The organism is Bailinhaonella thermotolerans, from assembly GCF_003594875.1.
Classification (GTDB): domain Bacteria; phylum Actinomycetota; class Actinomycetes; order Streptosporangiales; family Streptosporangiaceae; genus Bailinhaonella; species Bailinhaonella thermotolerans.
Genome location: NZ_QZEY01000023.1, coordinates 1 through 55323, shown reverse-complemented (window position 1 = coordinate 55323; position 55323 = coordinate 1). Strand labels below are relative to the sequence as shown.

Genomic DNA, 55323 nt, shown 5'->3' with positions numbered 1-55323 from the left:
CCTGGCCGACCTGCTCCGCAAACTAGGACAAACCCTCGGAAATCCCTAGCCGCGAAGGTCAGGGCATCGCCGTCAGCGCGTCCGGTGAGAGGGCGCGGGGGCGGTGGGCCGGGATTCGCCGTCCGGGGAGTCAGTCGCGGGGGGTGAGGAAGACGACGCCGGTTCCGTGGCGGCGGACTGCCTCGGTGAGTTCCCCCCGGGTCGGATCGCGGGGCACGGTCAAGACGATGCCGAGCCGTTCCAGTCCCGCCCGGCCGCTTTCGGCGAGGATCTCCTGGGCCAGGTCGGCCAGCGCCTCGGGGTCGGTCTCCAGGCGCGCGGTCATCGGCCTGCGCACGCCCCGGTCGGTCACCTCGATGTCCATGCCGCCCCGGAAGTTCGCCCGCCAGCCGGCCTCGGTGAGGACGCCGACGCGCCCGCCGAGGTCCTGCTTCATCACCGGCACCTCGTAGAGCCGTCCGCTCTTGCGCCCGGTGAAGTGCAGCAGGATCAGGTTCTCCATCGAGCGGGTGTAGGCGCCCTTCCGGATCTCCGCTCTCATCAGCGGATTGAAGAGGCGCAACCAGAACCGGGTGTACCAGGGCGTCGAGGGGATGACCACCGGTGGCCTGCGGCGTCCGATCACGCCTCCCATTTGGACCCGAATTCCGGGCGCCCCGCGATCTCCCCGCCCCGCGGATTCGCCCTCCCGTCGATTCCCCTCCGGTGAATTCGGGTCCGCACCCTCGCGGCCGACGTCCTAATCTGAATTCGGGACCGGGCGGACGGAGGTGTGGGCGCATGAGTGAGACGGATCCGCACATCCACGTCGAGCGGAAGGTGCTCAAGTCCGGGGCCGCCTTCCGCAACCTGATGGTGTCGTCGCTGGGCCGCGCCCCCGACGCGCCCACCGTGGTCACCACCGGCTGCGGCCGGCAGGTCCCGTACGCCATGACCTCCTCCCGCCCCGAGAGCGTCACCTGCCTCCCGTGCCGCGAGCACGCCCACCGCGAGCACCTGCGCTACGCCGAGCAACTGGAACGCCTGGCCCGCATGCCCGGCTCGGCCCTACCCGCCGACCAGGCGGTCCAGGCCGCCCAATGGGCCCGCGCCCAGGCCAGGAAGTACTCCACCTGACCCCGCCCTGAGATCCCGGCCCCGGCTCGCCCCACGTCCGGGCATGGGCCGGGGCCGCGGGCGCCCCGCCGTACGGCCAGGGTCAGGACGTGTTTCCGGGGCCGGAAAATGACTGTTCGGAGGGCCGAATCGCCGAACGGGCGGGTGGCGTGTGGCGCGTTAAGTTTTAAGAGCTGAAAGTTCTCCATTGTGGGGAGTGGCGGCGAATGTGACGATGAGTTGAAGATCATCGTCAAGGTCCGCAGGGCCTGGAGGGAGAGACCATGATCCGTCTCGTCGAACGCCTCAGCGACCGACTGCTGTCCACGTTCGTCCCCGAAGTGACCGTCTCCGCCGGATGCAGCCGCTACACCGTCTGCCGCAGCGGCACCCTCTGGTGCCACATGTGCTGCAAGGACGAGGGCTGCCAGAACCCCTGGGTGTGCGGTAGCTGCTGACGCCGTGAGCGGCCCCGCCGGCTTCCGCACCGCCGGCCGGGCCGCGGAGGACGGGCGGCGGTCCAGCCGCCCGTCCTCTCCGTTCCCACCCCCACCGGCCTCCCCGCGAGGAGTCACGCGTGCCCTACCTCGTCGCCGCCGTCGTGCTCATCGGCGCGATCTGCCTGCTCGACCTCGTCCTCACCATCGGGGTGATCCGCCGCCTGAAGGCCCAGGACCAGACGCTCCGCTCCCACGAAGCGCGGCTGGACTCGCTCGCGATGGGCGAACCGCCGCCGATGGAACGGCTGGCGCCGGGGGCCGCCGTGGGCGAGTTCACCGCGACGACCACGGACGGCGAGACGCTCACCCGGGACTCCCTGGGAGACCTCGTCGCCTTCGTCTCCCCCGAGTGCGGGGCCTGCCGTACCCTCGTGTCCGAGCTGGCCGCCCTGCCGCCCGGCCGTACCGGCGGCCGTGAGCGCGTCCTCGCCGTGGTGGTCGCCGCGGAGCCCGGCGAGGCGTCCGAGTACGTCACCAAGCTCACCCCCGTCGCGCGGGTCGTCGTCGAGGACTACGACGGCGCGGTCGGCAAGGCGTTCCAGAACACCTGGATGCCGTCCCTGTACCTCCTCGCCGGCGACCACACGGTCGCCGCCTCCGGGGGGAGCCTGGGCGACGTCCCGCTAGAGGCGGCCCCGTCCCGGTGAGACCGTCCCTCCTGGCCGGCGCGGCGCTGGGCGTGGCCGCCCTCCTGGCCGCCGCGGCCCGGCTCCGTCGCCGCTACCTCGTCGCCACCGTCCACGGGCGCAGCATGGAGCCCGCCCTGCGCGAAGGCGACCGCCTCCTCGTACGGCGGGCCACCCCCGACCGCGTGCGCCCCGGCGACATCGTCGTCCTGCGCATCCGGCTCCGCCCCCAGGGCGAGGTGTACGGCGCCACCGCCGAGGCCCTGCCCCCCGCCGAAACCGCCCACGACGTGGAAGCCCTGCCCCCGGACTGGACCCTGCTGGTCAAGCGGGCCATAGCCGTGCCCGGCGACCCCGTCCCCCGAGACCGAGCCCCCGCCCTGGCCGCCGTCCCCGAACCCCGGGTCCCCGACGACGCCCTGGTGGTCCTGGGCGACAACCCCACCCTGAGCTGGGACTCCCGCGACTACGGCTACGTCCGCCCCGGCCAACTGGTGGGCGTAGCCCTCCGCCGCCTCCCCCTCAGAACACCCCACACCCCCGCCGAACACTCCGCCCGCCCCACCCCCGGAGCATGAGACGACCGAAGCACCCCGACCACCTCCCCCCGGCCGTTGTCCTCCCCGGATGCCGCCAGTCCTCGTGATCAGAACGCACCGACCCGGCGACGCCGCGAGCCGTACGCGGACGCGCGGGTCCCCGGTGGACGGTGCCGTCAGCGGCAGAGGGTTCGCTCGGCGGTGGTGGTGAGGGTCGTCGCGATCTGGTCGAGGGGCAGATCGCGGCCGGTGCGCAGCAGGTCGAAGCTGTCGAAGCCGGTCAGCAGCCAGAGCAGGTCCGCGGCCTGGTCGCGGGTGACGTCCGGGCGCAGCGCCCCCTGCTCCTCCAGACGCTGAGCCAGTTCGGCCATCCCGGCGGCGCGGCCTTGCTCCATGCGCTCCGCCGCGCCGCCCACGGCGGCGGCGTCCAGCAGCGCCATCGACCTGAGCACGCGCAGCACGTCCCGGTGGGCCGCGTACATCTCGACGATCGCGCGGATCGCACCGCGCAGCGCCTCGCGGGCGTCGGGGTGGGCCGACGCCTGGAGGATGCGGTCGAATCCGCCGCGCTGGAGCAGGTCGGCCCAGACCGCGTCGAAGAGCCCGGCGCGTGAGCCGAAGACGAGGTAGACGGTGGGACGCGCGACCCGGGCGATGCGGGCGATTCGATCGATGCTCACCGGTTCCGATGGCGCTTCGCGCAGCCGTTCGTAGACCGCGTCGAGGATGCGGCGCCGGGTCTCCTGCGCCGCCTCCGCGCGGAGGCGCTGCTCGTACTTCCGGGTGGCCATGGTCGCATCCTACATTGAGTTGACAGTATGTATTTTGAAATACATGCTGTTGCCCGAAATTGGAGCGGGACGCCGCCGACGGGCGGTGGCGACCGCTTCGGGAGCCGACGCGAGGAGCCGGTCATGCACGTGATGATCCGCTGGAAGGTCAAACCAGATCAGGTGGAGCGCGAACTGGAGTCGCTGCGCGCCGTCTACGAGGACATGCGCGCGATCCGGCCGGAGGGCCTGCGCTATGCGACCTTCCAGCTCGACGACGGCGTGACCTTCGTGGACGTCGCCGAGATGACCGGAGGTCCCGGGGTGTTGCGGCAGGTGGCGGCCTTCCAGGACTACCGGGCCACCCTGGACGAGCGGTGCGACGAGCCCCCTGCCGTCACCGTGCTGCGCCAGGTGGGCGCCTACCGCTTCCCCTGACGCCACCGGATCAACGGTCCGAGGCCCGAGTCAGGCATGTACACGAACGTTCCGAAAGGCAGACGTCATGCGATCCACGATCCAACCGCCCGCCGCCGACCAGGCCGAACTCACCGGCGGACCGAAGGTGGCGATCATCGTCGGCAGCACCCGCCCGGGCCGCAAGGCCGAGGCCGTCGCCGCCTGGGTGCACGGACTCGCCGCCCGCCGCGACGACGCGACCTTCGAGGTGGTGGACCTCGCCGACTACCCGCTGCCCCATCTGGACGAGCCGGTCCCGCCGCGCGCCGGCCACTACGGCAACCCCCACACCCACGCCTGGGCGCAGAAGATCGGCGCCTATGACGCCTACGTCTTCGTGACCCCGGAGTACAACGCCTCGGTTCCCGGTGTGCTGAAGAACGCCATCGACTTCCTGTACGCCGAGTGGAACGGCAAGGCCGCGGGATTCGTCGGCTACGGCATCCAGGGCGCCACCAGGGCCGTCGAGCACCTGCGGCAGATCCTCGGCGACCTGGACGTCGTCGCCGTGGCCACGACGGTCGCCCTGACCCTCGCCGACGACTTCCAGGACCACGGCCACTTCACGCCCAGCGCCGTCCCGACCAGGAACGTCTCCCTCATGCTGGACGAAGTCGTGGCGCAGGCCACGCGACGGAAGGGAGCGGGGCGGTCATTGTGAACCCGAGCGGCCCGGAAGGACCCACGCTCCAGTTCCACCCCTCGGACGTGTGACCCGCCCTCCGCGCCCGCCGTACGGCATGCCCACCCGGCTGGTCGCCCGGCCAATGAAAGAGGCCCTTTCCGACTCCTCGGAAAGGGCCTCTGACCTGGGTCGGGGTGGCGGGATTTGAACCCACGACCTCTTCGTCCCGAAGCAAAGTGATCAAGGATCGTGCCTGGTGCTGCCCATGGTTTCACCTGGGCGAATAGGTCGCCGGAGTTCGTCCGTGTCCGCTCTCGTGCGTGCCGATTGTCACCCAGTTAGTCACTCAGACTTCGTGGGGACGACGTCGAGTTCTCTGTTGTCGGTCCTGTGTTCGCCGGTGCTCGCGGTGTCGAGATGGTCGAGCGTGGGAGGGAGCGGGGGGAGGGCGTTCAGGCCGAGGAGGTCCATCTCTCGGCGAATCCGCGTGATGCCCTGCTCGATCAGAGTGGCGCTGCCCGCCAGTGCTTCCGCGGCGTCGAGACGAGCTCGCCGTTCCCTATCCGCCGCCGCATGCTCGGCCAGCCGGCGCTGATGGCTGGCTCCTGCTAGGGCTCGTTCCCGTTCGGTGAGTTGCTGCTGGTGCTCGTGCATCAGGCGCGCCACCTTGCTGGACGCGTGCCAGGTGTCGCTCCTCATGCTCTCCGGGGCGACTTCCTCGCGTCGATGGCCGGGCTCTAGGCCGACGAACCAGTCGTAGGCGGTGGTCGTCGAGATCTCAACATGGGGGAGCGCTTCGACTGTCGAGGCGTTCCCGATGGGGAGGATGAGCAGGAGGGGTGGCACCTGGAGGGCCTCAGCGAGGACCAGGACCTCACCCACCGCGATCGTCTGACGTAGCCCCTTCTCCAGCTTCGCGATCACCGACCGGTCCAACGGCAGCCCGAGATCGGCGCAGCGATCAGCCAGAGCCTGAGTGGATATCCCCTTGCCGCCGCGCGTCCGCTTCCTGAAGTACTCGACCTGACGGCCCACTTGCAGTGCGATCCTCGCCAGCCATTCACGCTCTTGTTCCACTGACGCACATTATCCATATCGATTGTGCGGTCACAACTCAAACAGGGTATATTTGATCATGCTTCCGCCGTCGCGAAGGGAGCTGGAAGCGAATTCGCACGCACCTCGGAGGAACTCAAGGATCGAACCGGGACGTTAGCGCACTCGCCTTGCTTTGATCACCTCCCCGGATCGCTGGCGCGGTCTTGCAGGGTCCATCCCGCCGGATGGTCTCGGCGTGGTCACAGCGACCTGGGAAGTGTGTCGTCAGCAAGATTGAGGGCCAAGGTGCGTTCCCCTGAGGCGGTCTCCTGCTACCCCCGCGAGCTCCAGATGGAGCTGGAAGAGTCTCTGAAGCACAAGTTGATACACGACGACGGCGGCACCTCACGATGCCGCCGTCGCGGCCGGGGCGGGCGCGCCAACGCCCGGACTCCGGCTGCCTACCTCATCGCCCGTTACAACCATGAGGAGGCCAACGTGAGCGTACCCAACGCCACACGTGGTTCATCTGCGCCCGCGCCCACTGCATCCCCCGAGTCGCCCATCAATGGGTGTTCCATCCTGGGTGGTGTGCGATGACGGGCGGGCTTCGCAAGCGCCGGACACCGTTCGTCCAGGTTCCTTCAGCGACAATCCGTGACAAGAGGCTGTCGTTCCGCGCCCGCGGCATCCTGGCCTACCTGCTCGACATGCCCGACGAGTGGGAGGTTCGGTCAGAGGTCATCGCCGCTGCCGGCATTGAGGGCCGCGAAGCCGTACGCAGTGCCCTGCATGAGCTGGGCGAGCACGGCTACTACCGGCTGGAGCGACGCCACTTGCTGGACGGCACCTTCGTGATGGGCACCGCGATCTCGGAGGAGCCCGTCCCGGAGTGGGCTGAGGCGTACGCCGAGTTCGGCGGCATGGCGATCACGGTGGTCCAGCAGAGGGATCGGTCGTTCAAGGTCAAGCGCAAGGACGGCCGACTTGTCGATGACGGCTTCGGCACGCCCACCCCGCCGACCGTGCCGCTGGTTGAAGTAGCCGTAGGTCACACCGGAGACGGGTTTCCGGGCCCCGGTTTTCCGGACTCCGGTCGTCCGGGCCCCGGTCTACCGGACTCCGGTGCTCCGGATTCCGGCTCCCCGGGCCCCATTAACAAGACAGATACACAAGACAGAGAAACAGAACGGGATGTGCCTCCTTCGTCGGCACATCCCGCGCGGGGCAACGCGCTGCAGGATCTTCTCGGCGAGGTCGTGCCTCTGCCTCGCCGCCAGCCGAAGACCACGCGCCGCCGTACGGCCAGAGAGCGGACTCCGGAGGAGCAGGCCCGGTTCGAGCGGGCGCAGGAGATCGCCGACGCCTGGTGGAATCGCTGCGACGAGTTGCACATCCCCAACATTCCCCGGGGCAACTCCGGCGCTCGTGGCTTCGTCGGGTTCCGGGCGATGGTGGAGCGCGCTCTGGCGGCCGGATGCAGCGCGAGTGAGATCAAGTGGGCTCTGGATGACCTGAAGGTGCCGTTCCCGTCCACGGCCGCCTTCGAGAAGGCGCTGGCCCGCAGGCGCGGCATCGTCTCGGGTGGGGGAGGCGGGCAGCCGTCGAGCCTGCACCACGAGCGGGACGCGGCCGCGGAGCTGGCGAAGGTGTTCGGATGAGCGGTCGGATGCCGGTCAAGGCCCGCAACAGCGACCTGGAGCGGCTGCTCGCGGGCCTGCCGCCCGGGCGGCGGCAGAAGATCATCGCCGGTGCCGCATCGCCCGAACTGGAGGAGGAGTTCGCCGCCCTGGACGCGGCGGCACTCGCCGAGGCGGCCCGTGACCGGGCCGTCTACCGGCGGCGCCGCTACGAGAACGAGATGCGCCCGCCCGCCTACGCCGACGCCTCCACCCGCAACCTGCTCAAGCAGCAGGACCCGGGCGGCAGGCTGTCGGGGTGGCTGGGCTCGCCGCACCGGAACCTACTGGTGATGGGGCCCAGCGGCCACGGCAAGAGCCACGCCGCCTACGCCATCACCAACGCCGCCATCGACGCCGGCCTCTGGGTCGAAGCCTGGTACGTGCCCGACCTGGTGGCGGCCCTGTCCCCGCCGGAGGCGCACGAGCGGCGCGACCCCGACCGGGCCGCCCAGCGTGAACGCCGCATGGAGCGCGTCCAGGAGTGCGACCTGCTACTCCTGGACGACCTCGGCCGCGAACCCGCCACCCCCCACATCCATGAACGGTGGCGCTCCCAGCTCACCACCATCCTCACCCACCGCGAAGGGGCGAGGCTGCGCACCATCGTGACCGCCAACGCCGAGGAACGCGCCACCGGAACCCGCGTCCTAGAGCCGTACGGCGCACCTGTCATCACCCGCCTACGCGGCGACTGCATCGGCGCCTGGATCGAAGGCGACTGCCTCCGCGTCGAAGCCGCCTGGAATCCCTTCTGACCAGTCCAGGCCCTCCCGTTGTTGTCGTGGCAGCAGGGGAGGGCCAAGGTCTGTAGCCCGTAGCCGGACCTAAGCGGCTGGATTCGGTGAAACTCCCCCAGTGTCCACTTCCAACCTGCCGAATCGGCCCACTATGTCCGTTGCAGAAGTCGCTGCCGTACTGGGCATCACCCGGGATGGCGCCTACGACGCTGTGAGGCGCGGCGACATCCCTAGCCTGCGCATCGGGCGCAAGATTCTCATCCCCACCGCCCGCCTGGCCGCTCTACTCGGGATCGAACGCGAAGGGCAACAGCAGTGAGTGGGCGAGGACGACCCACCAAGCTCACTCCGGAGCTCGAAGAGCGGCTCTGCGCATACGTTCGCGAAGGGCAGTACCTCACCACCGCCGCCGTCCTGTGCGGCGTCCATGAGCGCACGGTTCACGCGTGGTACGCGAAGGGCGAGGAGGATGACGCTCCCGAGCCATATCGCCATTTTCGCCAGGCACTTGAACGCGCGCGCGCGGAAGCGGAGCGTGCGATGGTCGAGGTCATCATGCTCGACGCCCGCGGCGGCGCGGTCGTGAAAGAGGCGATCAGAGAACGCGCGGACGGCACTGTTGAGCGAGAACAACAACTGACGCCGCCGAACGGCAAACTCGCCCTCGAATACCTCGCCCGGACACGACCCCGAGACTGGAGGCCCGTGAAGGCCGTCGAAGTATCAGGGCCGGAGGGCCGACCCGTCGCGGTCCTGAACGACAACCTCGCCGCTCTTGCAGCCCGCGTATCCAAGGTGCGGGCACAGTACGAGGCAGGTGAGCCGTGACGAGGCGCACGGTCCTGCCGGCAGCCGATGGCGTTTCCAGCATCGTCTCGTCCAGGCCCGTACGGGAGCAGATCGAAGACGCCGACCCTGCGGCCTGGCTCACCTGGCAGGTGCTTCCACTGCTGGCGCTGCCGTACGCCGCTCCGCCTGGCTTCGGCGAGGAATGACGTCCGGCGGCCATGGCCTGAACAAGTTGTGGCCCTTCCCGAGGCAGGAAGGGCCACTTCGCTATCGGCTGTCGCGCCGGCCGAGCAGGGCCCGGATCCGCCGCCACAGCGCGGGAAGGTGCTGGTCTCTCACCTCCCCGCGAATCTCGTCCCCATGCGGGGGGTCATCGGGGTCGCGGTAGGTCAGCCGAAGCTCACCAAGCAGTGGGATCTTCCACTGGAGCTCCTTGAGACCATGATCCTTACCCCGGGCGATGATCGCCGGGATGACCAGGAGGATCGTGATCGGGAGCCCGCCCAGCAGAAGCCAAAACCATGGGCTGCTGACCGCCGCAGCGATCGCAGCCCCCACTGCTGGTTAGCCTGCCTGACGGAGGTTAGAAGACATCATCATCTTCCACCCCTTCCCTAGGTAGCCGCGGGCATGTCATGGTGTCGGCGCTGGGGGGAGCACCACGGATCTTAAGCCTGGTCACTCAAGTCTGGTTCCTCGCCCCGCAGCCACCCCCCAGTGCGCTGGCCTGAGGAAGCGGGCGCAGCTTGGGTCTACGCCTGCCGATCACCTGTGGGTCGGCACTAAGAATCTGAGCGTCGAGGGCCGACTCACCATGGCAGCCTAAGGCGACCATTACACCGACGTCAGATCATTCGCCTAGTTCTACGAACATCGTGAGCTGTCGCCCGTAGCCTCCCGCGTTCTCGATGCGGGCGGCGATGTTCTTGAAGCGGCGGATTCGTCGGCACGTCTCGCAGTCGCGCTGCTGGGGGCGGCTCGGCGGCCGGTACAGGTTCGCCCCCCACAGCGGGTGCCCGCGCCAGCAGTGCGTCTTGCGCGCGTTGATCGCGGTCGGGCTCCCGGAGCGGAGATTGTTGATCGGGCGCGACACGGCCTGGAGGTGACGGGGGTTGCCGCATCGCCGATGCGGGCAGGCCCCGCCCGGCTCGCACACGTCCGGGTCGTGGCACAGGTGGTCGATCTCCTGGCCATCCGGGATCGGCCCCACGATAGCTCGTAGACCGTCCGGTGGAGCGCGCCGTACGGCCGCCGACCGTCAGGACGCCGTACCCGTCCCGGTTCGTGGCGCCCGTCCACAGCCAGCACGCGCCGAGCTCGGGCGCGTGCACGGGGACGGGGCCGGCGAAGTCCAGCCGGGCAAGCCAGCGGACGCCGGCCAGTTCGGGGCGCGGGGTCGCCTCGACCGGGAGGAAAGGTCATCGTGCCGCGCCGCCGCGGCCACCTCGCCCGCCCGCGCCCCAGTCCCCGTCCAGGACGCCCATGCACGTCCTCGGCGAACGCGTCATCGTGGGCACGCCCCACGGGGCGTGGAAGCATAACCTGCAGGCGGTCTCCAATCCCGCCCCGACTCGAACGGGCACCTGTCGTGCAAGTGGTGCAGGAATCCGAGTGGTATCTGCTGGCGCTGCGCTCCCCGGCTGCTTCTCGGACGGCTCGACCGACAGCAAGATCGGGGTCTACCCGGCCACGCGGGTATGGGTGGAGACGCTCCAGGCCGAAGCCGACGCTATCTTCTAGGCGTCTCACCACCATCGAGATACCCGCGTTGAACTCGCTGTCCGGCTTGGTCGTCGCCCGGCCAGCAGGCCCACCCTACTGGGGGTCAGGTAGCGGCGGCTGCCGGGGGACCGGCTTCAGGTAGCAGTAGCCCTGCTGGGGGCCGATCCGGCAGCCCGACCGGCGGCACCGTCCAGGCGCCTGGCGCGGACAGATCAACCTGGCCGCCTATGAAATGTGCGCTGCTGAAGGAGACCCGGCTGCCGGAGAGCCGCGCGCCCTGGAAGGTGATCTCCCCGCGGTAGAACTGCGTGCCGTTGAAGGTGACCTCTCCGCCAGAGAACTGCGCGCCGCTAAAGGTGATCTCGTCGCCGGAGAACAGCGCGTTGTTGAAGGACACCTCCCCGGCAGAGAACAGCGCGCGGCGGAAGGAGAACTCTGCGCCAGAGAACAGCGTGATGCTGAAGGAGACCCGGCTGCCGGAGAGCTTCGCGGCGTGGAAGGAGACCTCTCCGCCGGAGAACTGCGCGCTGCCGAAGGAGACCGTGCCACCAGAGAAATCCGCGCGGCCGAAGGAGACCCGGCTGCCGGAGAACCGCGCTTCGCTGAAGTGGACCGTGCCGCCGGAGAACTCCGCGCCGCCGAAGGAGACCATGCCGCCGGAGAACCCCGCTTCGCTGAAGTGGACCGTGCCGCCGGAAAACCGCGCGCTGCCGAAGGAGACCATGCCGCCGGAGAACTCCGCGCGGCCGAAGGAGATCATACCGCCAGAGAATTGCGCACCGTGGAAGGTGACCTCTCCGACGGAGAATTGTGCGTGGACGAAGATGACCGTGCTGTCGGAGAACTGCGCGGCGTCGAAGGTGCCGCCATCGAAGACGGCGCCAGTGAAGTCGAAGTCATGCCCCTGCCAGGACTTCGCCGCTGGGACATCGGCTTGGAGGTGGGCGGTGATGAGGCGGATGATGGTGTGGCGGACCTCCCGCAGCGCGGCGTACGCCAGTCGTGCCTGCTCGACGTCGGTCCCCTCGGCGTCCTCAGGCGGGGGCGGGGGGTAGGGCATGCGTAGGAAGGCACACAGCACGTCGATACAGGTCTGCCGCATCTCGACCGCGTCGTCGGCCAGTGCCGCCAGGGCGTGCACGGCCGCGAGCTTGACCGTCGGTTCGGCATGCCCCAGTTGCTCGGCCGCCTTGGCGAACCGCTCGTGGAACAGCTTGGACTGCTCGCGTGCGTCGGCGCGTTCCTGGCCGCGCTGCCGGCGGTAGGCCACCACCAGGGCGACCACACCGCCGACACCGGCCACCAGCGCCAGCACGATCTTGATGCCGTCCAGCGCGTTCCGGACCGAGTCGGGTTTGGCCGGGTCGATCGGCAGCAGGCGCAGCGCGAGCCACCCCAGCAGAGCCGTCCCTGCCAAAGAGCCAATCAAGGTGATCGTCAACGCCTGGCGAATCGGCTGCACCTCGCGCTCGGACGCCCGCCACCAACGCCACACCCTGCCCAGCCCAGCACCTATCGCGCGCCCGGCTCGCCGCACCCGGCCGGGCCGTGCCGGTTCGTTTGCCTCGGCTATCTCGCCCACGTTGTGAGCATCCGCCTCAGCAGCGGCTCATGTCACCCGCCTGGACGCTCTTGGTCTTGGCGAGCACACGCCAGCGCCCGCCCCACCCCATCGAACCTGGCGGCCGTTGACCTCCGACCCGTCGATTGACCGTGCGGGCGCGACGCTAACCCACACGGACCCCGAGCATCGGCCCGTGGGATCACGAGCACGAATCAAGCTGGGCCTGACAGGCCGCCTCGCCGTGGGAGGGGATCGAGGAGGGCGAGGCCGAGGGCGAATGAGATGACGCAGTCGGCTACGAAGAGCATGCGGTGTGGCTCGAAGCGCGCAGGGTTCCGGCCGCGATGCGGTACGTCGGCGCAGCGGATCGATGCCGCCTCCGGGGAGTGCCTGGCACAGGATCCGGTGTCGATCTTCGCTTTCACCCACGTGAAACGGCTAACCAGGCCGGGTCTCCGATGTCTGTTGGGCCTTTGTAAACCCCTAGAACGGAGATACCGTCATCGGTAGGTGAGAGTCGGTTCGGAGAGGAGCGCGCCGGGATGTACCCATCACCACTCGCTGCGGCGCTTTCGGGCGCCTCGCTCGGGCAGTTGGAATACTGGAGGAAGAAGCCGCCGCTCCTGGTGCCGCAGTATGTGTCATCGAACCGAGTGCTCTACTCATACAAGGATGTCGTCGCCCTGCGCTCGCTGGCCTATCTGCGCCAGAAAGAAAAGCTGTCATTACAGAAAATTCGGATCTCAGTTCACAATCTGCGCAGGTTGGGCAAGGATGCGCACTTATCCGAGTACAAGTTAATCCGGATGGGTGACACGGTCGTCGTAGCTGAAGGTGGTCAGACGATCGACCTTCTCAAGCGGCCCGGCAACTACGTCGTGGCCGAGCTTGTCGATGTCTTCGGTGAGTTCGAGGGTCGACAGGGCAGGGTGTTGCCGTTCCAGCGCCCGATCCGAGGTGTGGCCGTAGATCCAGAGGTGCGCGCTGGCTATCCGGTGGTGGAAGGTACTCGGGTCGGATATGACCAGGTCGCCGGCCTGATGCGTGACAACGTGCCTGCTGAGGAGGTGCCGATGTTCTTTCCTTCGGTGACCCCCGAAAGTGCTCGGGCGGCGCTGGAGTTCGATTCCTACGTAAACACGTACGCAGTGTCCGAGTCCGCCTGAGGGGCCGATCGTGAAGATCCTCCTCGATGAGAATGTTTCCGCTCATCTACTAGATCCTCTGAAGTGGCTTCTATGGGGCCACTCGTTGGAGCATGTGGACAAGCGCTGGAAGGGGATCAAGGACAAGCAGCTGTATGAGAAGGCGGCGCGCCACGGGTATGAGTTCCTGATCACGGTCGACAGCAACCAGTTGTTTGATAACGACATCTGTAAGGCGATCCAGCGATCGGGTGTACACTGTGCCTTTGTTGACGTAGGAAAGAGCTCTCTGGACCACCTAGCCGCTGCGGCGGCTGCCCTTGTGCAATCCAGTCGCGCCATCGTTGCGGCTCTGGAGGAAGTAGATACGCAGCGGATCGTTTTGATTCGCATGGCCTCTGGCCGCCCCTACAAGATCCATGATCCCCGAAGAGAGCCTCCTTCGTCCATGTGGCCACGCAAACAGTATGGGAACCACTGGCCGCCCCGGAGATTCCAGCGGGATGGCTAAAGGCTCCTGGAACCTGAGGGGTGTCTCTAGAGGTAGTGCATGACTGGACGCGAGGGTCCACAGAAGATCGCGGGTATTCTCTGGATTGCGATAACATAGCTTATCGCAATCCAGAATCCGCCTATCGAAGGGTCCCCCCGCCCATGTCTGGCGCTCTCGCGCCCCGCTCTGCCGCCCCCTTGACTCCGGCCGACGATGAGCTGACTGAGCAGACGCGCGCCCGCATCGCCGGCGGCTTCGCGGCCAACACCGGTCGCGCTTACCGCCGCGACTGGATCGCGTTCGAGAGTTGGTGTCTTGAGCAGGGACGTACGGCGATGCCGGCCAGTGCCGCGACGTTGGCCGAGTACGTCACGCACCTTGCCGCGACTCCCACCCGCCGGGGCACCCCGCCCGCGCCCTCGACCATCGAGCGGGCACTGGGGTGCATTCAGTCCCGGCACAAGCTTGCCGGTCACACCTTGGACGCCCGGGTGGCCCGGCTTGCGCTGCGGGACTACCGCCGCGAGTACGCCGCCGCTGGCAAGCGCACCCGCAGGGCGCCCGCGGCCGAGGTGGACATCCTGCGCCGCCTGATCGACGCCACCGACGCCCAGACGCTCACCGGGCTACGCGACCGGGCCGTGCTGGTGCTCGGGTTCGCGCTGATGGGCCGCCGCTCCGAGCTGGTCGCGCTCGACATCGACGACATCGTCGTCACCCGCGACGGCTTGGAAGTGACCATCCGGATGTCGAAGACCGACCAGGACGCCCGCGGTGAGACCGTGCCCGTCCCCTACGGCTCTCACCCCGACACCTGCCCCGTTCGCGTGGTCCAAGCCTGGATCGCCGTCCTCGCCGAGGCGGGCGTCACCAGCGGGCCCCTACTGCGCGGCGTCGACCGGCACGGCCGCCTCAGCGGTACCGACAAGGCCACAGGGCGCGGCGGCGCCCGCATGTCCGGGCACGGCATCAACTTGATCGTCCGCCGGGCCGCCGAGAAGGCTGGGCTCCCGGACGCCGAGAAGTTCACCGCTCATTCTCTGCGAGCGGGCGGCGCCACCGCCGCCGCCCGCAACGGTGCCCCTGTCTCCGCTATCGCCCGCCATGGCCGCTGGTCGGAGAACTCCCCAGTGGTACACGGCTACGTCCGACAGGCTGACAAGTGGCGGGACAACCCCATGCGCGGCGTCGGGCTCTAACAACTCAGTTTTGCGATCAACGGACGCGGAGGGACGTCCTCCTCGTTTCCTCCGGGTCCGTCCGATCTGACCGGTGGAGTGTCGGCTTGAACGACGCCTTCGATGCGCGCCGAATCCACTTCCCGGATCCGGGAAAACGGCTGGTCAAACCAGACTCCCGCGCTGTTCGCCCCGGCGTCACCCCCCTTCATTTATCAGCTCTCGCCGCCAACCGGGAGGTGCGCCAAGGGCTTCCAGTTCCAGAGGCGTTCATCGCCCTCCTGCAGGACGAGGCTGATGGTGTCGATCACGATGTCACAGCCGGGCAGATGACGGCCGAGGGCGGCGATGACGGGCGCGGCGGGCTGGTCGGCCGTGCTGTAGGCGAGGGTCACATGGGGTAGCCACGGCTCTGTGTCCAGCACGCCCTCTCGCCCCGTCGCGTGCCGCGTCGCATCCTGGACCGCGTGGAGGATAGGCAGCAGTGCCTCGGCGGGCCGTACGGCGAGGGCGATCGCTTCGGGGTGGTAGAGGATCCGGCCGAGCGTGACCGGCGCGGGCGGGACCTGGGTCAGTAGGTCGCGGGTCCGCTCGATCATGCGTGCCCGCTGGTTGCTGTCGATCTCTTGAGCAGGTCCGGCGATGAGCGTGGTGAGGTGGAGCCATTCGGGTGGGACCAGGTGCATCCCGGGGAAGGCGGTGAGTCGTTCCTGGCCTTCCCGGGCGAGGGCGCGTACCTGGGGGTTATCGCGGAGGAGGACATGCCAGTACAGGCGATCCGGGCTGGGCTGGGGGCGGTGCTTCCAGCGGTCGGTCATCTGTTCGGGCAGGCTCACGCGGTTTCCTCCTTCGGGGGCGGGCCGGGGCGGGCGCCGAGATTGAATGCGCGGATCTGCTCGATCAGGTCGCCGGCGGCGGGGTTTCGCTGGAAGCGCCGGGCACGCAGCAGCTCGCCCATGCGGGCGAGGTAGCGGGTGATGGTCGTGATGCGTAGCTCGGGGGCCAGGGACAGCATGGGCTTGATCTGGGCCGCGGCGGCGTCCAGGTCGCCGTGCATCACGTGGGCGATGCCGGCGCCGATGCGGATCTGCGCCCAGGTTCCCCGTACCCACGGTTCTCCGGCCGCCCATGACTCTTCGGCCATCCGCGCGGCTTGCAACGCCGCCTCGGCGTCACCGGCTCGGGTCGCCACGGAAAGGGCGAACAAGGCGCGGCGGGAATTCGAGCACGACCAGGCCGAGCTGCCGGAGTCGGCGGCGATGGAGCCGGATGCGGTGTCCTCGGCCCGCTGAAGCGCGCCGCGTGCTCGTGGAACGTCGCCCAGCAGACCGGCTGCGTTGGCTTCCTGGCAGGCGAGGAGGATCTTGACCGGCGCCGCGGGTGCGATCTCGTAGCCCTGGCGCGCCAGATCCGCGGACTCGGCGTAGCGGCGGCGCCAGCGCGCGGTTTTGGCCTGAGCGGCGATGGCGATGGCCGGGTTTGCGCCGGCCTCGCGGGCGTACATTTCGGCGGCCCGTCCGTACGCTGCGGCGGCTTCGTCCTGATGGACATCGCCCAGGAGAAGGCAGGCGTGGGCCAGCAGGTCGGCGTCGAGGCGGAGGAGTTCACGGGTCTGGCGGAGGCGTTGCCGACCTGTGTGAAGCAGGGCCTGGGTTTGGTGGTGGAGCTGGACGACCTCGCCGAGCACATGGGCCGGCGGGGTGCGGGTGTGGGCTTCCGCCAGGGCTGATGCCTGCTGCCCGATCGTTTCGACGGCGATGTCGCTGGTGTTGGTCGAGGTGAGCCAGGCGATCAGTGCCTCGGCGTGGGGGATGGTCAGGGCAGGATGTTCGGTGGTCTGGGATGGCGCCTCCCCGCCGAAGAGGGCTTCGTGGGTGAGGCCGTAGACCCGGCAGTACAGCTCGGCGTACTCCTCGCTCGGGTGATGGCGACCGGCCTCGTAGTCGCGCACCATCCGGCACAGGCTCTCTACGGACGCCAGTTGGGCCCGGGTGCGTTCATCAGCGGCCTTGAGCAGATGACTCGCCAGTTGCCGCTGGCTCCAGAGCCGCTTCCGCCGTTCGGCAAGTAGGCGCAGCGCCCACTCGGGTCGGTTCTTGCTCATGGTGATCCAGCCCCAGGGATGTGGATCTCGTCTCCTGAAGTCTCCTCTTCTTCGACCTGGAGTTGTAGCCGTTTCATGAGGGTCTCGAAGGTGATCTCGCGCTGATCGCGAAGGAGTCGCTGTGGGGCCAGACCTGGCTACGGACGGCGGGACGGTCATGGTGACCGGAGTCGCCGGATTCATCGGATCGCATCTGGCTGAGGCACTGGTGGCCGGGGGCCACGAGGTGATCGGAGTGGATCGGCGACCGCCCAAGGACCCCTTGGTGAGGCAGAATCTCGTCGGTCTGCTGGACCATCCCCGGTTCCGCTACGAGCCGGTGGACATCGCTGACGGCGCGATGCTGCGCCTGCTGATGCCCGTCCAGGTGGTGTTCCATCTGGCCGCGGCGACCGGTGTGCGTAGTTCGTGGGGCGAGCGGTTCCGCGAGTATGCGAGCTCGAACGTGCTGGGCACGCAGATGCTGCTGGAGTACTGCGCCACTGTTGGGGTGCCGCGCATGGTGCTCGCCTCGTCCTCCAGCGTGTACGGCGAGGCCGTCGTCCTCCCCATGCGGGAGGAGGGCCCGGTGTGGCCGCTGTCGCCGTACGGCGTCACCAAGCTGGCCGCCGAGCAGCTCGCACTCGCGTACGCGCTTCAGGACGACGCCCCGACGAGCGTGGTGGCGCTGCGGTACTTCACGGTCTACGGGCCGCGGCAGCGCCCGGACATGGTGATCGCGCGCATGTTCCAGGCCGTGCTGACCGGGACCCCCGTGGAGGTGTACGGGGACGGCAGCCAGCGGCGGAGCTTCACCTACGTCGATGACGTGGTCCGGGCCACGGTGCGCGCCGCCACGATGGAGGCGCACGCCGAGGTCATCAACATCGCGGGAGATCAGAGCACGTCTCTGGCCGAGCTGCGGAACCTGATCGAGCAGGTGACCGGCCAGCCGGTTCCCACGCTCGCCCGGGGCCGGCACCTGGGCGACGTGGCCGCGACCGAGGGCGACAACGGCAAAGCCGAGCATGTGCTGGATTACCACCCCTTGACCCCACTCGCGGAGGGTCTCGCCCGGCAATGGCGCTGGCTCATCGCGCACCCGAACCCGTCTCTGCTCGTGCTTCCAGGGAGGACCTCGTGAAGACTCTGTCGGCGAATTCGGCCAACGAGCTTTTCGCCCAGGCGGTGCATGCCGTCCGGAGCGGCGGGCGCAAGGCTTCTCCGCGCGGGCTGGACACATTCGAGCTGATCGGTGTGAACCTGGTCCTGGCCGAGCCGCGGCGGCGCCTGATCTGGCTGCCGCCGACGCGGATGCTCAACCCGGCGTTCGCCGCTGCGGAAACGGTGTGGATCTTGTCGGGATCGGACGGCGACTGGATCTACACCTACAACGCGCGGTTGACCGAGTTCGCCGATAAGGGGGTGCTGCGGGGCGCGTACGGGCCCCGGTTGCGCCGGTGGGACGGGCACGTGGATCAGCTCGACTACGTACGCCGAGTGTTGAAGGACGACCCTGACAGCCGCCGCGCCGTGATCCAGCTCTACGACCCCGGGCGGGACCACCACGGCAACAAGGACGTGCCGTGCACCCTGGGGTTCCGCTTCTACATTCGGCAGGGGCGGCTGGAGATGTACACCACCATGCGCAGCCAGGACCTGTGGCTGGGGTTCTGCTACGACATCTTCACCTTCACGGTCCTGCATGAGCTGATGGCCGGATGGCTCGGGGTCGAACTCGGCCGCTACCACCACCACATCGACTCGCTGCACCTGTACGCCGAGCATCTGGAACTCGCCGGCGACCTCCCCGACAGCGTGGAGGAGAGCGGCCTCATGCCCGCGCTGGGCACCGAGTGGAGCGGATTCGACGAACTGCTGCGGCAGGTGCGGGACGGGGAGAACTGCGCCCACGCTGGGTGGCGGGAGATCGCCGAGGTGATGCGCAGCTACCGGGTATGGAAGGGCGACGACCGCGACCAGGCGTGGGATCTGGCACGCGGCGCGTCGGGTCCGCTGTCGAGAGCCCTGGAGCAGTGGTACGACCGGCTGGAGTCGGCGGCCCCGGCCACGGGGCGGTCGCGGTGAGCGCGCCGGCAGTCGTGCTGGGCCTGTGCTCGGGCACCCACGATTCGGCCGCCGCCTTGCTCGTCGATGGCGAGTTGGTGGGCTTGGTCGAAGAGGAGCGCCTGAACGGGATCAAGCACACCAGCGCCTACCCGGCCAAGGCGATCACCTGGCTCCTGTCGCACGCCGGCATCCCGGCCGCCCACGTCACCGACGTGGCCTACAACTTCTCGCCCCCCGGCTACCTGGCCGGAGCGCTCGGCGCTGTCCGCCACCTCGCGGTGCCGTCCTCGGCGGGCCGGGCGCTTGCGCGCGCCCGCAGCTTTACCAACGTCTACCGGCGGGCCCGGGACCGGGTCACGGACGTCGCGAGGCGCTTCCCGCAGGCGCGCATGCACGCCGTACGTCACCATCTGGCCCACGGACGGTACGCCTTCGCGGCCTCCGGCTACCCGCAGGCCGCCGTGCTGATCGTGGACAGCCTCGGCGAGACCGCGACCACGACCATCGCCTCGGCGCGCGGCAACAGCTACCGCACGCTCCACACGATCCGGGATCCGGCCTCCCTCGGCTACGCCTACGGCGCTATCACCGAGCACCTGGGCTGGCGGCGGGGTGATGAGGAAGGCACGGTGATGGCGCTTGCCGCGCTCGGCGACCCGGCCCGATTCCGCGAGGTCGCCGCGGCGGCGATCCCGCTCACCCACAACGGGTTCCAGCTCGATCCCCGGCTGCTGCCGCTGCGAGTCCTGTCCAGCTGCTACCCCCGCGTGTCCACCCGCCTGGCGTCCCTCACCTGCCCGGCCCGCCAGCCGAGCGAGGGCATTGAGCAGGTCCACGCGGACGTGGCCGCCGCCTTCCAGGAGCGCACCGAGCAGGTGATGCTGCACCTGGCCCGTCACGCCGCGCACCGCACCGGGCAGCGACGGCTGTGCCTCGGCGGCGGGGTCGCGATGAACTGCGTGAGCGTGGGCCGCATCGCCGAACGGGCCGGGTTCGACGAGGTGTTCGTCCCTCCCGCCCCCGGCGACTCGGGGACGGCCGCCGGCGCCGCTCTGGCCGTCCACGCCGCCCGCGCCGGCGACCCGGCCACGGGTGTCGCCGGGCGCTGCTACCTCGGCCCGGCGTTCCCCGGCCTGACGTTGGCCGAGACCCCTCGCCCGAACATGGTCGCGCGGCGCCTGCTCGCGCCCACGGAGGTCGTCGCCGACCGGCTCGCCGAGGGTCAGATCGTCGGGGTGTTCCACGGTGCCCTGGAGGCTGGTCCCCGTGCCCTGGGCAACCGTTCGATCCTGGCCTCTCCGCTGCTCCCGGACGTGGTGCGGCGGCTGAACGAGACCGTGAAGTTCCGCGAGCCGTTCCGACCCTTCGCCCCCGCCGTACTCGCCGAGCACGCCCCGAAGTACTTCACGCTGAGGCAGGCGTCGCCGTACATGTCGGTCGCCTCACCGGTGACGGCGGCGGCCCGGAAGATCATCCCCAGCGTGGTTCACGTCAACGGCACCGCGCGCGTGCAGACGGTGACCTGGGAGGCCAACCCCTTCTTGGCCGGCCTGCTGGAGGCGTTCGCGGCGCGGACCGGCGTACCGGTGCTGATCAACACGAGCCTCAACATCAAGGGCAAGCCGATCTGCGGCACCCCTGACATGGCTCTGGACTGCCTGGCCGAATCCGGCCTGGACGCGCTTCTGCTCGATGACTGGTGGGTGACCAGAACATGAAGATCGGCTACAGCTTCTGGGGCTTCCTCGGCGACGGCATCACCGACACCCCGGACGGCGGGCGCAGCCACCGCCGAACCCTGATCGACGCGCTCACCGCGCTCGGGCACCAGGTCGTCTTCCTCCAGAAGAACCGCGACCTCGACGAGGCCGGCCAAGACCTCACCTTCGCCTACACCTGGGAGCGCGGACTGCCCGACATCGACGTGCTCATGCTCGAATACCGGTGGACCGTGCCCAGCCGCAACGACACTCCGTGCGGCAGCCCCGGACATACATGCGACCTCCACCGGCAGGCCGAGCTGATCGACCACTACACGGCTGCCGGACTTCCCACCATCGTCTGGGACAAGGACCTTCAGCTTCCCCTTGGCGATGACCTCCGCCGAGTCCCCCACGTCCGGCTCTGCGAGGCCGCCCTTCACCCCCGGCCCGGTGCCACCCGGCTGCTGTTCCCGATCCGTGACGGGCGACTGGACGCCGCCGACCCCTGCGTCCTGGCCGGCAAGGAGCGCGATCTACCGCTCATCTACGTTGGCAACCAGTACGACCGGGACGAGCAGTTCGACCGCTACTTCGCTCCCGCGGCCCACCAGGTTCGCCACGTGGTCGCCGGAAAGTGGCGCGAGACCTCCCGCTGGCCGCACGTCACCTTCAGTGGACGGATCCCCTTCCGGGAGGTCGAGGCCCTGCACCGTCGCACGGTGACCACCGTGCAGCTCCGGCCGGACCGGTACGTCCAGTGCGGCCAGTTCACCCAGCGGATCTTCGAGGCGGTCCTGGCCGGCTGCCTGCCGCTCACTCCCGCTCCGGCGCCCGGTGTGGACCAGGTCGTTCCTCGCGGACTCCAGGTGAACGACGGCCACGAGGTGATCGAAAAGGTCATGGCGCTGACCAGGGCATGCGGCAGCGACACGCACAGCGAGTTGATCGCCGACTGCCTGCAACGGCTGGACGTCTTCCGCATCTCCCGCCAGCTCGACACCCTGACGGCCCTTCTCGGCGGCCACGACTCCGACTGACTGAGGGAGAACCATGTCCCCGTCCGCCAGCGACCTGACCGGCATCCACCGCGTCGAGAAGCTGTACCTCGAACTGCTCTTCCGCTGCAACATGAGCTGCGGCATCTGCTACCACGGGGAAGACCTGAAACGGCGCGACGTCCTCACCCACGAGCAGGTCCGCAATGCCCTGATCTACTTCGCGGACCGGTACGGCTGCCGCCAGGCATGCTTCCTCGGCGGCGAGCCCCTGCTGTACGACGAGCTCCCCCGCGTCCTGGCCACCGCCCAGCAGCTCGGCTATCAGACCGAGGTGTGCACCAACGGCTACCGGCGCCGCCGCGTCCTGGAAGCGTGCGTGCCCCACCCGGACCTGCTGCGCATCTCCCTCGACGCCGGCACCAGGGAGGCACACGATGCGATCCGCCGCCCCGAATCGTTCGACGCCGCCTTCGACACCATGGCGTGGGCCGCCGGTCGCCGACTGCCCTTCGGGGCGACCTGCACCTTGACCGCCCAGCACATCGGCACCATCGCGGAGTTGGCCGCACGCCTACGCGACACCGGCGCCGTCGAACTCCAGCTCCACCGGCTGCGCCCGATCGGTAACGCGGCCACCAGCGGCCTCCAACCGGTCACCTGGGGACAGACCCGCGCCCTGCACGACCAGTTGACGCGCATGGACCTCGGGCAGATGCAGGTCAACCTCGACATCCTGCTGCCCGAACGCTGCCCGCAGCCCACCGGCCACGTCGAGAAACTGGAGATCGCCCCGGATGGACGTGTCTACCTCTCCTGCGCCGAAGTCGCCGGGCCGGGCCAAAACGTCCGCTACGACTTCGATCAAGCCGCCCTCGTCCCCGTCGATCCTCGATGAAAGCTCTCCAGGCCGGTTCGCGCGTCCGGCTCCACCACTGCCTCAGGCTCGGTAACGTCCCAGGTCATGGACAGGATCGCCATCATCGGCTGCGGCGGCAGCGGAAAGACGACCATCGCCCGGCGCCTGGGCCAGATCACCGGCGCCCCCGTCACCCACTTGGACGTCGTCTACTACGACGACGAGTGGAACACCCTGCCACAGGACAAGTTCGCCGCCATCCAGCACGAACTCGTCGCCCAACCCCGCTGGGTGATCGACGGGAACTTCGCCTCCACGCTGCTCATCCGCCTCGCCCGCGCCGACACCGTCATCTTCCTGGACCTCCCCGCACTCACCTGCCTGTGGGGGATCGCTCAGCGACGCCGACGCCACGGCGGAGGCCAGCATGACGCGACCGGAGTCTACGACCGCATCACCTGGCAGTTCATCCGGTACGTCTGGAACTACCGGCGTACCATGGCGCCACGCGTCCGCAGCCTCATCGCCGAGCACGCCGGCCACGCCGACGTCCACCGGGTCACGTCCCGCCGCGCGGCCAACCAGCTCGTCGCCGAACTCGCCGCCCGCGCCACAGCGGGCTGAACCGGCTGCCGATCCCTTCCTCGACCGGGCGACGGTCCGCGGGCTCTACGCCACGCCATCCCGGCTGACCAGCCGTACGGCCGCACTGCGCAACGCCCGCGTCCGCGGCACTCCGGCTGAGGAGGTCATCGCCGAACTCGCTCGCCGCCAGAACCCGCACGGCCTGATCGCCGACATCGGATGCGGTCGCGGCACCACCACGCTCGCCCTCGCCCGCGCCCTGCCCACCTGCCCCGTCGCGGCAGTGGACTCCTCGGCGCCCCTGCTGGCCCAAGCCCGGTCTCGCACCCGTGGCCACCGGGTTCAGGTCGTCGCCGGCGACTTCCACGCCCTCCCCCTGCGAACTAGGTCAGCCGCCCTCGCGGTCGCCGCGTTCTGCCTCTACCACTCCGCCACACCCGCCGCGGCGCTGTCCGAGCTCCGCCGCTGCCTCCGGCCCGGTGGAGTCCTGATCGCCGCGACCAAGTCCACCACCAGCTACCGCGAACTCGACCAGCTCATCGCCGCCTCCGGGCTCGACCCCGAAGCCGCTTCCCGTCCCAGCCTGTATCGCACCGTGCACAGCGGCAACCTCGACCAGCTCGTCCATGCTGCTCTAACCGTCCGGTACATCCGACACGACGAGCACGTATTCCGCTTCGACGATCTCGACCAGGTCGCCGCGTACCTCGCCACCTCGCCGAAGTACCACCTGCCATCCGAGCTCCTAGGTCACCCCGAGGCCCTCACCCGAGCGCTGAAGAACCGGCTGCCGAACAGGCCGATCACGACGACATCCACCGTCACCTACGTGATCGGCGTCCGAGATGAATGAACGACCCGCGGTGTTCAGCAAACGACACCCGTCCCCCGAGCAGGCCCACGCCGCCGCCGCGCACCACCGCTGGCTCACCAGCCACCACGTCCCCGCGCCCCGCCTCCTTGCCGTACGGGGAAACCACACCCTCTGGCAGCACGTCCCCGGGCACCACGCCCGGCCCCATGATCTGGTCGCCGTGGCGGCGCTCCTCGGGCGAATCCACGCGCACCTGTACCGGGCCGAGCTGCACGCCGCTCCCCTCGACCAGCCCTTCCACACCAGGCAGGCCGGCGCTCTGCCCGCCTTCCCCGGTCAACGCCTCGCCGCCGTACGCCGCAGGCTCACGTGCTCGCCGGCCGCCCCCAGCCCACTCGACCTCGACACCGCCGCCGCGCTCCTGTCCTCCGCCGCCGCCGAACCGGCGGCCATCTACAAGGACGCCAACGTCCGCAACGTGCTGGTCTCCCCCGAGACAATCCGCCTGATCGACTTCGACGACCTCACCCTCGCCCCCTTCGGCTACGACCTCGCCAAGCTGATCGTCAGCGCGGCAATGACCTATGGGCCGCTGCCAGTCGAACTCATCAGCAGGTCACTCGCCGCCTACAACGCGCACGACCTCCCGCACGCATGCACCCTTCCCCGGCTCCTCGACTGGGCGGAGATCCACCACCTCCTCACCCGCCCATACCTAGGCCGGAACGGCTACCGCTACGGCTGGGAGGCCACTCGATCGGCGCATGAGGCGTACTCCGGGCACTCCTAAGGTTGCTCTATTTATGCAGGCCACGCCGGGTTCCCAGATCTGGGAACCCGAGACGAACGGCTCTGAGCTCGAAGCGGGTGATGCCGCAGATGATGCCCCGACCAGCCTTTTTGCCGGATGCGGCAAAAAGAACGGCTCTCTGGCGGAGCTTTTTCGGTGATCACCGAAAAAGCTGAATCGTCCGATTTGTCCGTTTCCCCGGATCCGGGAAAACGGACAAAGAGGGATGCTAGTTCTGGCGGCACCTGTGGGAGTCGGCTCTGAAGGGGAGTTGGCTGGGGAGTGAGGCCCACAGCTCGATCCCTTGTGGCCAGCCGCGCTCCTCGTTCAGACGCGGAGGTCAAACTCCAATTCGTTTCGGTCGCCTGCGAACAGCGCGATACGTACGGCGATCACTCGCCCATCTGTCTGCATCAGAGGTGTCGTCTGCTCAAGGACAGGTGTGCCTGGGGGAAGGTCGAGAAGCTCTGCTTCGGCCGATGTGGGCATGCGGCCGAGGACCCGCGTACGCGTCTCGTCGAGCTTGATGCCGGCCTGCTTCATCAAGGTCACGTCGGCCTCCGGAAGGGGGTCGGGTTCGCCCAGCTCGGGGATCCGTGAGACCAGCTCGCGCAGGAAGTATGAGTCGATGAGTGCACTTGCGGGCCTTCTGCGTCGTCGGATCATGCTTCCGGCTCCGGGGGCGAAGGCCGCAACCCGGTCGGGAGGATGGACCGTGGCCACCTCCAGGTGTGCATTCGCTTCATCTGGATTGACCAGCCCAGCCTCAATGACCTGGCGGTCGTAGCCACGGACGAAGACGCCGACCTTTCGGCGAGGAGTCGCGACCCCCCTGTCGATGAGAACCCGGAGGGCTCGCCGCACGGTGTCGCGGGAAGCGTCGTGCCGGACCTGTAGCTCCTTCTCGGAGGGAAGCCGATCGCCCGCTGTGAATTCTCCGCGCTCGATCGCGGACAGCAGCTCGTGGGCGATCTCCTCGTACGGGTGCCGCTCGGCTGCGCTCATCCGCTCACCACTTCCTGAACTGTTGCTTTGCTGTGCGCGCCTCCAAGCGTGCCAGGGCGCGGCCATGACCGGGGTATCGGCTCTCGGTTTCAACGTCAACACCTCCCTCTTGCGCATCTACTCCCTACAAACTAGCTTGTATGGAGTAGATGGGAAAGGAGGCGCACGTGGGATTTCGTGCCCGGCGTGGCTGGCGGTCACTATCCGAGGGAGTGATCGTCTGCGCCAACGGCAAGCCAGCCCACCTGCTTGCTCAGGACCAGCGGTGGGCGGAAGTCAAGTACCTCGACAACCTCGACGGCGCGCACATGAACCTTCTGGCCCACCTCGTGGAGCTCTGCACCTGCGAATTCCCGGAAGGTTGCCGATGAACCCCCTCGCCCTCGTCATCGCTGGCGTGCTGACGCTGCTGCTGGCGGCGTCTCCCAGTCCCTGCCGCGACGCTGTATCTCCCGGCCAGCTCATCCGCGCTCTGCGCGCTGCCGGATGGCGTCGCGTCACTCTCACCTGCGCCTTGGTGGTCGGCGGCTTGATGCTGCTCGTCCTCGCTTACGTCGCCCGGATCAGCCTGTACGCCCTGATCGCCGCGTGCGTCGCGACCACGGCCGTGGCCTGGTGGCTGGTCCAGCTCCTTGCGCCCCGTACGTCCCAGATCATCACCCGCTGAAGGGAGCCAACCGCATGCGTTCCTCCACCGCCAAGGAAGGCTCCATCTGGAAGAGGCTCGCCACGCCAGCGCTCTTGCTCGCGCGGGTCCTCCTGGCACTCGTGACTCTCGGTGCCCTGATCGCCGTGGCCGTCCACCCGGATCCCGGCATGAAGTTCGGGTCTGCCCTCGCCCTTGTCTGCGCTCCACTCGCAGTCATCGCCATCGGAGTGCCGGTCGATGTTGCTTGGTGGCTCCGAAGCCGCCGTAGTCGTCACTCGCATCAGCCCGCCGAACACGCTGGCGATCCTCGCGCCACCCGCCGCCCCTGACTTCGACTCTCCTCGCCTCGGAAAGGAGGTCCATGCGCCAGCCCTCGACGTCGGCTGAACTCGTCCCCGTTCAGCCGACCCCGCCCCGCCCCTCCCTCGCCCGCCGCCTCCTGCGCTGGGCCGCCCCCTACGCCTGGCGGCTGCTGCTGTGGCTGTTCCGCCGTCTGTGGGCGACCCGAGACACCCACCTGCCTCTGTGGCTCGCTCTCGCCCTGTACGGCGCCGCCGTGGCCGTTCACGCCGCCGTTGTGCCGTGGTGGCTCGTGCTGCTCCTCGGCGGCGCCCTGACCGCTGCGGCGCGCACCGTCCTGGCGCGACGTGCCATTGCCGATCCCGACCTCGTCACCGGCGTCATCGGTCTCGCCGTGGCGTGGCTCGCCGCCGCCGTCACGTGGGGGCCGTTCACCCTCGGCGTCAGCGCCGCATGGGCCGTGCTCACTCTCGCCGTACTGGTCATGTGGCTGATGCACCCGCAGGCGCGCCGCTGGCGGGTGACCCGCGGACGCATCCGCAACTGGACGGCCGCGCTCCCGGCGGTGCTGGCCGCGCTCGGCATGGCCGGAGTCGTCGTGGTCGCCATCGCCCAGGACGAAGCGGGCCGGATGCTGATCCGGCTCCGCCTGCCGGTGACGGTCACCCGCACCAAGCTGGACAAGGCGCGGGAGGCGATCACCTCGGGCATGCACTGGCCCCAGAACAGCATCCGCGAGGTCCGCCAGGACGGGGACCACAACAGCGCCGCCCGCGTCGTGCTGGTCTGGCAGGACGGCACCCTCAAGGCCCGCCACGTCACCTACGACCCGGCCACCGCCCCCACGTCCCTGCGCGACCCGATCTGGCTCGGCAAGGGCGACAACGGCCAGGACGCGGCGATCCCGCTGTACGCGGTCGAGGGCCTGACCCGCGGCCTGTACGGCGGCGAACCGGGCTCGGCCAAGTCGAACCTGCTGCGCCTGCTCGCCGCCCAGCTCGCCCACTGCCCGGACGCGCTGATCTGGGTCATCGACCTGAAGAACGAAGGGCTGACGTTCGCGCCGCTGCTGCCGCGCATCGACTGGATCGCCACCGACCGCACCGAAGCCACCCGCATGCTCCAGGCCGCCGCCGTCGGCATCCCGCTGCGGGCCCGGCTGCTGCGCCCCGAGCACAACCAGAAACTCCCCATCACGGTCGAGCACCCCGGCGTCGTCATCGTGTTCGACGAGTTCGGGCCGCTGCTGGGCAAGAAGGCGGCCAACGCCGCAGCGGTCGAGGCCGCCAAGACCGTCTTCTCCCAGGGCCGCGCCACCAACTGGGGCGCCGAGATCGCCTCCCAGTACCTGTCCCAGACCAGCCTGCACCCCGACCTGCGCCCGCTGTTCCCCCGCGGCATCGCCGGCCGCACCACCCAGCGCGCCGACTCCCAATTCGTCCTGAAGAACTGGACCCGCGTGGACACCACCCTGCTCCCCACCGGCGCGTTCTACGTGCAGCTCCCCAGCCAGCCCGCCCCGTCCCTGCTCCACACCCCCGAGGTCACCGACACCCTGCTCGCGCAGATCGCCGCCGCCACCGCTGACCGTGCCCCCGTCCTGGAGGCCCCCACCGCCGCCGAGCTCCCGCACTACGCCGACCGCTGGACCCGCCTACCGGCCCATCTGCTGCCGTACTGCTCGCCCGAGCAGGCTGCCGCCCAGGCCTGCCCCGCCCTCGCCGTCGAGCAGCCCCGGCTGCTGAAAGCGGTCGCCGCCGACGACCACAGGCCGGTGCGCCTGGTCGTCACCGAAACCATCCCCACCGGGGCCGAGGAGATCAGCAGCGTGCAGGACATCCGCGAGGCGGTGGTGCGCACGCTCGCCGACGCCTGGACCCGCTCCCCCGAGTGGACCACCGGCGCCCTGCTCAAGGAGGTCGGCGGCTCTCGGCAGTCGCTCGCCGTACGGCTCCGCGCGTGGAGCACGCTCGGCATCCTCGACCAGCCGCGCCGGGGGGAGTGGCGCCGCCTGATCGAGGCGGAGGAGGTCCCCGCCGCCGCGCAGGAGGCGGAGGAGTACATCCGGGCCCAGCGTGCAGCCACCCGCCACGGGGGAAGCCCCGACCTGGTCATCTACTCCTCCGGCCAGCTCCACCATCAGGCAGACCTAGCCCCGGCCCCGGAGTCGGCGGCGGGGGAGGGGCCGCAGGGAGGTGCACGGTGAGTAACCGGGGCGGTGATGTCCACCGCCCTCACCCCCCGCGACTCCATACGCGCGCACGCGCGGGGGGAGGGTGTCCAACCAGCCCGCCGTTGGACATCACCCCACGCCCCGTTGGACATCCCGCTGGACATACGAAGGTGACGCAAAGTGATGACCCCCTCCGCTGAAGACCCGCCGAAGGAACTGCTGCGCGCCGGCCAGGAGCTCGCACTGATCGCGGTGTCCGCGCTGGCCCTCGCGCTGGTCGCCAACAGCCTCTACGCGTCCTACAGGGCGATCCTTCAGCTTGCCACCCGCATCGGCGCCGCCGCCCCAGAGCAGATCGCGATCAGCTTCGAGGCCAGCCTGGTCGTCATCGTCGCGTGGGACATCGTGCTGACCTGGGTGAAGCGGCCCGCGCCGCTACTGCGCTGGGGCGCCCGCGTGCTGACCGTGGTCTCGGTGGTGGCCAACGCCGCGGTCGGCTGGCCGGACGTTCGGGCGATGCTGATGTACGTGCCGGCCCCGGTCGTCATCTTGACCATCGTGGAGTCCGTCCGGCACGTGCTCCTCCAGCGGCACCGCCAGCGCGAGCCGATCCCGCTGCCCCGCTGGCTCTGGCACCCGGCCTCCTCCCTGTGCCTGCATCGGCTGATGGTCAAGTGGGAGATCAACTCCTACCGCCAGGCCCTGGCCACGCAGCAGCGCGTCGAGCATGCCAAGCGACAGCTCGAAGTCCACTTCGGCGACGACTGGCGACAGCTCGCGCCCGCCGATCTTGTCTGGATGCTCGACGAGTGGATCATGCTCGACGACGCCTTCGCCCGCGTTCGGGAACTCGTCGCGGGCACCGCGACAGCCACCGGCGACAACGCGGCAGGGACAAAAGCAGCCGACGACAACAACGCGGAGCAGGTGGCCGACACCGACAACTCCTCCGGCGACGACAAGCCGGACGACGACAAGAACAACACGGGCGACAAGAGGCGCCACGGCAACCACCGGAGGCGCGACGGTACGGCGCAGGGGAACCGTCGCAGCACCCGAGACGTGCAGGAACCAGCCAGCGACAAGAAGACCGTCCCCGTCCTGCCGCATGTCGTCGGCACCAAGCATCTCCGCTCCAAGCGGGCCGAGCGCATGCGCCAGATCGCCGAGATCCTCCACGCCGACCCGCTCACGCCGACCGCCGAGATCGCCGAGTCGCTGGCGGTCGATCCGCGCACGGTTCAGCGCGACATCGTCGACGCCCCGGAGTACGGCTTCCTGCCGCGCGAACTTGTCGCCCAGCGGCTTGCTCTCCTGTCGTCCGGCTCCGCCGAACGCCACGGCGACGACAAGACAGCCGACGACAGCACGCCCGACGACAACTTCGTTGTGCCGCCGGTTGTCGCGGCCAGGGGCGACAGCGACGAGTCCGCCGACAACATCAGCCACGACAGCGCGACGGTTTTCCGGCTGTCGCCCCGACAGGTCGACGACAAGTCCGAGATGGGCCGCGACGACGCTCGGGTTGCCGCGGAGGCCCGGCTTGTCGCCGTTGGTGAGACGACGACGTGAACGACTCCCGGGCTAGCCGATCCGCTGTGACGTAGATCACCTGCACCAAGGCGGACGAGAGCAGACGCTAACGAGCCTCGTCGCAATGATCCATCCCCGTACGAACCACCGCAGACCAACCGAAGGCGTCGGCATGCCCGACGAAGACGAAGAACGCGGCCCCGGCGATCGCCGGCAAGCAGACCCGCCGGGGCCGCACCCCCACGAAGGAGGCAAACCAATCATGACCCTCACCGCGCCGGAGCGTCCCCAGACCGAGGGAAAGCTGCTCTACAAGGTCGAGGAGGCCATCGACATCCTCGGCCTGGGGCGCACCACCGTGTTCGAGCTGCTTCGCTCTGGTCGTCTGCGCTCGGTCCAGGTCGGCCGCTCCCGCCGCATCCCCACCGCTGCCCTGCGCGAGTACGTCGAGCGACTGGAGCGCGAGGCCGCAGGGGTGAAGGCCCGATGACCAAGCGCCGGAGCAAGGGCGATGGTGGGCTGCACTGGGACGAGGGTCGGCAGCGCTGGATCGCCTCGGTCACTGTGGGATACACCCCCTCGGGGAAGCGCATCGTCAGGAAGGCCAGCGGCAAGACCAAGACAGCCGCGAAGGAGAAGCTGAAGGAGATTCTGCGCGACCACGACGACGGCATGCCGACGCCGGCCAAGGGTTACACGGTGGGCCAGGCCGTCATGGACTGGCTGGAGTACGGGCTGACGGGGCGCGCAGAGGGCACGGTCGAGACCCGGAGAAGTCTGGCCAAGCATCACGTCATCCCCCAGCTTGGGGCCCGGAAGCTGCGGGAGTTGTCCGCGGAGGACGTGGATCGCTGGCTGGCCGAGGAGGCCAAGAAGGTCAGTACCCGGACCTTACGCGACCTGCGCTCGATCCTGCGTCGCTCCGTTGCCAGGGCTCAGGCGCGGGACAAGGTGAAGCGCAACGTCGTGCTGCTCTGTGAGCTGCCCGAGGGCCGCCCGGGACGGCCGTCGAAGTCATTCACCAGAGACGAGGCTCTGGCGGTTCTAACTGCGGCGAGGGGCACGTCGATGTACGCCTACATCGTCCTGTCCCTCCTGACCGGTGCCCGCACCGAGGAACTCCGCGCCTTGCCGTGGAGCTTCGTCGACCTCAACGGGGATCCCGAAGCGGATCCTCCGATCCCACCGTCGATCAAGGTGTGGACCTCCGTTCGCCGGACGGGTGACACCAAGACGGAGAAGTCGCGCCGGACGCTGGCTCTGCCGAACTGGTGCGTGGAGGTCCTCCGCGAGCACAAGGAGCACCAGGACCAGATCCGTCGCGACGCGGGGCTCGACTGGGAGGAGAACGGCCTCGTCTTCACGTCGCGAGTCGGAACGCCGCTGGACAAGGACAACGTGCGCCGCGCTTTCCGGAAGGTCGTCGAGAAGGCCGGCCTGAACCCCGCGGACTGGGTGCCCCGGGAGCTGAGGCATTCATTCGTCTCGCTGCTCTCCGACAACGGGATGCCGATCGAGAACATCTCCCGCCTGGTCGGGCACAGCGACACCCGGGTCACCGAGACCGTCTATCGCCACCAACTCCGGCCAGTCCTACAGGAGGGCGCTGAGGCCATGGACGAGATCTTCAGGCGTGGCTCCGGGGCGCGCAAGGCCCGCCGTACGGCATAGTCACCCAGTTAGTCACTCAGGCAATGAAAGAGGCCCCTTCCGATGATCGGAAAGGGCCTCTGACCTGGGTCGGGGTGGCGGGATTTGAACCCACGACCTCTTCGTCCCGAACGAAGCGCGCTGCCAAGCTGCGCTACACCCCGGTGCGCCGGTGTTTGCCGGTGCTCGATGAAGTCTAGCGGAGATTGGGGGGTGGTGTGTCCCTCTCGATCAGGGGCGGGCGGGGAGGAGGGTCAGGAGGGTGGCCTCCGGGGGGCAGGCGAAGCGGACGGGGGCGTAGGGGGAGGTGCCCAGGCCCGCGGAGACGTGGAGGTAGGCGTCCTTGTGGCGGTGGAGGCCCTTGACCCTCTCGCGGTCGATGCCGCAGTTGGTGACCAGGGCGCCGTAGAAGGGGACGCAGAGCTGGCCGCCGTGGGTGTGGCCGGCGAGGAGGAGCTGGTAGCCGTCCGCGGCGAAGAGGTCGAGGTTGCGGGGCTCGGGGCTGTGCATGACGCCGAGGCGCAGGTCGGCGTCCCCGGGGGCCGGGCCGGCGATCTCCGAGTAGCGGTCGCGGTTGATGTGGCTGTCGTGGATGCCGCCGACGAAGACGTCGCGCTCGCCGGCCTTCAGGCGGGCCGTCGCGTTGTTCAGGTCGTGCCAGCCGGCGTCCGTCATCATGGCGCCGAGCTCGGGCCAGGGGAGGTTGGGCACGCGCTGCTTGAACGTGCGCGACGACGGGCCCATGAGGTAGCGCGCCGGGTTCTTCGGCTGCGGAGCGTAGAGGTCGTTGCTGCCGTAGACGAACACGCCGGGGCGGGACAGCAGCGGCTCCAGGGCGTGGGCCAGGGCCGGGACGGCGTCGGCGTCGGCGATGGAGTCGCCGGTGTTGACGACCAGGTCGGGCTCCAGGGCGCCGAGCGAGCGCACCCACTCGATCAGGCGGGTGCGGCGGGGCGTCAGGTGCAGGTCGGAGATCTGGAGGATGCGCAGCGGCCGCGAGCCGGGGGCGAGCACGGGGACGTCGAAGCGGCGCAGGCGGAACCAGTTGCGCTCGATCACGGACGCGTAGCCGAGACCGGCGGCGCCGGCGGCCAGCAGGGACAGGGGGATCGCGGTGCGTTTCCTCACCCATTCATGGTGCCATGCCGCGACGCGTGGGAATCGAGGTGAAGCCGGGACGCCCCACGCGGGAGGATGGACCCATGAGTGCGTTGAAGGACAAGCTGAAGGCCGATCTGACGGTCGCGATGAAGGCCCGCGACGATGTGCGTACCCGCACGATCCGGATGGCGATGGCCGCGATCGCCAACGAGGAGGTGGCGGGCAAGGCGGCCCGCGAGCTCTCCGACGACGAGGTCGTGAAGGTCCTCACCCGCGAGGCGAAGAAGCGCCGCGAGGCCGCGGAGGCGTTCTCGAACGCCGGTCGGGCCGAGCAGGCCCAGGCCGAGCTGGACGAGCAGGCCGTGCTGGAGGAGTACCTCCCCGCCCAGCTCTCCGACGAGGAGCTGAACAAGCTGGTCGACGAGGCCATCGCCGAGTCCGGCGCCGAGGGCCCCAAGGCCATGGGCCAGGTCATGAAGGTCCTGAACCCCAAGGTCGCCGGCCGCGCCGAGGGCGGCCGCGTCGCCGCCGCCGTCCGTCAGCGCCTCGCGGGCTGAGCGCCTCCTCCCGCCGTACGGCGGAAGCCGCGCCTGCCGCGGAAGCCCCTCGTACGGCGGAAGCCGCGCCTGCCGCGGAAGCCCCTCCTGCGGCCTGTGCGGCCCGCCCCCATCGCCGGGGCGGTACGGCATGCCCCTGCGCCCCGGGAGCGCCCTGCGGCGGCCGTACGGCCTCGGCGGGCCACCTCACGCGCGCCGGCCGCCGTACCGCCTTCGCGAGGCGCGCCGCCTGAGCGGGGCGCAGCGCCCTCGCGGGCCGTACGGCGGGCGGGAAGGGCGGCGGAGAAGGGGCGGAAACGCGTGATCGCGCAGTGGGCGGGAGCCCGCTGCGCGATCACTGGCCGGGTCAGTCGCGGTCGGGACGCCCGCCGCGGCCGTTTCCGTTTCCGTTGCCGTTCCCGGGGCGGCGGCCGAACCAGTCGTTGCCGTTGCCGATCCGGGGGATGTCCACGTCGGGACCGCCGTCCTCGTCCTCTTCGTCCTTCTTCTTCTCGTCCTCGGACGGCGGGGTGTAGCCGCCGCCGAACCGGCCGAAGTCGGGCGCGTGGAAGGAGGTCGCCTCGACGTCCTCCAGGGCCTCGCGCATCGACTTCACCCAGATGGGGCCGGGGATCGAGGCGCCCTGGACGGAGCCGTAGTACTGGCCGCCGATCTTCACGTTGGTCAGCGGGTGCTGGTAGGCGCCGCGGATGTCGCCGATGCTGACCGCGGAGGCCAGGTCGGGGGTGTAGCCGGCGAACCAGGCGGTCATGTAGCCGTCGGTGGTGCCGGTCTTGCCCGCGGCGTCGCGCCCGATGCCGCCCACGCCGCTCATGGTGCCCTTGGTGAAGACGCCCTGGAGCACGTGGCTGACGGCGTCGGCGACGCCCTCGTCGATGGCCTGCTTGCAGCTCGGCTTGATCTTGGTGGACTTGCCGTTGCGCTCCTTGATCTCGGTGATCGCCATCGGAGTGCAGTACTTGCCGCGGGCGCCGAAGGTGGCGTAGGCGTTCGCGACGGTCAGCGGATCCATCTCGTTGACGCCGAGGGTGAACGTGGGCACCTGGACCAGGTCACGGCCGAGGGCGGTCTTCTTGATGCCGAGCTTCTTGGCCATCTCCACGGTGTCGCAGAGGCCGACCTCCTGCTCCAGCATCATGAAGAACACGTTCACCGAGCTCCAGGTGCCGGTGGACAGGCTGTAGGAGCCGCCCTTGCCCTCGCCGCTGGAGTTGAAGACCGTGTGGCTCGGGTCGCCGACGCTGTCGCCCTTGCAGTTCTTGAAGTCGTTGGCGCTGCTGCTGCTGAACGAGCCAGGGGTGCGCATGCCCTGGTTGAACTTCCAGCCCTCGTCGAGCGCCGTGGCCAGGGTGATCGCCTTGAAGGTGGACCCGGCCTGGAAGCCGGTGCCGCCGCCGTGCTTGGCGTCGGCGGCCAGGTTGAGCATGGTCTCGCCCTTGCCCGGGCCGAACTTCTTGCTCGACGCCAGCGCCTTGATCTCGCCGGTGCCCGGCTCGATCATCGCCTGCGAGGCGACCTCGGTCTCCTTCGGCCCGACGTACTTGCGCAGCGCCTTCTCCGACGCCTTCTGCATCTTCGGGTCGAGCGTGGTGTAGATCTTCATGCCGCCGGAGTTCAGGCGGGCCTCGCGCTCTTCGAACGTGGCGCCGAACGCGGGGTTGTTGAGGATCTCCTGCTTGACGTACATGCAGAAGTACGGGTAGTCGCTTTCCTCGCAGCCGCCGGGGGCCGGGGTGAGCTTCAGGTTGAGCTTGGAGGCGCGGGCCTCCTGGTACTCCTGCGGCGAGACGACGCCCAGCTCCTTCATGCGGTCGAGCGTGACGTTGCGGCGCTCCAGCATGGCCTTCTCGTGCGCCTGGCGCTGCTTCTTGGGCAGGCCCGAGGGCAGCTCGTAGCGGTTCGGCCAGTGGATGATGCCGGCGAGGGTCGCGGCCTCGGGCAGGGTGAGCTTGGCGGCGGGCTTGCCGAAGTACCGCTTGGCGGCGGCCTGCACGCCGTACGCCCCGGAGCCGAAGTAGGAGATGTTGAGGTAGCGCTCCAGGATCGTGTCCTTGGAGTACTTCTCCTCCAGGGCGACCGCGTAGCGCAGCTCGGTCAGCTTGCGCCCGTAGTTCGGGGCCTCGGCGGCGCGGCGCTCCTTCTCCGTCTTGGCGTTCGCCTTGAGCACGTTCTTGACGTACTGCTGCGTGAGGGACGAGCCGCCCTGGCGTACGGCGCCGGTCTGGGCGTTCTGGCTGAACGCGCGGATCGTGCCCTTGAAGTCGATGCCGCCGTGCTCGTAGAAGCGTGAATCCTCGATCGCCACGACGGCCTTGCGCATGTGCTCGGAGACCTGGTCGAGGCGGATGGACTCGCGGTTGTTGTTGTAGAACTGGGCGAACTGCTTGCCGTTCTTGTCGTACAACCGCGTGAGCTCCGCCAGCGGCGCCTCGTGAAGCTCGGCGGGGAGCTGCTGGAAGCCGTCGGCGGCGCTCTTGGCCGCCACCCCCGCCCCGCCGATCGCCGGGAGCGCCACGCCCGCCACGAGCGCGCCGGCGACTGCGCCGGCCGCGATCAGCTTCAGGACGTTGACGACAGGTGATCCTTTGTCGCGGCTTTGAGGTTTCACGGACACCAGGTTACGACGGACGAGGGGGCCAATGCGCCCGAAACGCCACGTAGTGATCGCAAACGGTATGGCCGCGGGGGCGTGATCACACGCGGAGATGACTAGTCCATCTCGGCCACATGGCCCGACATGACCATCCCGTAAATGAGCCCAATGGGTTCTGTCAGCCCGACCGTCACTTTGCGTAGGTTCTCTCACGCGGCAACTGAATACGGAGGCCTGACGCCCGCGCCCGTCGGCCGAGGAGACGACTGACCACCTAAGGGGAGTGGGGTCGAATGTGGATCACGGATTGGACCTCCCGCGCCGCCTGTCGAAGTGCGGATCCTGACGCTCTGTTCGTGCAGGGCGCCGCACAGAACCGGGCGAAGCTCATCTGCCGCGGGTGCCCGGTCCGTACCGAGTGCCTCGCCGATGCGCTCGACAATCGCATCGAGTTCGGGGTCTGGGGCGGGATGACCGAGCGGGAACGACGCGCCCTCCTGCGGCGACGTCCGGAGGTCGACTCCTGGCGAGAGCTGCTGGAGTCGGCGAAAGAAGAGTACGAGCGAGCCCACGAGTTGATCGCGGGCTGAGATCAGGTCCCCGCCGCGGCTCGTCGTGTACGGCGAGCGCGCGGCGGGGCTTTCGCCTGCCCGTCGAGCGCGGGACGGCGGAACGGGATAGCCGCGTCCCGTCCCGCCCCCCCGCGCCCGGCAGGGCCGGCATCACGCGAGCCGCCGTCACACAAGCGGACGTCAGGAGACCGGCGTCGCGCGAGCCGGCGCCGGCGAACCGGGGTCAGGAGGCCAGGCGTTCGCCGATCTCGCGGAGGCCGTCCAGGTCGTGGACGTCCCCGGGCATCGCCGGCACCTCGGCCACCGGCACCGTCGGATGCGCCGACATGAAGCTCTCCTGCTCACGCCGTTCCCGGGTCGCCACGCGCATCCGATCGGCGTGCAGCCGCAGTACGGCGGCCGCCACCTCGTGCCCGCCGCGCCGGTCGAGGTCCTCGGCCGCGGCCGTGCTCCTCGCGCCCGACAGATCGGCGGCGGGCGAGCGGTGCACCCGGTTGACCACCAGGCCGGCCAGCGGCATGCGCTCCTCGGCGAGGCGCTCCACGAAGTACGACGCCTCGCGCAGCGCGTCCTTCTCCGGCGCGGCGACGACGAGGAACGCCGTCCCCGGGGCCTGGAGCAGCTTGTAGGTCTGCTCGGCCCGCTCGCGGAACCCGCCGAACATCGCGTCGAACGCCGACACGAACGTCTGGATGTCCTTGAGCACCTGCGCGCCGATCACCTTGTTGGCGATGTTGGTGACCATGCCGATGCCCACGTTGAGCAGCTTGAACGCGCCGCGCCCGCCGGCCTTGGCCGGGGCGACGAGGAGCCGCAGCACGCGGCCGTCGAGGAAGCGGCCGAGCCGTTCGGGGGCGTCGAGGAAGTCGAGCGCGGAGCGGCTGGGCGGGGTGTCCACGACGATCAGGTCCCACTCGTCGGAGCGCCCGAGCTGGCCGAGCTTCTCCATCGCCATGTACTCCTGCGTGCCCGCGAAGCTCGACGACAGCGACTGGTAGAAGGGGTTCGTCAGGATCTGGCGGGCCCTGTCCGGGTCGGCGTGCGCCTCGATGATCTCATCGAAGGTGCGCTTCATGTCGAGCATCATGGCGTGCAGCGAGCCGCCGTTGTCGTACTCGACCACCGGCCGCGGCGTGTTGTCCAGCTCCGACAGCCCCATGGACTGCGCCAGCCGCCGGGCCGGGTCCACGGTGAGCACGACCACGTTCCGGCCCAGCTCGGCCGCGCGCAGCCCGAGGGCCGCGGCCGTCGTGGTCTTGCCGACCCCGCCGGAGCCGCAGCACACGATGATGCGCATCCGGGGGTCGCCCAGCAGCCCGTCTACGTCGAGGGCCGGTGCCGTCTTCATGCCGCTCCCTGAGCCTTGATCGTGTCGGCCAGCTCGTACAGGCCCGCGAGGTCCACGCCGTCGGCCAGCAGCGGCAGTTCGTACCTCGGCCGGTCGGCCTTGGCCAGCGTCTGCCGCTCCCGGCGTTCGAGCCGCGTGCGGTGGGCGTGCTCGGCCACCTCGGCGGCCAGCGCCCGCGCGGTCTCCTCGGCGTCGTCGGTGAGCCCGGCCGCCTTCAGGCCCACGATCAGCTCGTCGAGGTCGAGCCGGTCCTCGCCGGCGGCCTCCAGCGTCTCCTCGGGCAGGATCTCCGGCCGGACCATGTTGATGAAGACCCCGCCCGGCGGCAGCCCCTCGGCGCGCAGGTCGGCGATGCCGTCCAGGGTCTCCTGGACCGGCATCTCCTCCAGCAGCGTCACGAAGTGCACGGCCGTCTCCGGCGAGGCCACCACGCCGCGCACCATGTCCGCGTGCGTCCGGATCGGGCCGACCCGGGCCAGGTCGGCCACCTCGGTCGTGACGTTCAGGAAGCGCACCACCCGGCCGGTCGGCGGCGCGTCCAGCACCACGGCGTCGTACACCCGCCTGCCGGAGGGGTCCTTGCGGCGCACGGACTCGGTCGTCTTGCCCGTGAGCAGCACGTCGCGCAGCCCGGGGGCGATGGTGGTGATGAAGTCGATGACGCCCATCTTGGTCAGCGCCTTGCCCGCCCGGCGCAGGCCGTAGAACATCTCGAGGTATTCGAGCATGGCCTCCTCGGGGTCGATGGCGAGGGCGTGGACGTCACCGCCGCCCGGCGCCACCGCGATCTTCTTCTCCTCGTACGGCAGGGGCGGCCGGTCGAAGAGCTGGGCGATGCCCTGCCGTCCCTCGACCTCCACGAGAAGGACCTTTTTCCCTCCCGAGGCCAGAGCCAGTGCCAGTGCGGCGGCGACCGTCGTCTTGCCCGTGCCGCCCTTTCCGGTGACCACGTGCAGCCGGACGCCGTCCCAATCTGTGTCCCGAGCGCTCACGGTTCGAAGGCTACCCTCCGGTCACTTCTCACTTATTCGCGGGAACCCCTTTACGGATCTTCGGACCGGCCGTCGCATTTCGCGCCGGCGGGGCGGTCCGGAGAGGCCGCAGGACCCCGGCGGCGGCCTGCCGGGCGACGCCGTTCTTCCTGCTGACGGCCCATGCCGCCGGGGTTCCGGGGGTACGGCGGCGCGGTGGGCGCGCGGGGTTCCGGCCGGGCCGGATTCCGGGTCGGGCGCACCCTCCCGGCATGTCTCCTCCCGCCCGCCCGCCGTACGCCGAATGTCAATAGGTGAAGAGTCACAATGGGCATCCCCGCACCGGGCCGTGTCATTCTCCCTTTCCGCCCGGAATCGGGGGCGGGCGGGACGCCGTACGGCGTGAGCGGGGCTCGCGCGGGGCGCGGTGCGCGTGCCGCCGGGCGGGCGGGGGCACACTAATGTGCTGCCCATGAAGAAGTGGGAATACGCGACCGTGCCGCTGCTGACGCACGCGACCAAGCAGATCCTCGACAACTGGGGCGACGACGGCTGGGAGCTCGTCTCGGTCATCCCCGGCCCGAACCCCGAGCAGCTCGTGGCCTACATGAAGCGGGAGAAGGCATGACCCCTGAGGAGGCCCTGGCCTCGATCGGGCTGAGCCTGCCCGAGGTCGCCGCGCCGCTCGCGGCGTACGTGCCGGCCGTGCAGACCGGGTCCTACGTCTACACGGCCGGGCAGATCCCGCTGGTGAAGGGCGAGCTGATCGCCACCGGCAAGGTCGGCGCGGAGGTGGACCCGGCGCGGGCCGCCGAGCTGGCCGAGGTGTGCGCCCTCAACGCGCTCGCGGCCGTGAAGTCCGTGGTGGGCGATCTGGGGCGGGTCGTACGGATCGTCAAGGTGGTGGGTTACGTCGCCAGCGCGCCCGGCTTCACCGACCACCCGGCGGTGCTGAACGGCGCCAGCGAACTGCTCGGCAAGGTCTTCGGCGAGGCGGGCAAGCACGCGCGCAGCGCGGTCGGCGTCGCGGTGCTGCCCAAGGACGCGCCGGTCGAGGTCGAGCTCATCGCCGAGGTGGCCTGACCCGGACCCCCGGCACCCGGCACCCGGACTCCGGGACTCCCGGACACCCGGACACCTGGCACCCGGACGCTCGTACGGCTCGCGCCCCGGGCGCTCCGAAGCCGCATGATCGCCGCGAGAGCCGGCCTCGTGCTCTCCGCTCTCGCGCCGATCAGGCGGTTTCGTCTTTCCGGCGGCCTCCCAGGCTCCATCCAGCCGTTCCCTAGCTGTTCCCCGGCAGTTCCTTAGCTGTTTCTTGGCGGTTTCTTGGCGGCTCCCCAGCCGCCTCTCAGCCGGCTTTCGGCCGCTTGTCGGCGGCCATGTGGCCGGCCGTCGTCTTCCGCCGCCTCGCGCCGTCTCACGCCGGCCATGGCGTCGCCGTACGGCCCGGTCCCATAGTGAGCCCGTAGTGGCGAAAGACGCCCCGGCGCCCGGCATCCCGGGCCCGCGGGCGATGCGAGGAGGATCCGATGGGACTGGTGACCTACCGCACCCATGACCTGCCGCAGAGGGACCGGTTCCCCTACTGGCAGGAGCTCGCGAACGGGTCGTACGTGCCCGCGCTGCTCCGCAGCGACCGGCAGGAGGACTTCCGGGGCGCGATGCGCATCCTGCTCCTCGGCGAGGTCCTGATCTCCCTGGTCGTCCACGACCCGCTGGAGGTGATCAGGACCGAGCGGATGGTGCGGCGGACCGACGCCGGGCTGTGCGTGCTCAGCCTCAGCCTCGCGGGCCGCGGCGGCCTCTCCTACGGAGACCGCTCCTCGGTGCACGAGGTGGGGGAGATGTGCTTCTACGACTCCTCCCGCCCGATCCGGGCCTGGCGCGAGGGCGGCCCGGGCCGCTCGCTCGTCCTGCAGTTCCCGCGGGCCTGGCCCGGGCTCCCGCGCGACTTCGTACCCGAACTGGCGGGGGTGACGCTCGACGCCCGCTGCGGCGTGGGCGGACTGCTGGCCGCCCACCTGTCCCGGGTGATCCGGGACGCGCCGGACTACACGGAGGCGGAGGAGCAGACCGTCGCCCGCATGAGCCTCGACCTCGTGGCGGCGACCCTCGCGTACCAGATGGACCAGGCCGACGCGCTCACGCCAGAGACCGCTCGGCGGGTCCTGCTGCGGCGCATCGACGACTTCATCGAGCGGCGGCTGGGCGACCCGGAGCTGACCCCGGCCGTCGTGGCCGCCGCGCACCACATCAGCCTCCGCTACCTGCACCGGCTGTTCCAGGAGCGGGGCGGGCCCTCGGTGGCGGCCCTGATCCGGCGGTCGCGGCTGGAGCGCTGCCGCCGAGACCTGGCGGATCCGCGGATGAGCCACCACTCGCTGGCCGCCATCGCCGCGCGCTGGGGATTGACCGACCGCGCCGCCTTCAGCCGGCTGTTCCGATCCGCCTACGGGCTGCCGCCCGGAGAGTACCGCCGCGCCTGCGCCCGGGGCGAACAGTGCGCGGATTTCCACATCCCCGGGCACGAATGATCACCTGGCGGGGGACCGGAGCCACCTACTCTGCGGCTGCCGAGCCGAACCACTCCTCCGCCCTCACCGGCGACACGTTCGGCGAGCTCTACCCCGAGGTGCACTTCCGCGCGTGCGACAAGGGGCCGACGGGCTCATCGGCACCTGCGGGGCCTGGACGGGCCGACCGGAGGCAGGGGCCTGGACGGGCCGGCCGGGAGGGGAATCGGCGAGAGGGAGCGCCGATCAGGCCGGCCGGCGCTCCAGGGGGCCGGGCCGGGCGCGCGCGTGCGCGGCCGGCCCGGACGGCCCCGCGCGGGGAGCGCGGCGGTTGTGGCGGGGCGAGGGCGCGATGGGCCACCATGGGCGGAGCCGAATGATGTTCGGGGACCGTGGGAGGGGCTTGTGGCGGGCATCGCTCTACCGGGGGAGATGGGGGAACGCGCCAGGGACATCCTGGCCGGGCGGGTGCGGCCGGTCCCGGCGCGCGACGCGGCGACCGTGATGCTGCTGCGGGACTCCTCCCAGGGGCTCCGCGTCTACATGCTGCGGCGGCAGTCCACCATGGCCTTCGCGGCCGGGGCCTACGTGTTCCCCGGCGGGTCGGTGGACCCCCGCGACGCCGACCACGCCGTGGCCTGGGCCGGGCCGTCGCCGCGCGAGTGGGGCGAGCTGCTGGGGGCCGAGGAGGCGATCGCGCGGGCGCTCGTCTGCGCCGCCGTACGCGAGACGTTCGAGGAGTCGGGGGTGCTGCTCGCCGGGCCGTCCGAGGACTCCGTGGTCGAGGACACGACCGGGGACGACTGGGAGGCCGACCGGGAGGCGCTGATCGGCCGGTCGCTGGCGTTCGCCGACTTCCTGGACAAGCGCGGGCTGGTGCTGCGGTCGGACCTGATGCGGCCGTGGGCCCACTGGATCACGCCGGAGGTGGAGAGCAAGCGCTACGACACCCGCTTCTTCGCCGCCGCCCTCCCGCCCGGCCAGCGCACGCGCGACGTCGGCGGCGAGGCGGACCGCGTCGCCTGGGTCCTGCCCGCCGAGGGCGTCGCGGCCGGTCAGCGGGGAGAGATGTTCATGCTCCCGCCGACGTACACCGCGCTGACCGAGCTGGCGGAGTTCGCGACCACCGAGGACGCGCTCGCCGCCGAACGGCGCATCGTGCCGTACATGCCGCGCATCGCGGAGGTGGGCGAGGAGATCCACCTGGTGCTGCCCGAGACCACGTACGGGCTCCCTGGGAAGATGCTGTGATGATCGACGGATCCGGTACGGCTCGCGCGCGCTGCCTGCTGGCCCCCAACCCCTCGGCGATGACCCTGGACGGCACGAACACCTGGATCCTGGCCGAGCCGGGCGCGGACGCCGTGCTCGTGGTGGACCCGGGGCCGGACGACGAGGCGCACCTGCGGCGGGTGGCCGACCAGGCGAACGGCGCCCGCGTGGCGGCGGTGCTGCTCACGCACGGGCACCCGGACCACACCGGGGGCGCGCGGCGGTTCGCCGAGATGACCGGGGCGCCGGTGCGGGCGCTCGACCCGCGGTTCCGGCTGGGCGGCGAGGGACTCTCGGACGGCGACGTGGTCACGTGCGAGGGGCTGGAGGTGCGGATCGTCGGCACGCCCGGGCACTCGTTCGACTCGCTGTGCTTCTGGATCCCCGGGGACCGCGCGCTGCTCACCGGGGACACGGTGCTCGGCCGCGGCACCACCGTGATCGCCCCCGACGGCGACCTGGGCGACTACCTGCGCACGCTGGACCGGCTGCGGGACCTGGTGGGCGAGCTGAGCGTCCTGCTCCCCGGCCACGGCCCGCTCCTCGGCGACCCGGCGGGCAAGGTCGAGGAGTACATCGCGCACCGCCGCCGGCGCCTGGACCAGATCGAGGCGGCGTGGGCCGCCGGGGCCCGCACCCCGGCCGAGGTCGTGGCGGTGGTGTACGCGGACGTGGACCGCGGCCTGTGGCCCGCGGCCGAGATGTCCGTGCGGGCCCAGCTCGACTACCTCGGCCTTCTCGGCGCGTGAGCCGCCCGGTCAGCGGGAGCGGTTGTAGAGGCGCTCGACGTCGAGGATGACCACGGCCTTGGCCTCGATGCGCAGCCAGCCGCGCTGGGCGAAGTCGGCCAGGGCCTTGTTGACGGTCTCGCGGGAGGCGCCGACGAGCTGGGCCAGTTCCTCCTGGGTGAGGTCGTGGTGCACCAGAAGGCCGCTCTCGGACTGGCGGCCGAACCGCTCGGCCAGGTCGAGCAGGGCCTTGGCGACGCGGCCGGGCACGTCGGTGAACACCAGGTCGGCCATCACGTCGTTGGTGCGGCGGAGCCGCTGGGCCAGCGCGCGCAGCAGGTGCAGGGCCACCTCGGGACGGCCGGTGAGCCAGGGGCGCAGGTCGTCGTGGCCGAGCCCGGCGAGCCGTACGTCGGTGAGGGCCACCGCGGTCGCCGTACGCGGGCGGGGGTCGAAGAGTGAGAGCTCGCCGAACATCTCGCCCGGGCCGAGCACGCTCAGCAGGTTCTCGCGGCCGTCGACGGACGTGCGGACCAGCTTGATCTTGCCCTCGAGGACGACGTAGAGCCGGTCGCCGCTGTCGCCCTCCCGGAAGAGCGTGCGCCCCTTCGGCAGGTTCATCTCGCTGACGCCCGCGCGCAACGCCGCTGCGCTCTCGCGGTCGAGCGCCGCGAAGAGCGGGGCCTTGCCTAGCACGTCGTCGGTGTCCACACTGCCTCCTTGCTCACCGTGGACCTGTTCTCGTGCGTCCACGTCCCACCAGTGTGACGCACCTCACCGCGTGAGGCACACGTAGGCTGTCCGTGTGCCCGGCAAACCCACGATGTCCCGCGTCCGCGATGGCGAGGAGTCCCGGCTCGCGCTGGTGCGCCGGGCCCGGCGAATGAACCGGATCCTCGCGGAGACCTACCCCGACGCCCACTGCGAACTCGACTTCGCCAACCCGCTGGAACTGCTGGTGGCGACCATCCTCTCCGCACAATGTACGGACAAAAGAGTGAACATGGTTACTCCGACCTTGTTCGCCAAGTACCGTAGCGCCGCCGACTACGCCTCCGCCGACCGGGCCGAGCTGGAGGACATCATCCGCTCGACCGGGTTCTTCCGGGCCAAGGCCAACAGCATCATCGGCATGGCGCAGTCCGTCTGCGACGACTTCGGCGGCGAGGTCCCGCGCCGGCTCAAGGACCTCGTGACCCTGCCGGGAGTGGGCCGCAAGACCGCGAACGTCGTGCTCGGGAACGCGTTCGGAGTGCCGGGGCTGACGGTGGACACGCACTTCCAGCGGCTCGTGCGGCGGTTCCGGTGGACCGACGAGACCGACCCGGTCAAGATCGAGCACGCCGTGGGCGAGCTGATCCCCAAGAGCGAGTGGACCGTCTTCTCGCACCGCGTGATCTGGCACGGCCGCCGCATCTGCATCGCCCGCAAGCCGGCCTGCGGCGCCTGCCCCCTGGCCGCCCTCTGCCCGTCGTACGGCGAGGGCCCGACGGACCCGGTGGTCGCCGCGAAGCTGGTGCGGACGGGCCCGTTCTCCTGAACGGCGGCCCGCCCGCGCGTCCTCGCGGGACCTTAGCGGGCAAGCGGCGGGCGTGCGCGGACGAGCGTGGCGGGTGTGAACGGCGAGCGTGGCGGGTGCGGACGGGCGACGTGGCGGGTGCGGATGGGCGAGCGTGGGCCTGGACGGATTCGGATGAGCGTGGCGTGGACGGGTGGACACGGCGTGGACGGGATGAACGCGGCGGGCGCGCGCGGGAATGCGGGCGCGGCGGGTGACGCTGGATTCGAAGACGGGGACCGGGAGCCCAGGACGGGGGAGCCGATGACGCCGGAGGCGCCGCAGATGCCGGAATGGCTGACCACGCTCGCCGAGAAGGCGCGGAACATGGAGGTCGACCCGTACCTCCGTCCGCCGGCCACCGGCGGGCGACGGGCGGCGATCCTCGTGCTGTTCGGCGAGGGCCCCCTCGGACCCGACCTCCTCCTCATCCAGCGCAGCGACGCGATGCGCAAGCACGCCGGCCAGCCCGCCTTCCCCGGGGGCGGCCTGGACGAGGACGACGACGGCCCGATCGCGGCGGCGCTCCGCGAGGCCGAGGAGGAGACCGGGCTGGAGCCCGCGGGCGTCGAGATCGCCGCGGTCATGCCCGAGCTGTACCTCCGGCACAGCGACAACCGGGTGACCCCGGTGCTGGCCTGGTGGCGGGACCCCTCGGCGGTCCACGCGGCCGACCCGCGCGAGGTGGCGTCGGTGGAACGCGTGCCCGTGGCGGAACTCGCCGACCCCGCGAACCGCGTCATGATCCGTTCTCCCGACGGGTACAAGAGCCCGGCCTTCCACGTGCGCGGGCTGCTGGTCTGGGGGTTCACCGCAGGCGTCGTGGACCGGCTCCTGTCCCTGGGCGGCTGGGAGAAGCCCTGGGACCGGAACCGCGTGGAAGGGCTCCCGGCCCAGGTCATCAGCCTGGCCGCGCGGGACTGACCGCCCGGCCGCCGGGGCCGTTCCGGCCCGAGGTGAGTGTGCCCGTGAGGGGTCCGCGCCGGGAAAGGCCCGTCCCGCCGCACGCCGCTCCGGCCGTACCGGATCGGTGCCCGGGCGAGGTGGAAGATCGGCGTGCCGTCGGGAGAGAAGGGGGCGGCTCTTCGGGCGGTGGGCGGATACGGTGAAGGGGTGCGCGGTGATCTCCTTGACCTGATACTGCTCGTCCTGGTGGTCGCCTTCGGCGTGTCCGGGTACCGGCAGGGCTTCATCGTCGGGGCGCTCAGCTTCATCGGGTTCGTCGGGGGCGGGCTGCTCGGGGTGCTCGTCGCGCCGCCCATCGCCCAGGCGGTGGTGGACGGGGCGCCGCAGCAGGCGCTGGTCGCGATCGTGATCGTGTTCCTGGCGGCGACCATCGGGCAGTTCGGGTCCTCCACGGTGGGGGCCGTCGTCCGCAGCCACGTGACCTGGAATCCGGCGCGGGTCGTGGACGCCATCGGCGGGACCATCGCCTCGGTGCTGTCCGTGCTGCTGATCGCGTGGATCATCGGCGGGCTGGCGGTGCTCGCGCCGTTCCCGATCGTGCAGCAGCAGATCAAGGACTCCCAGGTCCTGCGTACGGTGGACCAGGTCATGCCGGCCGCCGTGGACGGGTGGTTCGCCGGCTTCAAGCGGTTCGTGGACAGCTCGGACTTCCCCCAGGTCTTCGACGGGCTCGGCGGCGGGTCGGTGCTGGAGGTCCCCAAGCCGGACGAGAGCGTGGCGAAGAGCCCGGCGCTGCAGCGGGCGCGGCAGGGGATCGTCAAGGTGCAGGGGACCGCGCCGGAGTGCGCCAAGCGCATCGAGGGCACCGGCTTCGTCTACGCCCGCGAGCGGATCATGACGAACGCCCACGTCGTCGCCGGCGTCAGGGAGGAACTCCACGTCACCACGGCGAGCGGGCGGACGCTGCGCGCCAAGGTGATCGTGTACAACCCGCGCCGGGACATCGCCGTGCTGTACGTCCCCGGGCTGGAGGCGCCGGTGCTGGAGTTCGACGGCGAGGCGGAGAGCCGGGACGACGCGATCGTGGCCGGGTTCCCGCGCGGCCGCGGCTACACGATGGCGGCGGCCCGCATCCGGGAACGCCAGATCGCCAGCGGGCCGGACATCTACCACGAGACCCGCGTCGAGCGCGAGATCTACGCGATCCGCGGCAAGGTCGAGCCGGGCAACTCCGGCGGCCCCCTCCTGGCCAGGGACGGCCGGGTGTTCGGCGTCGTCTTCGCCGCCGCCACCGACCGCAAGGACACCGGCTACGTCCTCACGGCCGCCGAGGTCCGCCCCGAGGCCGAGGCGGGCGTCCGCACCACCCGCGCCGTCTACACCCAGGCCTGCGACCAGTGATCGTCCCCGCCGCCCGCCCCCGGCTCAGGACGGGGTCAGCGGGAGGCGGAGGTCGGCGGGGGTGACGGACGGCAGCCCGGCGGCCTTCACCCGGTCGGCGAGGGTGAGGGCGTGGGCGGCGGCCGCGCGGGGGTCCAACCGGGACCGGACGGCGGCGGGCGCGCCGGGGTGGGACTCGATCCGGGCCGCGCCCCTGCGGAGGAGGGCGATCGCCCCCCTGGCGTTGCCGCGCTGGATGTGGGTGAGGCCCACGGCCACCTGGGCGAGGCCCTGCCACAGCTCGCGTTCGTCCTCGGGGGCGGTCTTCCAGCGGGCCTCGAAGACCTCGTGGGCGTGGAAGGGGCGGCCCTCGGCCAGCAGCCTCCCGGCCTCGCGCACGGCCTCCTCGGCGGAGGGTGCGTAGTCGTCGGGGACCCGGGGGACGCCGCCGGGCGCGCCCTTGGGCAGGGGGCGGCCGTACTCGTCCCGGGGGCGCGCGTTCCTGGCCCGCCCGGCCTCGTCGCGGTCGCGCGCTTGGTCGGGGCCGCGGTCGCGGTCATGGGCTTGGCCGCGGGCGGGGCCGGGGCCGTGGTTCTGGCCGGGGTCGCGGTTCTGGCCGGGGTCGCGGGTCTGGCCGTGGTCGTGGGCCGGGCCGGATGCCGTTTCCGTGCTGGTTCGCGGGGTTTCGGTGGATGCCGTGCCTGGTTCGTCGTGCATGCGTCCCCCTCCGCGGCGTCTCGTCACGCCATGCTTTCTCGTCAGGCCATGCTTTCTCGTCAGGCCATACTGCCCGCTCCGGGGCGGGGGTGTGGCGTCCGTCCACAGGCTGTGGATGACACCGGCGGCCGCTTCATCCCGAGGTGAGTGTGCCCGAAGGGGTCCACGCCGGGAACGGTCCTCTCGCCGAGCCCGGCGCCAGCCGTACGAGACGATCGCGATGGGCTTCGGCTTCGGCTTCGGTCTTGAGGATGGGGGCGGGGTCGGCCTCGTGATGGAGGGGGTAGGCCCAATGATGTACGGCGATCTCGTCAGCGCGCAGGAAGTGCGGGGGCGGGCCGCCTGGCTATCGTCGCAGGCACGCGAAGATTCCGCTCCCACGGTTTAAGGAAGTCCATGGCGCCGCACGTCAAGACGCTCCTCGCCGGTCTGGCCACCCTCGCGGCCGGGACGGCGTTGTGGCTGTTCGCACCCGAGACCCAGATCCTCGGCATCGCCCCGGCGAAGGTCGGCGTGGTCCTGATGGTCGTCGGCGGTCTGGAGACTCTCTACGGCCTTTACAAGGCCGCGCGACGCGACCGCTCCGACGCCGACCGCTAGGGGTCCCGCGCAGCCGCTGCCCCGAGTTCGTCCCGCTCTCGCCCGGGCGTCCGGCCGGTCCTCGCCGCGACGTTCGCGCCGCTCGCGCCGGGATGTCCGCTCCGGCCTTCCTCCGCGACATCCGCCTCGCCGGTGCGCCGTGCGTGGAGCCCGGCCGGGCCGCGCGCACCGGCTCACGGTGCTCCCCCGCACTGGCGGGCGTCCCGGGAACGGCAACAAAAGTTGTCGGGGCCCGGCTCCGGACGCACGCTGTGCGCGGAGGTGATCGCCGGCGTGAGGCCGTACCTCGAAGTCGCCGTTTCGAAGGACGCCGGCGACGCCTCCCGGCACAGTACCCGGGCCCGCGCCCGCCCTGCCGTACGGGGGGGCGGGCCCGGGCCCGCCGAGAGCTAGGAGTGCGTATGAGCGCGAAGCCTGTGGACAGCATCACCGAGAAGACCTTCCCCGCCCGCGTCCTCGCGTCCGAGCGGCCCGTCCTGGTCCAGTTCTGGGCCGTCTGGTGCGGGCCGTGCCGCCGGGTGACGCCGATCGTCGAGGAGATCGCGGCCGAGAACGCCGGGAAGCTGGACGTGGTCAAGGTGAACGTGGACGAGGAGCCGGCGCTCGCCGCCCGGCACGGGGTGTCGTCGATCCCTGCGTTCGTCGTGTACGAAGGCGGCAGTCCCGTGGACTCCTGGGTCGGCGCCGCGCCCAAGCCCGAACTGGAGCGCGCCCTCGCCAAGCACCTGACCTGACCGGCCCGCCCTCCCGCCCGCGTCCCTACCCCCGTCATGATCATGAATCCGCCCCGAGGCGGCCGGTGCCGAGGCTTGTGGTGGCGCCGGGGGTGGGCGGAATCGCATGATCACGACAAGCGGGGATCGAGTGGGGCTGGGCTCACCGCGTGAGAGGGCTTCGGCGCGGCTCGGGGGCGCGGTGAGGCCGACCCGGGCCGTGTACGCCGTGGGCGGCGGGCTCACGCCGTATCGGGAATGACAAGTGAGGCGGGCCACTCCGTATCGGGAACGACCGTGACACAGGCTCACGCCGTATCGGGGACGACGTGGGCGGCGGGCTCACACCGTACCGAAATGACACGTGAGGCAGGCTCGCGCCGGGACCGGGACCGGGGCCGGGGCTGGGCCCGGGGGCGACGCGTGACAGGGGCGCACGCGGTGCCGGGGCGGGGGTGGTCAGCGGTCGGGTTCGGGGTCGGCCAGCCAGGCGGTCAGTTCGGCGTCGAAGGCGTCGGGGCGCTCCTCGTGGGGGAAGTGGCCCGCGCCCTCGATGAGGCGCCACCGGTAGGGGGCGGCGACGTAGCGGCTTGAGCCCTGCGCGCTGCGGGGCAGGATGAGGGTGTCCAGCGCGCCGTGGAGCTGGAGCGTGGGGACCTGGATGGCCGTGCGCATGCGGCGGGCGAAGCGCAGGCCGTCCGGGCGCAGGGTGGAGCGGGCGAACCAGCGGTGGTACTCCATCGCGCAGTGGGCGACGTTCGGGATCTGGATGACCTGGCGGTACCTCCGCACGGTCTCCTCGTCCGGCCAGCCCGGGCCCGACCACTCGCGCAGCATGCGCCCGACCATCGCGGCGTTGTTGGCCAGGAGACGCCGCTCGGGGATGAGGGGGAGCTGGAAGCCGAAGGCATGGGAACCGGCTCTGAGCTGGCCGAAGGGGTCGGTGACCATGGCGTGGCGCAGCCGCAGCGGGTGCGGGGCCGAGACCGCGACCAGGCGCTGCACGACCTTGGGGTGGTACGCCCCGGTCGTCCAGGCGAGCATCCCGCCCCAGTCGTGCCCGACGACGAACGCGCCGGCCTCGCCCAGCGCCCGGACCAGCGCGCTCACGTCGCCGGCCAGCGTGACCAGGTCGTACCCGCGCGGAGGCTTGTCGCTCGCGCCGTAGCCGCGCAGGTCCACGGCCACCGCGCGGTATCCCGCCGCGGGCAGCGAGACGAGCTGGTTGCGCCACGCCCACCAGAACTCCGGGAACCCGTGCAGCAGCAGGACCAGCGGACCCTCACCGGCCTCCACCAGGTGGAAGCGGGTGCCGCCGGCGTGGACCGCGCGATGGGTCCAGGGTCCGTCGAGGCGGACGAGGGATTCGTCGAGGGCGGGCACCTCTCACCACTCCGTATCGCTGGGTTTGTCACCGCTGCCGATGGCCTTGGCGGAGCCGTCGCGCCCCGCGATGGTCTTCAACGAACGCGTCGTGCGCTTCATCCCCGTGAGCCCCTTGAGCCGGCGGTATCCGATCAGCACCAGCACTCCGGCGATCAGCAGGTAGAACACCGTGACGATCAGGAACGCCGCCCACTCCCAGACGCCCAGCGCGATCAGCCCGTAGGCCAGCGCGAACGAGCCCAGGATCAGGCACAGGTGCCCGATGAACGCGGCCGCCCCGAACAGCCCCCCGGCCGTCCCGACGCGCTTGGCGTCGGCCTTGAGTTCGAGCTTGGCCAGCTCGATCTCCGATCTGACCAGGGTGGAGATGTTCTGGCTCGCCTGCGCGACGAGCGAGCCGAGCGACTCCTCCTCCGCCGTCTCGGCGTTGATCTCCGGCATGGGATCTCCTTTCCTCGCGTCCCATCCTCCCCCCACGCGATCCCCCCGTGCACGCAAGCGCGGCGATCACGCCCCCACCCCGATCATTCCGTACGGCCCGAGCCCGCCCCTCGCCAGGGAACACCACGCCGCCCGCGCCCTCGCCCCGGGCCCCGCGTCTCCGGCGTCCCCGCCCGCCGGCGCCCCTCGGCGGGTGCCGCCGAACGCGCCCGCCACCGGGACTCGACCGCCCGCCGGAACTCGGCCACCGGAACGCGCCCGTCGGAGCTCGGCCACCGGAACGCGCCCGCCGGAGCTCGGCCGTCGCCGGCCCGGCCGCCGTGCTGGAGGCCCGTGGCGAGAATCATGCCCAATCCGCGGGCCGAGGGGGAGGCCCAGACGCGGCGACGCCCCCGGGAGAGGTCCCGGGGGCGTCGTGACGGGCGATTCGCGGGTCAGTCGTCGCTCTTCGCCGACGGCAGCTTCTCGGCGATCAGGTTCATCACCGAGCTGTCCGTGAGCGTCGTGACGTCTCCGAGCTGGCGGTTCTCGGCCACGTCGCGCAGCAGGCGGCGCATGATCTTGCCGGAGCGGGTCTTGGGCAGCTCGGGGACCACGAGGATCTGCCGCGGCTTGGCGATCGGGCCGAGCGTCCTGGCCACGTGGTCGCGCAGTTCCTTGGCGATGTCCTCGCTCTCCTCGGCCCCGCCGCGCAGGATCGTGAACGCCACGATGCCCTGCCCGGTCACCGGGTCCGTCGCGCCCACGACCGCCGCCTCGGCGACCTTCGGGTGCGAGACGAGCGCGGACTCGACCTCGGTGGTGGAGATGTTGTGGCCGGACACGAGCATGACGTCGTCCACGCGGCCGAGCAGCCACAGGTCGCCGTCCTCGTCGCGCTTGGCGCCGTCGCCGGGGAAGTACATCCCCTCGAAGCGCGACCAGTACGTGTCGATGAAGCGCTGGTCGTCGCCCCAGATGGTGCGGAGCATGGCCGGCCACGGGTCGCGCACGACGAGGAACCCGCCGCCGCCGTTCGGGACGGAGTGCCCCTGGTCGTCCACCACGTCGGCGGTGATGCCCGGCAGCGGGCGCATCGCCGCGCCCGGCTTGCCCTCGGACACGCCGGGCAGCGGGCTGATCATGATGCCGCCGGTCTCGGTCTGCCACCACGTGTCCACGACCGGGCAGCGGTCGCCGCCGATGTGCTCGCGGTACCAGACGTACGCCTCGGGGTTGATCGGCTCGCCCACGCTGCCCAGGATGCGCAGCGACGACAGGTCGTACTTGGCGGGGATGTCGTCGCCCCACTTCATGAACGTCCGGATCGCGGTGGGGGCGGTGTAGAAGATCGAGACCTTGTACTTCTGGATGATCTCCCACCAGCGCCCGCGGTGCGGGGTGTCCGGGGTGCCCTCGTACATCACGCTCGTCGCGCCGTTGGCCAGCGGGCCGTACACGATGTAGGAGTGCCCGGTGACCCAGCCGATGTCGGCGGAGCACCAGTAGACGTCGGTCTCCGGCTTCAGGTCGAAGACGGCGTGGTGGGTGTAGGCGACCTGGGTCAGGTAGCCGCCGGTGGTGTGCAGGATGCCCTTGGGCTTGGCGGTCGTGCCCGAGGTGTACAGGATGTACAGCGGGTCCTCGGCGTCGTGCGGCCGCGCCTCGTGGGTGTCGCTCTGGCGGTCCACGAGGTCGTGCCACCAGACGTCCTTGTCCGTCAGGGCGACGTCCTGGCCGGTCCTCCGGACGACGAGGACCTTCTCGACCGTCGGGGAGTCGGCGACCGCCTCGTCCACCGTCGGCTTGAGGGCGTTGGGGTTGCCGCGCCGGTAGCCGCCGTCGGCGGTGATCACGAGCTTGGCCTGGCCGTCGTGGATCCGGCTGCGCAGCGCGTCGGCCGAGAAGCCGCCGAAGACGACCGAGTGCACCGCGCCGATGCGGGCGCAGGCCAGCATGGCGATCGGCAGCTCGGGGATCATCGGCATGTAGATCGCGACGCGGTCGCCCTTCTCCACGCCCAGCTCGATCAGCGCGTTCGCGGCCTTGGAGACCTCCCTCTGGAGGTCGGCGTACGTGATCTCACGCGTGTCGCCCGGCTCGCCCTCCCAGTGGTAGGCCACCTTGTCCCCGCGCCCGGCCTCGACGTGGCGGTCCACGCAGTTGTAGGCGACGTTGAGCTTGCCGCCCACGAACCACTTGGCGAACGGCGGGTTGGACCAGTCGAGCGTGGTCTCCCAGCGCTGCGCCCAGCTCAGCCGGTCGGCGGCGCGCTCCCAGAAGCCCAGGCGGTCGGCCGCCGCCTCGTCGTAGGCGTCCGCCTTGACGTTCGCGTCCGCTGCGAGCTCCGGAGGCGGGGGGAACCGACGGGACTCCTGGAGCAGGTTCGACAGAGTCTCCTTGTTGTCCGGCGCCACAACGTACTCCTTCTTGCCTTGGGCGTTCGGGTGTGTCCCGCTTCATCCGTGGGATGTGTCCCACTTCACCAGTGGGTTGTGTCCCACTTCACCAGGGTCCGGCCCCGGCCCACAAGAGCCTAGGCCCGCCGCTCACACCGCGCCGGATCGGGGCGTGCGGCGGATCGGGGCTGCTCGCGGGCCTTTACCAGGGGCCGGGGCGGAGTTTCGCGCGAGTGGGAGAGGTGGGAATTTCGTGATTGTTGAGGCATTCGAGTCGTCGTTTGGGGGATTTAGTGCTCACTGAGCCTTTTTCTCGGGTTACTGGTTCGGTGTACGGCTTCGCGGCCGCCCTGGTTCGTGGTGGGTGTGCCGCGTCGCGGCTTGGCGGTCGCCGTACGGCTTGGCAGCCGTACGGCTTGGCGGACGTTTCGCGGCTCGTGGGCGTTTTTGGGGTGTTCGTGGGTGTTTCGTGGGCCTGCGGGCGTTTCGCGGCCGCGTGGCGGGGCGGGCCGTACCGGAGGCGGTGACCCGGGGAATCGGGTGAGAGCTGGGACGACGTAAGGTCTGTGAACGTGAGCGACCCATTGGCCAGAATCGCCGACCTGCCCGGAGTGCCGGAGGCGGTGGACGCCGCGCGCGAGTCGGTGGACCGCCTGTACCGGCACAAGGTCCTGCGGCGGCGGCAGCCTGAGGTGTCGGCGGAGTCGGCGCTGCGCGGCGCCTGGGCGTCCGCCGTACTCGAAGGCGCCCAGGTGAAGCTGGACGAACTCCGCGAAGGGGACGTCCAGGAGCCGCTTGTGCAGGGCGCGCTGCGCGCGACCGCCGAGCTGGGGCGGCTCAGGCAGACATGGCGGCTCGCGCCGAGGCAGGTGCTCGCGCGGCTGCACGCGCTCGCGGGCGCCGACCTGCTGCCGCAGGAGGAGCTGGGGCGCCCCCGCGTCGGCCCGACGGACTCCGACCCGTACGGCCTCGGGCCCGCGCCCGGCGTGGTGGAGATGTCCGCGCGGCTGGACGCGCTGTTCGCGGTCTCGCAGGAATCCGCGGAGGCGCCGGCGGTCGTGGTCGGCGCGATCGTGCACGGCGAGCTGGCGGTGCTGCGGCCGTTCGGTGCGGTGGACGGGCTGGTGGCGCGGGTGGCGGAGCGGCTCACGCTGATCGAGCAGGGGCTGGACCCGAAGGCGCTCGTGCCCGTCGAGCTGGGGCATCGCGAGCAGAGCGAGTCCTACGCCGACGCGCTGCGCGGGTACGCCTCGGGCACCTCGGCCGGGGTCGCGGGGTGGGTGCGGCACTGCGCGGAGGCCGTGGTGCTGGGCGCGCGGGAGTCGACGGCGGTGTGCGAGGCCCTGCTGCGGGGCTAGGGCGTGTTTTGTGGTTCTTGGTTGAGCCACATGATCAGGCTGGCGATGGTGATGGCG

Annotated in this window: 61 protein-coding genes and 1 tRNA gene (1 of these 62 only partly in view); 43 read left to right on the top strand and 19 right to left on the bottom strand. The window is 70.4% G+C overall.

What is annotated here, in order from left to right:
- A protein-coding gene (locus tag D5H75_RS36230) for a MarR family winged helix-turn-helix transcriptional regulator (RefSeq protein WP_119931126.1) crosses the window boundary here: on the top strand, positions 1–49 show its 3' portion. It extends 473 nt beyond the left edge of the window; 49 of the gene's 522 nt are visible here — the last part of the coding sequence; its start codon lies beyond the left edge, outside the window; its stop codon occupies positions 47–49.
- A gap of 81 nt (positions 50–130) precedes the next feature.
- Here the strand turns inward: D5H75_RS36230 and D5H75_RS36225 are convergent, their stop codons facing one another.
- Complete coding sequence (locus tag D5H75_RS36225) at positions 131–541, bottom strand: nitroreductase/quinone reductase family protein (RefSeq protein ID WP_202638842.1); 411 nt, start codon at positions 539–541, stop codon at positions 131–133.
- Positions 542–780: 239 nt separating this feature from the next.
- On the opposite strand from D5H75_RS36225, the gene D5H75_RS36220 reads away from it, so the two are divergent.
- The 4 genes from D5H75_RS36220 (at position 781) to D5H75_RS36210 (ending at position 2799) form a co-directional block, all read left to right on the top strand.
- Positions 781–1116, top strand: coding sequence for a hypothetical protein (locus D5H75_RS36220; RefSeq protein ID WP_119931124.1), 336 nt, complete (start codon positions 781–783; stop codon positions 1114–1116).
- 263 nt (positions 1117–1379) lie between these two features.
- Positions 1380–1553 carry a hypothetical protein gene (locus tag D5H75_RS42315; protein WP_202638841.1) on the top strand — a complete coding sequence of 58 codons (174 nt, stop codon included), beginning with the start codon at positions 1380–1382 and terminating at the stop codon, positions 1551–1553.
- A 119-nt stretch (positions 1554–1672) separates the two neighbouring features.
- Positions 1673–2242 carry a thioredoxin domain-containing protein gene (locus tag D5H75_RS36215; protein ID WP_119931123.1) on the top strand — a complete coding sequence of 190 codons (570 nt, stop codon included), beginning with the start codon at positions 1673–1675 and terminating at the stop codon, positions 2240–2242.
- Complete coding sequence (locus D5H75_RS36210) at positions 2239–2799, top strand: S26 family signal peptidase (protein ID WP_202638840.1); 561 nt, start codon at positions 2239–2241, stop codon at positions 2797–2799. Before D5H75_RS36215 ends, D5H75_RS36210 begins: the two co-directional genes overlap by 4 nt.
- Positions 2800–2936: 137 nt before the next feature.
- Here D5H75_RS36210 and D5H75_RS36205 read toward each other — a convergent pair whose 3' ends face one another.
- Positions 2937–3551, bottom strand: coding sequence for a TetR/AcrR family transcriptional regulator (locus D5H75_RS36205; RefSeq protein WP_119931122.1), 615 nt, complete (start codon positions 3549–3551; stop codon positions 2937–2939).
- A 123-nt stretch (positions 3552–3674) separates the two neighbouring features.
- Here D5H75_RS36205 and D5H75_RS36200 point away from each other — a divergent pair, with 123 nt between their 5' ends.
- The gene (locus tag D5H75_RS36200) at positions 3675–3968 is read left to right on the top strand and encodes a hypothetical protein (protein ID WP_119931121.1); all 294 of its coding nucleotides are present in this window, start codon (positions 3675–3677) and stop codon (positions 3966–3968) included.
- Between the two features lie 67 nt (positions 3969–4035).
- Positions 4036–4650, top strand: a complete 615-nt coding sequence (locus D5H75_RS36195; protein WP_119931120.1) for an NADPH-dependent FMN reductase — start codon at positions 4036–4038, stop codon at positions 4648–4650.
- A 306-nt stretch (positions 4651–4956) separates the two neighbouring features.
- Here the strand turns inward: D5H75_RS36195 and D5H75_RS36190 are convergent, their stop codons facing one another.
- Positions 4957–5691: a hypothetical protein gene (locus tag D5H75_RS36190; protein WP_147425400.1), complete on the bottom strand. Its 735-nt coding sequence runs from the start codon at positions 5689–5691 to the stop codon at positions 4957–4959.
- A gap of 557 nt (positions 5692–6248) precedes the next feature.
- Here D5H75_RS36190 and D5H75_RS36185 point away from each other — a divergent pair.
- From D5H75_RS36185 to D5H75_RS42310, 5 genes are all read left to right on the top strand, one after another.
- Positions 6249–7313 carry a hypothetical protein gene (locus tag D5H75_RS36185; RefSeq protein WP_119931118.1) on the top strand — a complete coding sequence of 355 codons (1065 nt, stop codon included), beginning with the start codon at positions 6249–6251 and terminating at the stop codon, positions 7311–7313.
- On the top strand, positions 7310–8089 hold the full coding sequence (locus D5H75_RS36180; RefSeq protein WP_119931117.1) for an ATP-binding protein: 780 nt from the start codon (positions 7310–7312) through the stop codon (positions 8087–8089). The genes D5H75_RS36185 and D5H75_RS36180 overlap by 4 nt, the downstream gene beginning before the upstream one ends.
- A gap of 100 nt (positions 8090–8189) precedes the next feature.
- Positions 8190–8390: a helix-turn-helix domain-containing protein gene (locus D5H75_RS36175; protein ID WP_202638839.1), complete on the top strand. Its 201-nt coding sequence runs from the start codon at positions 8190–8192 to the stop codon at positions 8388–8390.
- A gap of 221 nt (positions 8391–8611) precedes the next feature.
- Positions 8612–8899, top strand: coding sequence for a hypothetical protein (locus D5H75_RS41030; protein ID WP_147425399.1), 288 nt, complete (start codon positions 8612–8614; stop codon positions 8897–8899).
- Positions 8896–9066 carry a hypothetical protein gene (locus D5H75_RS42310; protein WP_202638838.1) on the top strand — a complete coding sequence of 57 codons (171 nt, stop codon included), beginning with the start codon at positions 8896–8898 and terminating at the stop codon, positions 9064–9066. Before D5H75_RS41030 ends, D5H75_RS42310 begins: the two co-directional genes overlap by 4 nt.
- 61 nt (positions 9067–9127) lie before the next feature.
- Here the strand turns inward: D5H75_RS42310 and D5H75_RS36170 are convergent, their stop codons facing one another.
- Together D5H75_RS36170 and D5H75_RS41025 are read right to left on the bottom strand one after the other, a co-directional pair.
- The gene (locus D5H75_RS36170; protein WP_119931115.1) at positions 9128–9418 is read right to left on the bottom strand and encodes a hypothetical protein; all 291 of its coding nucleotides are present in this window, start codon (positions 9416–9418) and stop codon (positions 9128–9130) included.
- Positions 9419–9710: 292 nt separating this feature from the next.
- Entirely contained in the window at positions 9711–10070 is a 360-nt protein-coding gene (locus tag D5H75_RS41025) for an HNH endonuclease family protein (RefSeq protein ID WP_147425398.1), read from the bottom strand.
- A 401-nt stretch (positions 10071–10471) separates the two neighbouring features.
- Here D5H75_RS41025 and D5H75_RS44410 point away from each other — a divergent pair, with 401 nt between their 5' ends.
- Complete coding sequence (locus tag D5H75_RS44410; protein ID WP_277950000.1) at positions 10472–10600, top strand: hypothetical protein; 129 nt, start codon at positions 10472–10474, stop codon at positions 10598–10600.
- An 85-nt stretch (positions 10601–10685) separates the two neighbouring features.
- On the opposite strand, the gene D5H75_RS36160 is transcribed toward D5H75_RS44410, so the two are convergent.
- The gene (locus D5H75_RS36160; RefSeq protein WP_147425397.1) at positions 10686–12164 is read right to left on the bottom strand and encodes a pentapeptide repeat-containing protein; all 1479 of its coding nucleotides are present in this window, start codon (positions 12162–12164) and stop codon (positions 10686–10688) included.
- 524 nt (positions 12165–12688) lie between these two features.
- On the opposite strand from D5H75_RS36160, the gene D5H75_RS36155 reads away from it, so the two are divergent.
- The 3 genes from D5H75_RS36155 to D5H75_RS36145 all read left to right on the top strand — a co-directional run bounded on the left by D5H75_RS36155 (position 12689) and on the right by D5H75_RS36145 (position 14983).
- Positions 12689–13312, top strand: a complete 624-nt coding sequence (locus tag D5H75_RS36155) for a DUF433 domain-containing protein (RefSeq protein ID WP_119931112.1) — start codon at positions 12689–12691, stop codon at positions 13310–13312.
- Between the two features lie 10 nt (positions 13313–13322).
- Positions 13323–13802 (top strand): hypothetical protein, encoded by a 480-nt coding sequence (locus tag D5H75_RS36150; RefSeq protein ID WP_147425396.1) that lies wholly within the window; start codon positions 13323–13325, stop codon positions 13800–13802.
- A 179-nt stretch (positions 13803–13981) separates the two neighbouring features.
- Positions 13982–14983: a tyrosine-type recombinase/integrase gene (locus D5H75_RS36145; RefSeq protein ID WP_242454723.1), complete on the top strand. Its 1002-nt coding sequence runs from the start codon at positions 13982–13984 to the stop codon at positions 14981–14983.
- A gap of 194 nt (positions 14984–15177) precedes the next feature.
- On the opposite strand, the gene D5H75_RS36140 is transcribed toward D5H75_RS36145, so the two are convergent.
- Together D5H75_RS36140 and D5H75_RS42305 are read right to left on the bottom strand one after the other, a co-directional pair.
- Positions 15178–15798, bottom strand: coding sequence for a 2'-5' RNA ligase family protein (locus D5H75_RS36140; RefSeq protein WP_202638837.1), 621 nt, complete (start codon positions 15796–15798; stop codon positions 15178–15180).
- Complete coding sequence (locus D5H75_RS42305) at positions 15795–17066, bottom strand: hypothetical protein (protein WP_202638836.1); 1272 nt, start codon at positions 17064–17066, stop codon at positions 15795–15797. The genes D5H75_RS36140 and D5H75_RS42305 overlap by 4 nt, the downstream gene beginning before the upstream one ends.
- Positions 17067–17223: 157 nt before the next feature.
- Here D5H75_RS42305 and D5H75_RS36130 point away from each other — a divergent pair, with 157 nt between their 5' ends.
- From D5H75_RS36130 to D5H75_RS36095, 8 genes are all read left to right on the top strand, one after another.
- Complete coding sequence (locus tag D5H75_RS36130) at positions 17224–18189, top strand: NAD-dependent epimerase/dehydratase family protein (RefSeq protein ID WP_242454729.1); 966 nt, start codon at positions 17224–17226, stop codon at positions 18187–18189.
- Positions 18186–19133, top strand: a complete 948-nt coding sequence (locus D5H75_RS36125) for a thymidylate synthase (protein ID WP_119931106.1) — start codon at positions 18186–18188, stop codon at positions 19131–19133. The genes D5H75_RS36130 and D5H75_RS36125 overlap by 4 nt, the downstream gene beginning before the upstream one ends.
- Positions 19130–20833 (top strand): carbamoyltransferase family protein, encoded by a 1704-nt coding sequence (locus tag D5H75_RS36120; protein WP_242454722.1) that lies wholly within the window; start codon positions 19130–19132, stop codon positions 20831–20833. The genes D5H75_RS36125 and D5H75_RS36120 overlap by 4 nt, the downstream gene beginning before the upstream one ends.
- Complete coding sequence (locus D5H75_RS36115; protein WP_242454721.1) at positions 20815–21855, top strand: CgeB family protein; 1041 nt, start codon at positions 20815–20817, stop codon at positions 21853–21855. Before D5H75_RS36120 ends, D5H75_RS36115 begins: the two co-directional genes overlap by 19 nt.
- A 13-nt stretch (positions 21856–21868) precedes the next feature.
- Entirely contained in the window at positions 21869–22711 is an 843-nt protein-coding gene (locus D5H75_RS36110) for a radical SAM protein (RefSeq protein ID WP_119931103.1), read from the top strand.
- 66 nt (positions 22712–22777) lie between these two features.
- The gene (locus tag D5H75_RS36105) at positions 22778–23296 is read left to right on the top strand and encodes a P-loop NTPase family protein (protein ID WP_119931102.1); all 519 of its coding nucleotides are present in this window, start codon (positions 22778–22780) and stop codon (positions 23294–23296) included.
- Positions 23297–23360: 64 nt separating this feature from the next.
- Positions 23361–24110, top strand: coding sequence for a class I SAM-dependent methyltransferase (locus tag D5H75_RS42300; protein ID WP_242454728.1), 750 nt, complete (start codon positions 23361–23363; stop codon positions 24108–24110).
- Positions 24103–24861 (top strand): phosphotransferase, encoded by a 759-nt coding sequence (locus D5H75_RS36095; RefSeq protein ID WP_119931100.1) that lies wholly within the window; start codon positions 24103–24105, stop codon positions 24859–24861. The genes D5H75_RS42300 and D5H75_RS36095 overlap by 8 nt, the downstream gene beginning before the upstream one ends.
- Positions 24862–25188: 327 nt before the next feature.
- On the opposite strand, the gene D5H75_RS36090 is transcribed toward D5H75_RS36095, so the two are convergent.
- A complete protein-coding gene (locus D5H75_RS36090) occupies positions 25189–25866 on the bottom strand; it encodes a GntR family transcriptional regulator (protein WP_202638834.1) in 678 nt (225 codons plus the stop codon).
- Positions 25867–26033: 167 nt separating this feature from the next.
- Between D5H75_RS36090 and D5H75_RS42295 the strand changes: the two genes are divergently transcribed.
- The 6 genes from D5H75_RS42295 (at position 26034) to D5H75_RS36060 (ending at position 32192) form a co-directional block, all read left to right on the top strand.
- Positions 26034–26237, top strand: coding sequence for a hypothetical protein (locus D5H75_RS42295; RefSeq protein WP_202638833.1), 204 nt, complete (start codon positions 26034–26036; stop codon positions 26235–26237).
- Between the two features lie 146 nt (positions 26238–26383).
- Positions 26384–26533, top strand: coding sequence for a hypothetical protein (locus D5H75_RS42290; RefSeq protein ID WP_202638832.1), 150 nt, complete (start codon positions 26384–26386; stop codon positions 26531–26533).
- Positions 26534–26876: 343 nt separating this feature from the next.
- Positions 26877–29021, top strand: a complete 2145-nt coding sequence (locus tag D5H75_RS44405) for a hypothetical protein (RefSeq protein ID WP_119931096.1) — start codon at positions 26877–26879, stop codon at positions 29019–29021.
- Positions 29022–29171: 150 nt separating this feature from the next.
- Positions 29172–30560, top strand: coding sequence for a DUF2637 domain-containing protein (locus tag D5H75_RS36070; RefSeq protein ID WP_340137786.1), 1389 nt, complete (start codon positions 29172–29174; stop codon positions 30558–30560).
- 133 nt (positions 30561–30693) lie between these two features.
- On the top strand, positions 30694–31011 hold the full coding sequence (locus D5H75_RS36065) for a helix-turn-helix domain-containing protein (RefSeq protein ID WP_242454720.1): 318 nt from the start codon (positions 30694–30696) through the stop codon (positions 31009–31011).
- Positions 31008–32192, top strand: coding sequence for a tyrosine-type recombinase/integrase (locus tag D5H75_RS36060; protein ID WP_119931093.1), 1185 nt, complete (start codon positions 31008–31010; stop codon positions 32190–32192). Before D5H75_RS36065 ends, D5H75_RS36060 begins: the two co-directional genes overlap by 4 nt.
- 69 nt (positions 32193–32261) lie before the next feature.
- On the opposite strand, the gene D5H75_RS36055 is transcribed toward D5H75_RS36060, so the two are convergent.
- Together D5H75_RS36055 and D5H75_RS36050 are read right to left on the bottom strand one after the other, a co-directional pair.
- A tRNA-Pro gene (locus D5H75_RS36055) sits at positions 32262–32335 on the bottom strand.
- Between the two features lie 67 nt (positions 32336–32402).
- Entirely contained in the window at positions 32403–33299 is an 897-nt protein-coding gene (locus D5H75_RS36050; protein ID WP_119931092.1) for a metallophosphoesterase, read from the bottom strand.
- 74 nt (positions 33300–33373) lie between these two features.
- Here D5H75_RS36050 and D5H75_RS36045 point away from each other — a divergent pair, with 74 nt between their 5' ends.
- Positions 33374–33829, top strand: coding sequence for a GatB/YqeY domain-containing protein (locus tag D5H75_RS36045; RefSeq protein WP_119931091.1), 456 nt, complete (start codon positions 33374–33376; stop codon positions 33827–33829).
- Between the two features lie 346 nt (positions 33830–34175).
- Here D5H75_RS36045 and D5H75_RS36040 read toward each other — a convergent pair whose 3' ends face one another.
- Positions 34176–36437 carry a transglycosylase domain-containing protein gene (locus D5H75_RS36040; protein ID WP_242454719.1) on the bottom strand — a complete coding sequence of 754 codons (2262 nt, stop codon included), beginning with the start codon at positions 36435–36437 and terminating at the stop codon, positions 34176–34178.
- Positions 36438–36715: 278 nt separating this feature from the next.
- Between D5H75_RS36040 and D5H75_RS36035 the strand changes: the two genes are divergently transcribed.
- Positions 36716–37012, top strand: a complete 297-nt coding sequence (locus D5H75_RS36035; protein ID WP_119931090.1) for a WhiB family transcriptional regulator — start codon at positions 36716–36718, stop codon at positions 37010–37012.
- A 205-nt stretch (positions 37013–37217) separates the two neighbouring features.
- Here the strand turns inward: D5H75_RS36035 and bagB are convergent, their stop codons facing one another.
- The gene (bagB, locus tag D5H75_RS36030) at positions 37218–38342 is read right to left on the bottom strand and encodes an ATPase BagB (RefSeq protein ID WP_119931089.1); all 1125 of its coding nucleotides are present in this window, start codon (positions 38340–38342) and stop codon (positions 37218–37220) included.
- On the bottom strand, positions 38339–39334 hold the full coding sequence (gene bagA, locus D5H75_RS36025) for an ATPase BagA (protein ID WP_119931088.1): 996 nt from the start codon (positions 39332–39334) through the stop codon (positions 38339–38341). Before bagA ends, bagB begins: the two co-directional genes overlap by 4 nt.
- A 451-nt stretch (positions 39335–39785) precedes the next feature.
- Between bagA and D5H75_RS36020 the strand changes: the two genes are divergently transcribed.
- From D5H75_RS36020 to D5H75_RS36000, 5 genes are all read left to right on the top strand, one after another.
- On the top strand, positions 39786–39941 hold the full coding sequence (locus D5H75_RS36020; RefSeq protein WP_119931087.1) for a Sp36 family protein: 156 nt from the start codon (positions 39786–39788) through the stop codon (positions 39939–39941).
- Positions 39938–40396, top strand: coding sequence for a RidA family protein (locus D5H75_RS36015; RefSeq protein WP_119931086.1), 459 nt, complete (start codon positions 39938–39940; stop codon positions 40394–40396). Before D5H75_RS36020 ends, D5H75_RS36015 begins: the two co-directional genes overlap by 4 nt.
- 449 nt (positions 40397–40845) lie before the next feature.
- Positions 40846–41850 (top strand): helix-turn-helix domain-containing protein, encoded by a 1005-nt coding sequence (locus D5H75_RS36010; RefSeq protein WP_119931085.1) that lies wholly within the window; start codon positions 40846–40848, stop codon positions 41848–41850.
- A 411-nt stretch (positions 41851–42261) separates the two neighbouring features.
- The gene (locus tag D5H75_RS36005) at positions 42262–43080 is read left to right on the top strand and encodes an NUDIX hydrolase (protein ID WP_119931084.1); all 819 of its coding nucleotides are present in this window, start codon (positions 42262–42264) and stop codon (positions 43078–43080) included.
- Positions 43080–43850: an MBL fold metallo-hydrolase gene (locus D5H75_RS36000; RefSeq protein ID WP_119931200.1), complete on the top strand. Its 771-nt coding sequence runs from the start codon at positions 43080–43082 to the stop codon at positions 43848–43850. The genes D5H75_RS36005 and D5H75_RS36000 overlap by 1 nt, the downstream gene beginning before the upstream one ends.
- Positions 43851–43859: 9 nt before the next feature.
- On the opposite strand, the gene D5H75_RS35995 is transcribed toward D5H75_RS36000, so the two are convergent.
- A complete protein-coding gene (locus D5H75_RS35995) occupies positions 43860–44540 on the bottom strand; it encodes a Crp/Fnr family transcriptional regulator (RefSeq protein WP_119931083.1) in 681 nt (226 codons plus the stop codon).
- 112 nt (positions 44541–44652) lie between these two features.
- Here D5H75_RS35995 and nth point away from each other — a divergent pair, with 112 nt between their 5' ends.
- The 3 genes from nth (at position 44653) to D5H75_RS35980 (ending at position 47694) form a co-directional block, all read left to right on the top strand.
- Positions 44653–45369: an endonuclease III gene (nth, locus tag D5H75_RS35990; RefSeq protein WP_119931199.1), complete on the top strand. Its 717-nt coding sequence runs from the start codon at positions 44653–44655 to the stop codon at positions 45367–45369.
- Positions 45370–45672: 303 nt separating this feature from the next.
- Positions 45673–46311, top strand: coding sequence for an NUDIX hydrolase (locus tag D5H75_RS35985; protein ID WP_242454718.1), 639 nt, complete (start codon positions 45673–45675; stop codon positions 46309–46311).
- Between the two features lie 189 nt (positions 46312–46500).
- On the top strand, positions 46501–47694 hold the full coding sequence (locus tag D5H75_RS35980) for a MarP family serine protease (protein WP_119931081.1): 1194 nt from the start codon (positions 46501–46503) through the stop codon (positions 47692–47694).
- A 24-nt stretch (positions 47695–47718) separates the two neighbouring features.
- Here the strand turns inward: D5H75_RS35980 and D5H75_RS35975 are convergent, their stop codons facing one another.
- A complete protein-coding gene (locus D5H75_RS35975; protein WP_119931080.1) occupies positions 47719–48390 on the bottom strand; it encodes a DUF309 domain-containing protein in 672 nt (223 codons plus the stop codon).
- Between the two features lie 396 nt (positions 48391–48786).
- Here D5H75_RS35975 and D5H75_RS35970 point away from each other — a divergent pair, with 396 nt between their 5' ends.
- Together D5H75_RS35970 and trxA are read left to right on the top strand one after the other, a co-directional pair.
- Positions 48787–48990, top strand: coding sequence for a DUF5708 family protein (locus tag D5H75_RS35970; RefSeq protein WP_119931079.1), 204 nt, complete (start codon positions 48787–48789; stop codon positions 48988–48990).
- A gap of 401 nt (positions 48991–49391) precedes the next feature.
- The gene (gene trxA / locus D5H75_RS35965) at positions 49392–49724 is read left to right on the top strand and encodes a thioredoxin (RefSeq protein ID WP_119931078.1); all 333 of its coding nucleotides are present in this window, start codon (positions 49392–49394) and stop codon (positions 49722–49724) included.
- 438 nt (positions 49725–50162) lie between these two features.
- On the opposite strand, the gene D5H75_RS35960 is transcribed toward trxA, so the two are convergent.
- The 3 genes from D5H75_RS35960 to acs form a co-directional block, all read right to left on the bottom strand.
- On the bottom strand, positions 50163–51086 hold the full coding sequence (locus D5H75_RS35960; RefSeq protein ID WP_119931077.1) for an alpha/beta fold hydrolase: 924 nt from the start codon (positions 51084–51086) through the stop codon (positions 50163–50165).
- A 3-nt stretch (positions 51087–51089) separates the two neighbouring features.
- Complete coding sequence (locus D5H75_RS35955; protein ID WP_119931076.1) at positions 51090–51530, bottom strand: phage holin family protein; 441 nt, start codon at positions 51528–51530, stop codon at positions 51090–51092.
- A 434-nt stretch (positions 51531–51964) separates the two neighbouring features.
- Positions 51965–53926: an acetate--CoA ligase gene (acs, locus tag D5H75_RS35950; RefSeq protein WP_119931075.1), complete on the bottom strand. Its 1962-nt coding sequence runs from the start codon at positions 53924–53926 to the stop codon at positions 51965–51967.
- 554 nt (positions 53927–54480) lie between these two features.
- On the opposite strand from acs, the gene D5H75_RS35945 reads away from it, so the two are divergent.
- Positions 54481–55266 (top strand): Fic family protein, encoded by a 786-nt coding sequence (locus tag D5H75_RS35945; protein ID WP_119931198.1) that lies wholly within the window; start codon positions 54481–54483, stop codon positions 55264–55266.
- The last annotated feature ends 57 nt before the right edge of the window (positions 55267–55323 follow it).

Bases quoted from the DNA above. Each gene is read 5' to 3' on its own strand.
- D5H75_RS36225 (WP_202638842.1), bottom strand. From the start codon at position 541: ATGAGAGCGGAGATCCGGAAGGGCGCCTACACCCGCTCGATGGAGAAC.
- D5H75_RS36220 (WP_119931124.1), top strand. From the start codon at position 781: ATGAGTGAGACGGATCCGCACATCCACGTCGAGCGGAAGGTGCTCAAG.
- D5H75_RS42315 (WP_202638841.1), top strand. From the start codon at position 1,380: ATGATCCGTCTCGTCGAACGCCTCAGCGACCGACTGCTGTCCACGTTC.
- D5H75_RS36205 (WP_119931122.1), bottom strand. From the start codon at position 3,551: ATGGCCACCCGGAAGTACGAGCAGCGCCTCCGCGCGGAGGCGGCGCAG.
- D5H75_RS36200 (WP_119931121.1), top strand. From the start codon at position 3,675: ATGCACGTGATGATCCGCTGGAAGGTCAAACCAGATCAGGTGGAGCGC.
- D5H75_RS36195 (WP_119931120.1), top strand. From the start codon at position 4,036: ATGCGATCCACGATCCAACCGCCCGCCGCCGACCAGGCCGAACTCACC.
- D5H75_RS36185 (WP_119931118.1), top strand. From the start codon at position 6,249: ATGACGGGCGGGCTTCGCAAGCGCCGGACACCGTTCGTCCAGGTTCCT.
- D5H75_RS36180 (WP_119931117.1), top strand. From the start codon at position 7,310: ATGAGCGGTCGGATGCCGGTCAAGGCCCGCAACAGCGACCTGGAGCGG.
- D5H75_RS41030 (WP_147425399.1), top strand. From the start codon at position 8,612: ATGGTCGAGGTCATCATGCTCGACGCCCGCGGCGGCGCGGTCGTGAAA.
- D5H75_RS36155 (WP_119931112.1), top strand. From the start codon at position 12,689: ATGTACCCATCACCACTCGCTGCGGCGCTTTCGGGCGCCTCGCTCGGG.
- D5H75_RS42305 (WP_202638836.1), bottom strand. From the start codon at position 17,066: ATGAGCAAGAACCGACCCGAGTGGGCGCTGCGCCTACTTGCCGAACGG.
- D5H75_RS36130 (WP_242454729.1), top strand. From the start codon at position 17,224: ATGGTGACCGGAGTCGCCGGATTCATCGGATCGCATCTGGCTGAGGCA.
- D5H75_RS36110 (WP_119931103.1), top strand. From the start codon at position 21,869: ATGTCCCCGTCCGCCAGCGACCTGACCGGCATCCACCGCGTCGAGAAG.
- D5H75_RS36105 (WP_119931102.1), top strand. From the start codon at position 22,778: ATGGACAGGATCGCCATCATCGGCTGCGGCGGCAGCGGAAAGACGACC.
- D5H75_RS36095 (WP_119931100.1), top strand. From the start codon at position 24,103: ATGAATGAACGACCCGCGGTGTTCAGCAAACGACACCCGTCCCCCGAG.
- D5H75_RS36090 (WP_202638834.1), bottom strand. From the start codon at position 25,866: ATGAGCGCAGCCGAGCGGCACCCGTACGAGGAGATCGCCCACGAGCTG.
- D5H75_RS44405 (WP_119931096.1), top strand. From the start codon at position 26,877: ATGCGCCAGCCCTCGACGTCGGCTGAACTCGTCCCCGTTCAGCCGACC.
- D5H75_RS36070 (WP_340137786.1), top strand. From the start codon at position 29,172: ATGACCCCCTCCGCTGAAGACCCGCCGAAGGAACTGCTGCGCGCCGGC.
- D5H75_RS36065 (WP_242454720.1), top strand. From the start codon at position 30,694: ATGCCCGACGAAGACGAAGAACGCGGCCCCGGCGATCGCCGGCAAGCA.
- D5H75_RS36060 (WP_119931093.1), top strand. From the start codon at position 31,008: ATGACCAAGCGCCGGAGCAAGGGCGATGGTGGGCTGCACTGGGACGAG.
- D5H75_RS36045 (WP_119931091.1), top strand. From the start codon at position 33,374: ATGAGTGCGTTGAAGGACAAGCTGAAGGCCGATCTGACGGTCGCGATG.
- D5H75_RS36035 (WP_119931090.1), top strand. From the start codon at position 36,716: ATGTGGATCACGGATTGGACCTCCCGCGCCGCCTGTCGAAGTGCGGAT.
- bagB (WP_119931089.1), bottom strand. From the start codon at position 38,342: ATGAAGACGGCACCGGCCCTCGACGTAGACGGGCTGCTGGGCGACCCC.
- D5H75_RS36020 (WP_119931087.1), top strand. From the start codon at position 39,786: ATGAAGAAGTGGGAATACGCGACCGTGCCGCTGCTGACGCACGCGACC.
- D5H75_RS36015 (WP_119931086.1), top strand. From the start codon at position 39,938: ATGACCCCTGAGGAGGCCCTGGCCTCGATCGGGCTGAGCCTGCCCGAG.
- D5H75_RS36010 (WP_119931085.1), top strand. From the start codon at position 40,846: ATGGGACTGGTGACCTACCGCACCCATGACCTGCCGCAGAGGGACCGG.
- D5H75_RS36005 (WP_119931084.1), top strand. From the start codon at position 42,262: ATGGGGGAACGCGCCAGGGACATCCTGGCCGGGCGGGTGCGGCCGGTC.
- D5H75_RS36000 (WP_119931200.1), top strand. From the start codon at position 43,080: ATGATCGACGGATCCGGTACGGCTCGCGCGCGCTGCCTGCTGGCCCCC.
- nth (WP_119931199.1), top strand. From the start codon at position 44,653: ATGTCCCGCGTCCGCGATGGCGAGGAGTCCCGGCTCGCGCTGGTGCGC.
- D5H75_RS35985 (WP_242454718.1), top strand. From the start codon at position 45,673: ATGCCGGAATGGCTGACCACGCTCGCCGAGAAGGCGCGGAACATGGAG.
- D5H75_RS35975 (WP_119931080.1), bottom strand. From the start codon at position 48,390: ATGCACGACGAACCAGGCACGGCATCCACCGAAACCCCGCGAACCAGC.
- D5H75_RS35970 (WP_119931079.1), top strand. From the start codon at position 48,787: ATGGCGCCGCACGTCAAGACGCTCCTCGCCGGTCTGGCCACCCTCGCG.
- trxA (WP_119931078.1), top strand. From the start codon at position 49,392: ATGAGCGCGAAGCCTGTGGACAGCATCACCGAGAAGACCTTCCCCGCC.
- D5H75_RS35955 (WP_119931076.1), bottom strand. From the start codon at position 51,530: ATGCCGGAGATCAACGCCGAGACGGCGGAGGAGGAGTCGCTCGGCTCG.